This window comes from Calorimonas adulescens (assembly GCF_008274215.1).
GTDB lineage: Bacteria > Bacillota > Thermoanaerobacteria > Thermoanaerobacterales > UBA4877 > Calorimonas > Calorimonas adulescens.
In genome coordinates this window covers 230,687-285,887 of the sequence record NZ_VTPS01000001.1, presented here as the reverse complement: position 1 = coordinate 285,887, position 55,201 = coordinate 230,687, and the positions used below count along the sequence as shown (strand labels likewise).

The window sequence follows — 55,201 nt, the reverse complement described above, 5'->3', positions numbered from 1 at the left end:
CGTGAATGGTAAGGAGACAGTATTAGACGTGCCACCGCGGATTGTAGATGGTTATACTATGGTGCCGGTACGAGCTGTTAGCGAGGGGCTGGGGGCAAGAGTCATATGGAGCCCTGAGAGTAATGCTGTTTCAATTCTTGTAGATACGACGATTCAGGCAAACAGTATGTATTCTGTCAGCAATTCAGATGTATTTATGGCAAAGTCGGATTCCACTACTGTTTTGCCCTTTGATGTTAGCATAGGAGATACCCAGGATAAGGTGGTAATGAACCTGGGAGAACCACAGAGAAAGGACAAAAGTGAATATGGCTTTAAATGGTGGATATATAATAAAGATTACAGTAATTATATACAGATAGGTATTGACAGAGGAAGAGTGGTGGCCATATATACTAATTCCACGGGTTTGAGGTGGAATGATATATCATATGGTGAGGGACGTAAGAGTGTGGAGGCAATGCATGGCACAGGTCTTGATAGGATTTTAAAAGGGAATACCTACTACATGCTGAAAAATGACCAGTACATCACATTGGATGCGGGTGATTGTTATGCCACTATTTTCTTTGATAATCTCAATAACAGTATCGTCACATCCATACAGCTCATAGAGAAGTCCTATGAAGAAAATATTGGATTTTTTGGAACTGAAGATGATGAAATAGCCAGAGCCTTTGAAATGGAGATGCTGGACCTTGTAAACAGCGTGAGGGTAAGGGATGGTCTTAAACCTTTAACGTGGAATGAAAAAGCTCATGAGGTTGCGCTTTATCATTCGAAGGATATGGCTTTAAATAATTATTTTGACCATATTGACATACAGGGTAAATCCCCATTTGACAGGATGAAAGATGCTGGATTAAAGGATTTTGTTGCTGCCGGGGAAAATATTGCTGCTGGATACAGGGATGCAATATTTGCCCATGAAGGTTGGATGAACTCCGAAGGCCACAGAAAAAATGTTTTGAATAAAGGTTTTGAGCAGTTAGGAGTAGGGGTGTATTTTGGTGGTCAGATGAACGCCTATTATACCCAGAACTTTGTAACATTACGGTAAAAAGCTGCTTTGCAGCTTTTTACCGTTTATAAGAGAAAGAATCAGGAGTGTGAGCCACTTGGATATAAACAGAGATATATGTATGATATTGGTTGAACGAGACGTATTAATTTTACAGGGATAATGGATAAAAAATATTTGTTACTATGGAGAATAATGTGGTGAAACTATAAGATACATGCAGAAAACTCTCAATTTCCATTCAGAGGTGGGAATGATATAATATGTTTGTGATAAATACAATAGAATTGGGGGTAAGTATATGAGTATTCATATTGGTGCAAGAGAAAATGATATAGCTAAGACGGTGCTGCTGCCTGGTGACCCGATGAGAGCGAGGTATATAGCGGAAAATTTTTTGGAAAATGCTATCTGCTACAATGAGGTAAGAGGTATGTATGGTTTTACAGGGATATATAAAGGTAAAAGGGTATCAGTCCAGGGTACCGGTATGGGAATACCATCCATATCTATTTATGTGAATGAACTTATAACTCAATATGGAGTAAAAAATCTCATCAGGGTAGGAACATGCGGTTCAATGCAAGAGGGATTAAACATCAGGGATATAGTCCTGGCTATGAGTTCTTCTACGGACTCGGCTATAAATAAATTGAGATTTAATGGAATGGATTATGCCCCTACAGCCAGTTTCAGGCTGCTTAAGAAGGCCTATGATATAGCCTGCGAAAAGGGCTTGAATGTTAAAGTTGGAAATGTGCTTTCATCTGATACTTTTTACGGAGATGATCCTGATGCATGGAGATTGTGGGCCAAGTTTGGAGTTCTGGCTGTGGAGATGGAGACGGCTGGGCTTTACACCTTGGCTGCTAAATATGGAGTTGATGCCCTCACCATACTTACAGTGAGTGACAGCCTGGTAACTGGGCATGCGACATCATCGGAGGAAAGAGAAAAAACTTTTAACGACATGATTGAAATTGCCTTAGAGGTGGCAGAATAAGTAATGGGTGATTTTTATGGAAAATGAAGATAATGTCAATACACATAGGGAAAGTATTTATCATGAGCTATTATTACGCAAAATAAATGGTGACGAACTAAAGATAGATAACCTGACAAGAGAGGAACTAAAAGAGCTTTACTCTGAGGTTTCTGCTGCAGACATTGCAAGACTTTTTGACGTGAGATTTGACAAAGTGAAATACAGGCTGCGTAAATGGAATATCCTCTATTCAGACATATTAAAGGAGAAGGCATCTAAAGATGCCCACTCCTAATATTATTGTAATTCCTTGTATGCTTCTACATACACATCATAGTCTCTTTTAGAAAAAAGTACAAATCTTACTTCCTTTATGGTGTTGCTTGTTTTGAGGTAATCTGATACAGTTTTTACTGCAATATGAGCAGCCTGTTCTATAGGGTAACCGTACGCCCCGGTGCTTATTGATGGGAATGCTATTGTCTTTATGTCTTTTTCCTCTGCTAGTTTGAGGCTGTTTCTATAACACGAAGCCAATAGTTCGGGCTCGTTGCGTGTGCCTCCATGCCAGATTGGACCAACAGTATGGATAACGTATTTTGCTTTGAGATTGCCTCCGGTGGTTATTACGGCCTGGCCAGTTGGGCAGTATCCAATCCTTCTGCACTCTTCGTCCAGTGCTGGTCCTGCCGCTTTGTGAATGGCCCCATCCACACCGCCGCCTCCAAGTAGACTAGAGTTAGCCGCATTTACAATTGCATCTGTATCCTGCAGGGTTATATCACCCTTTACAAAGCTTATGTTGCCTTTCATTTTTAAGCCCCCCTGTGTATCTCTATTATTTTTCTTTATCCAATTATACCACCTTAAAATAACAAATAGAAAAAAGTCTAAAATAAGTAAAAGGCTGAAATACAGCCTTTTACTGCCGTTTAACATTGTCCATATTGTGGGTACCAGAATTTTTTGGTACAAATGTCTTACAGCATGTTTCCATCCCCATCTGGACAGGGGTAGAAAGGGTATTTTGTAAAGATGGGGCATCAAAGTTATCCCCATACCTGTTGCTTACACTATCTGATGTTACAAGGATTTGATTGGCCGAGCAGTAGTTGTTCTGTGCCCAATAGTGGCAGTTATTTACGCTGCATCTTACCTGAACATTTGCCATGATATCACCTCCGAGTTTTAGTATTCTCAGATATGTCGCACGAAATACATATTTTAGTGAACACAAGAGATGCTATAAGAATATATTTAACTCAGAGGAGATATTATGGAACTACCCGTGGTGGCCGAGTTGGAAGGGAATGCGGGTGATAACATAAACCTGAATCAGGAATAGGTGTTGCTATTAGTCTATTGTACTGGGCTAACCAGCAAAAAAAGACGGATTTGATGTTTTTTCAAAGAAGACTCAGAATGGAAAAGAAATAATTAGAAGAATTACTTTTTGGCTGTTTTGTGATAAAATAATAATATACTCTAAGAAATATGGGAGGGAATCATGATTACAGAAGAGACGAAAAAAGACATAATAAACAGGTTGCGTACTGTTCAAGGGCATATTGGTGGTATAGAAAAAATGATAGACGAAGGGAAGAGTTGTGACGATATACTTTTGCAGATTGCTGCTGTGAAATCTTCTATTGAAAAGATTGGTTACTTTCTGCTTCAGGAACATGCTGTAGAATGCATAATTAAGGACGATAAGGATAAAGTAATGATAGACGATGTAAAAAAACTGATTGATTCAGTCATTAAGTTTACCAGGTGAGGGATGTGTTGACAAGAGTAGAGATTATATGGTAATATTTATATAGACCCCCTATACAAGGGGATAGTAAAAGGAGGTACAGTTATGGGTGGTCCTATAACAGTGAGTGATAAGGATTTTGAAGAAATGGTATTGAAATCAGATAAAGTTGTGCTTGTTGATTTCTGGGCTGCATGGTGTGGCCCGTGCAGGATGATGGCACCGGTGCTTGATGAGATTTCTGAAGAAAATGATGACTTTATAGTTGCAAAACTTAATGTAGATGAAAATCCGGCTACTGCATCGGCTTACAGAATAATGAGTATCCCAACTATGGGTATATTTAAAAACGGTCAGATGGTGGATAAGATTGTTGGTGTTACTCCTAAACAGACTGTTTTAAATAAGGTGAAGGCGTATATTTAATAGGCGATTTTATGATTGCGAAGGACATGATTATATTTGACGTACTCAAGAAATATCCAAATGTAAACTTAGAAAATGTTTTTTTACAATAATGGGATAGCATGTTTTGGCTAAGGTGGTACCCTGTATAAGAGTATTGAGCCAGCAGCTTAAATGTGAAAATGCAATTTAAAGAAACTTTTAAACGAATTGAATGGAGCCATAAGGCCCAAAGAAACTCATTGACATACATGCCTTTACTGTGCTAATATATATTCATGGTTTTGGGCAAGGGTGTCCTAGTCAGGATGGTACTGACTCAAAGGGCACCTTATTTTATTATATTAGGGGGTAATGTGTATGACAAGGCCAAAGTTATCGAAAGAGGATGTACTCAAGAAAGCAGAAGAACTTGGTGTGGAGTTCATACACTTGCAGTTTACCGACATTTTTGGAGTTATGAAGAATGTGTCTATAACGAGAGAAGAGTTAGAAAAGGCATTAAATGATGAGAAAATGTTTGACGGCTCGTCAATTGATGGGTTTGTGAGGATAGAGGAATCAGATATGTATTTAAGGCCGGATCCATCCAGCTTTACAATCTATCCATGGTCTGGAGAGAGCCTCGAGGCCAGGCTCATATGTGATATATATAACCCTGATGGCACACCATTTGAAGGAGATCCCAGGTATATCCTGAAAAGAGCATTGAAGCATGCAGAGGAATTGGGATATGGATTTAATGTGGGACCTGAATGTGAATTTTATCTGTTTCTGACCAATGAGAAAGGTGAAGCCACTACAGTCACCCACGACAACGCCAGCTATTTTGATCTTGCCCCTGTAGACCTGGGTGAAACGGCAAGGCAGGATATGGTAAAGACATTAAAACAGATGGGGTTTGAGATAGAGGCTTCTCATCATGAGGTTGGGCCAGGCCAGCATGAGATAGACTTCAAGTATGATGATGCACTTGTAACGGCTGACAATATTATGACCTTCAAAATGGTAGTAAGGATAGTGGCACAGAGAAATGGCCTTCATGCTACATTTATGCCAAAACCTGTATACGGAATACCAGGATCTGGTATGCATACCAATATGTCCCTTACAAAAGGTGGGAAAAACGCATTTTATGACCCTGACGGGGAACTGCAATTGAGTAAAGAAGCATATTATTTTATAGGTGGATTGATGAAACATGCCAGAGCCATATGTGCTATAACAAATCCTACAGTAAATTCTTACAAGAGGCTGGTATCGGGGTTTGAGGCCCCGGTGTATATAGCGTGGTCATCGAGAAACAGAAGTCCATTGATCAGAGTACCCGCAAAGAGAGGTTCTTCCACAAGGCTTGAACTTAGAAACCCTGATCCATCGTGTAACCCATATCTGGCACTGGCTGTGGTACTGGAGGCTGGATTAGACGGTATAATCAATAAAATAGATCCGCCAGAGTCAATAAATAGAAACATATACCACATGACATCAGAAGAATTGTTAGGTTCCAATATAGACAGATTGCCAGTGTCTCTGGAAGAGGCAATAAAAGAGCTTAATTCTGACGATGTTATAAAAAAAGCCTTAAGTCCGCATACTGTTGAGAGGTTTATAACGGCAAAGCTGGACGAATGGGACGAATACAGTGCTTACGTAACACCATGGGAGCTTGAAAGATACCTCACGAAGTATTAAAATCTAATTTGAGGTGTTTCAATGGGACAGGAGAAGATAGTTCTGGCAATCTCTGATAATAACATGAAAGAGCAGTTGAAGGACATTTTAAAGTCATCAGGATATTTGGTATACACTGCCAGTGATGGTGCAACAGCCCTGAGGCTTTCGAAATCAATCCGGCCAGAAGCGGCTATCCTTGATGAGGTTCTCTCTGGAATACACGGTGTAATAGTATCTGACATGCTGGTGGGAGAGGGTATTTCTCCTGTCATCACCATGATAACTGCAAGTACTTATAAGACAACAGGCATACATTCTGATGATATAGTGTATCTTGTAAAACCTGTATCACCGTTTACTGTCCTTGGCACATTAAACTCTATTTTAAAATATAAACGGGAGCTTAAAGCTTTGAAGGATAAGGCGGAGGAACTGGATAAAAGGCTGGAATTACAAAAACAGTTGAGCAGGGCTAAAGCTTATTTGATGGAATATGAACACTATACAGAGCAAGAGGCACACAGATACATACAGAAGATGGCTATGAACTATTCTGTGACCATAGAAAAGGTAGCGATAGATATTATAGAAAAATATAAAAAGAGACCTCGGAAGTGATTTCCAGGGTCTCTTTTTATATACATAATTCAAATAGAGCGTATATTATGCAAACTCTATATACATAACTCTTACAAACCTATATCAAAGTATACACAAATTTCTGATGGTTCACCATATGCTAATGATCATGAGGGTAGATAGATAAGATAATCATCTATCCCTTACTTGATTCTTATAATGACTTTTGCCTTCCCCTGTACCAGTGTTTAAATGATTTGGCAATCCATGGTACAAACCAGTAATCTAAACCAAACGATCTACCTGCACCGGCCAGCATCGGGATGCTTGACATCATGTACCACCAGTTACCCATACCTGAAAGCATAAAGTTGATATTCAGGAATATTGAACCGAGACCTGCTAGTACAGTTAAAAGTCCGAGTATTAAGAGTATGCCAATCAATGCCTCGCCAAGTGCTATGCACCATTGAAAGAATAGGGCGTTAGGAAATACGAAGGTCTGCATAAACCACATATACCAGCCTGGTGCTGCTGCTGCAGCTGCGGGGGCTGCCTGTGTGGCACTGGTTACAGCCTCTGCTGCCTGTGATGCACCAGAAACCGCACCTGCTGCGCCCGGGATCATAGTTTGAATAAGATTAGGAGTTGTGAGCCAGCCACTGTTTATTTTATTTATACCTTCAATGAGCCATTGAATTCCCAAGAATATCCTCAGCGGCACAAGCCAGGTCATGCTGGTACGCACTTTTGCATGATGTATCCAAAAACCAACCTTTGTCTTCTTCTCCATAAACTGATGAGACATATACTGTATAACCATGCCAATACCAGATGCAAACAGGAGATAGTGCATATCCACTGCATGTTTTAAAACAGTAGCTATTAACCCGGATGTATGAATTCCGCCAGCATCAGATACAGCATACTTGCTGCCTATGGAAACCATATTCCCATGTAAATTAAGCTTTAGAGGTTTCTTTTCTTTGCCAGTAATATCAGAAGCAATGTTTCTTGCAGCACACTCTCCAGACTGCATTGCAGATTCAACAAGAGCTGGCATAGGCACACCATTTTCGTCAACATACTCTGCACAGTCTCCGATAGCGTATACATAAGGAACATTTGTCTGCATAAAACTGTTTACCTTTATCTTACCACGCCTTCCCTTTTCTATGCCTTCTATACCTGCCGCTGTAGCCTCAGCCTCAACACCGCCTGTCCAGATAAATGTCTTGGTAAAAATTTTCTCGCCGCTCTTCAAGGCGATACTGTCTGGTTCCACAGCAGTTATAGCTGAATTGGTCATCAGTTTTACACCATGAGACTTAAGGTAATTTTCTGCCTTTGTCCTGAGGTCAACCTTAAAGTTGGGAAGGATGTTAGGGAGTGCTTCAACGACCCTGAGATCTATTTCATTTCTTGAGATATTGTATTTTGCTGCAAGTTCATCAAACCACTCTATAAATTCACCAACCAGTTCAATGCCCGTAAATCCACCACCGCCTACAATAAATGTAAGCAGAGACCTTCTGATTTCGGGATCTTTTTCTTTAGAAGCAGCCTCAAAGACATCCAGTATGTGGTCTCTGATCTTTATTGCATCCTCTAAGGACCAGAGAGTCATAGCATTTTCTTTCATGCCAGGTATGCCAAAATATGTTGGCTGACTGCCACAACCGACAATCAAGTAGTCAAACTCATACTCACTACTGTCGGAATAAAGTTTTTTATTTTGGACATCAATTCTGGTGATATTGTCTATGACCAGTTTAACCCTTGTACTCTCAAGGGCCTCTTTCAAGGAATAAAGCACGCCCTCCGGCGGGATGCGATTTCCGGCTACTTCGTGGAGCTCAGTCATATATACCTGTTTATCGGTCTTGTTGATGAGGGTTATCTCTACATCTTTTCGATTCCATAGGTATCTGTCCAATTTCTGAGCTGCTGCAAGGCCGCCAAATCCGCCTCCAAGGACAATTATTTTGTACCTTTTTGCCATTTACTTGCCCCCCTATTGATTAAATATTAGTCAAGCAATCCAAGATAATTATATAACAAAGAAATAAAAAATGGTATCCTTAATTTAAAGCATTAAAAAAATTTTTTTAACAAATATGTATAACTAGTTGTATAATATAAAATTGAAAATGGATTGATGAAAAATTATTTATAAAAAAAGGAGTTTTTGATGTTTTATCGAATTATATAATTTGGTTATGCCAAAGCTTTAACAATTATGGACCTCAATTCTGTGTTGTGGGGTTGAGCCTTTTTAAGGTATATATATGTATGGTTGGATATTACTATGAAATATTCTGGTGTGTCATATAGCATGAGAGGCAACTCGAATATAACCATATAAAATACCTTTGCTTTCAATAGAAGGGCTTTATTTTAGATGGATCCTATAAAAAATAGAAAATAGTATTAAGGTATAAACCAGCTATTTAGTAAGAGTACCCGATGCGAGTTGGAGACACAGACACCTCATAGAGGTATACCTGGCGAAATGCAGAAAACTGATGTTGTAGTATCTCAAACAAGTGCCAGGCACTATGATGTTATTGACATGCCGCACTATGACATATTAATGGAGGTCGTTTGATGAGATACAGAATAAATGCATTGGTAGCAGTAGTTTTATTATTCTTGGTGTCTATAATACAGGGATGTACAGGAAGTGCAAAAACAGAACCTGTTACAAAAAATGGCTTTATGTTGGATACCAACATAGAGATTACTGCCTATGGAGATAAAGCCATCGCTGACAAGGCAGTCAATGATGCCTTTACCCGCATAAGAGATATTGACAACAAGATGTCGCCAGAACTTCCATCCAGCTATGTGGTAAAGATAAATGAAGCTGCTGGCAAAAATTACGTAAAAGTGGATGAGGATACATTTTATGTGATTAAAGAAGGAATTAAATATGGTGATATGACAAATGGCATGTTTGATATTAGTATAGGACCTCTGGTAAAGCTGTGGGGTATTGGTACAGAGCATGCTAGGGTACCATCAAAAGAAGAGATAGAGAATGCTTTAAAACTAATTGATTATAAAAAAATAGAGGTTAATGATACTAAAAAGGAAGTAAAATTATCCAGCGAAGGCATGATGATGGATCTTGGTGGTATAGCTAAGGGATATGCAGCTGATGCTGTAAAAGATGTGTTAAAGAGTGATGGCATAAGTAGTGCAATCATAAACCTTGGTGGGAATGTATATGCCATGGGTTCAAAACCGGATGGCAGTGAATGGCGAATAGGTATACAAGACCCATTCAGTTCAAGGGGGAATTATGTTGCTATAGTAAAGGTTAAGGACAAATCTGTGGTTACTTCTGGCAACTATGAGAGGTATTTTGAAGTAAATGGCAAGAGGTATCATCATATATTTGATCTTACTACAGGCTATCCATCTGATAATGGCATAGTAAGTGCAACTATAGTCAGCGACAGGTCTATAGATGGAGATGCCCTTTCCACATCTGTATTTGTGCTTGGGATTGATAAGGGATTGAAACTGGTTGAATCTTTAGATGGTATTGAGGCCATTATCATAACGTCGGATAAAAAGATATATTCAACTGCTGGTGCTAAGGATATTTTAGAAATAACCGATAAGGAGTATACCTATGAAGATAGGCGATAAAATACTTATAGTAGCGATTATTGTCTTTTCTATAGTGGGGTTTGCCTATTCTATTTTAAGACCGACGTTTCCAGGTGACACCGTATATATTGAGGTAGACGGCAAGCTATATGAAGAGCTTCCACTAAGCAAGGACAAGACTGTCACTGTCAAGGTGGATGGCGGCGGATATAACGTGGTTGAGATAAAGGGCGGTAAGGTACGTATTAGCGATGCCAATTGCCCAGACAGGGTATGTGTGAGGCAGGGATGGATAGACAGATCAGGAGAAAATATTATCTGTCTGCCCCACAGGGTTGTGGTGAGAATTTCAGGCAGGATGAAAAATGTAGATCAAGTAACATATTAAGCGTTGGCAGGTGTTTAATTTGACATTATGGGATAAGTATCCTGTGATTAAAGAAGAAATGGATGCATTTGAGGGTACATTAAGAAGATTTTTATCCTCAAAAAATGAGCTGATAGGCTCTGCTATCAGTACAATGGTATCGGCAGGGGGCAAGAGGCTCAGACCTGCCCTTACTATAGCCAGTGCTCATTTTGGGGAGTACAACATGGATGAAATCATGAGGATAGCCTCATCTATTGAAATACTCCATATGGCGACCCTTATCCATGATGATATAATAGATGAGGCAAAAACGAGGAGAAGCATGGAAACGATGCACCAGAAGTATGGTGTGAACGTTGCTATTTTTGCTGGAGATTACCTTTTTAGTACATCTTTTAGTATACTTAGTGTAAAAGAGGATGTAGATACTCTCGTCCATATTGCATCTATAATAAAATCGGTGTGTGAAGGTGAAATAGAACAGTATTGCTCAAGATTTTCTAAAGATATGTCTGTATATAAATATCTGAGGAGAATACGTTCTAAAACAGCACTTCTTTTTATGCTGAGCTGTGAACTTGGGGCTAACATTTCGCATTGCAGCAGAGATGTGACAAACTCGCTGAAGCGATTTGGTATGTTTTTAGGTATGGCCTTTCAAATAAAGGATGATATCCTGGACTACATAGGTGATGAGACTAAAATTGGAAAACCTGTGGGCAATGACCTAAAAGATGGTATATATACCTTACCTTTGATTTATGCTATGGAGAAGGATAATAATGGTAAGCTTAAAGATCTTCTGTATAATCAGCCCTATGAGATAGAGAAGATAATAGAACTGGTCATTAAATACGGTGGAATAAAATACGCTGAGGATCTTATGGATAAATACAGTAAGAAGGCTAAGGAGGAACTCAACAAGCTTCCTCATAATGAATTTAGAGACTTTCTGTTTGAGTTAACTGACGATCTGGTAAATAGAGAAAATTAAAGGGATGATAACATGGCTTATAGGGATTTACAGGATTTTATTAGGGTTCTGGATGAAAAAGGGTTATTGAAGAGGGTAAGGGCAGAGGTTGATAGGGACTTAGAGATAACAGAGATATACGATAGAGTAGTAAAGGTAGGAGGACCTGCCCTCCTGTTTGAGAATGTAAAAGGTTCTCCGTATCCTGTATTGATAAATGCCTTTGGAACATATGAAAGGCTCAACCTTGCCTTTGAGGTGGATAAAATAGATGATATTGCCAGGGAAATATATGAACTTATGGATATGGGCAGTTATGTGGGATTTATGAACAGACTTAGATCTGTACCGAAGCTGGCCAGGTTGGCAAAAATATTTCCCAAAAAAGTGGAGAGGGCAATATCACAAGAAGTGGTGGAAGAGCCTGACTTAAATAAACTACCCGTCTTGAAATGTTGGCCTCAGGATGGAGGTAGGTTTATTACTCTTCCATTGGTAATTACGAAAGACCCTGAAACAGGTCAGCAGAACATGGGTATGTACAGACTTCAGGTGTATGATGAGAGGACTACGGGAATGCACTGGCACATACACAAGGATGGCAGGGAGATATATGAGAAGTATAAAAAATTGGGCGGTAGGATGCCAGTTTCAGTAGCCCTTGGATGTGACCCTGCAACCATATACTCTGCTACAGCACCTCTGCCGAAAGAGATTGATGAAATGCTTTTTGCAGGTTTTTTGAGGAAGGCACCACTGGAGATAGTGAAATCAAAGACCAATGATATCTACGTCCCGGCAAATGCTGAGTTTGTATTAGAGGGATATGTAAATGTTGATGAAATGAGAGAAGAGGGACCCTTTGGGGACCATACTGGTTATTATTCACTCAAAGATATGTATCCTGTCTTTCATGTGACATGTATAACACATCGGAAAAACCCGGTATATCCGGCTACAGTGGTGGGAAAACCTCCTATGGAGGATTGCTTTTTAGGAAAGGCTACGGAAAGGATTTTTCTGCCTTTAATTAAGATACAATGCCCGGAGATAGTGGATATAAACTTCCCGTTAGAAGGCGTGTTTCACAATTGTGTTATAGTATCTATAAAGAAGAGATATCCCGGCCAGGCCAAAAAAGTGATGCACGCCCTATGGGGTATGGGGCAGATGATGTATACAAAGATGATAATAGTGGTAGATGAGGATGTGGACCCACAGGACATGTCCACTGTAGCATGGAAGATTTTTAACAATATAGATGCAAAGAGAGATGTAGTTATAGTTGACGGTCCGTTGGATGCCCTAGACCATGCCTCTCCTTTGCCTCATTATGGGCACAAGATGGGTATAGATGCTACAAAGAAGTGGCCTGAAGAAGGACATACCAGGGAATGGCCTGATGATATAGTGATGGATAAAGAAATCAAGGAAATGGTAGATAGAAGGTGGAAGGAATATGGTATTTAGTCGGATAAAGCAGTATGGAGACCTGGTGATGTTTTCCCATACCCTTTTTTCTCTACCGTTTGGGCTTATCTCTATGCTTTGGGCTGCGGGCGGTCTTCCGTCCTTACGTGTTATATTCTGGATACTGGTGGCACTTGTGGGCGCTAGAAACGGTGCCAATGCATTGAATAGGCTTATAGATAAAGACATTGATGCCATGAATCCAAGGACGTCAAATAGGCATCTACCGCGTGGTATAATAAAGGATTATGAGGTTATAGGGATTGTGGTTTTATGTTTTGCACTCCTAACTCTGGCTGCCTATGAACTAAATTACCTGTGTCTTGAGCTTTTACCACTGGCATTGGCTATCTTCATAGTATATTCATACACCAAGAGGTTTACCTGGCTATGTCACATAATTCTTGGTATAGCATGCGGTGGAGCGCCGGTTGGCGCATGGATGGCTGTAAAGGGAGAGATAGGTTGGCCATCTCTTGTGCTGGGTGCAGTGGTTGCACTGTGGATTGCAGGTTTTGACATTATATATGGCACTCAGGATGTGGAGTTTGACAGAAATCATGGCATATATTCTATACCTGCCAGATTTGGAATAGAAAATGCCTTGAAGATATCAACGGGATTTCATTTGGCTGCCATGGCATTGCTTGTGTATCTGTATTTCCTTATGAATATGGGATGGTTGTATCTCGTTGGCCTGGCCATAGATGCATATCTATTATATCTTGAGCACTCCATAGTCTCACCTACCAACCTGAGAAATGTTAGAATTGCTTCCTATGATATAAATGAAGTGGTAAGTGTAGTCCTGTTGATATTTACAACTGCAGATATATTTTTATTACAGTAAAATCTGCTGAATGCAGTATGCCTAGAATATTTTAAGTATCATGATGAAAAAAATAATCTCGAGGTGATAAATTGCCAAGGTATATTGTTGGCATTACAGGGGCCAGTGGCACTATATATGCCATAAGATTAATAGATGAACTTTTAAAAAGAAATAACGAGGTCTATATTATCGCAACACGTAATGGTGAAAAGGTTATGAAATATGAGACAGGCTGTACCATTGAGGGTATAATTGACAGATACGGGCATAACATTTTCAACTATGATATAGATAATCTTTTTGCACCTATATCCAGTGGCTCGTTCAAGACAGAGGCTATGATTGTTGTACCTTGCTCAATGTCTACCTTATCTAAGATCTCTCTTGGAATTTCAGGGAATCTTTTAGAAAGGGCTGCAGATGTTGTACTCAAGGAAAAAAGAAAACTGGTGATTGTGCCGAGAGAGACTCCATTAAATACAATACATATTAAAAACATGCTTACTTTAAGTGAAATGGGTGCAATAATATTGCCAGCCATGCCTGCCTTCTATGACAAGCCGCAGAGTGTGGAGGAGATGGTGGACTTTATTGTTGGTAGGATACTTCTAAGCCTTGGCATTGACAATGGCTTGTATTATGAATGGAATGAGGGCTTATAACCCCTTTTACAGGTTAACGATTATATATCCATAATTTGGATGAATATTATGCACGCTCTAATATACCTATAACTGTTGAAAATAATATTGATGAAAGGAAAGTGGTGCTTATATGAAAAGACTGTTGTCATGTATAATTTTGGTTATAATAATGTTATCATTAACGGCCTGTTCATCGGGTAAGAATAATACAGTTATCAGGATAGGAGTTATGCCAGATGTTGACTCTATACCGCTTATAGTAGCGCTAAATAATGGGTATTTCAAGGATGCAGGTGTGGATGTGGAAATACATCACTTTAAGAGTGCCCAAGAAAGAGACAGCGCACTGCAGAGCGGTAATATAGATGGCGCTGTATCTGACATGTTGGCAGCAGCTTTTGCCAAGGACGGAGGTTTTGATGTAAAGATTACATCTATGACAAATGGGAGCTATAAACTGCTGGTGAACAAAGATGCAGGCGTAAACAGCATAGCAGACCTTAAGGGTAAAAATATAGCAATATCTGCCAATACCATTATAGAATACACTACAGATAAAATACTGGAAAATGCTGGCCTCAAGAGTACAGATATAAATAAGGTAATCATACCTCAAATACCAACAAGGCTCGAAATGTTGCAAAACGGCAAGGTAGACGCCGCAACCTTGCCTGATCCACTTGCTTCCGAAGCTGTGAAGAACGGAGCAAAACTTCTGGGCAGTTCAGATAGACTTGGAATAAACCCGGGAGTCATGGTCTTTACATCTGACGCTATAAAGAAAAATTCGAAGGGCATTAAGGCTGTGTATGAAGCTTATAACAGGGCTGTAGAATATCTGGGGAATCAACCAGTTACAGAATATATAGATCTTATAATAAAGGAAGCTGGATTTCCAGAGGACATAAAGGGCAGTATCCAGCTCCCATCTTACACAAAAGCAGAGATTCCATCTAAAGAAGATATGGATGATGTAATAGACTGGCTTACAAGCAAACAGTTGGTCAAAAAGAGCTATAGTTACGAGGAGCTTGTTGACGATGAATTTGTGAGGTAATATCCCATGATAGAAATAAAAGGATTGACGGTAAGATATAGACAGAGGCATAGATGTTTTTTAGCACTGGACAATATAAACCTAACCATAAACAACGGTGATATATGTGCAGTAATAGGGCCCTCGGGATGCGGCAAATCTACATTTTTATATGTACTTTCGGGTATAATCAAAGAATATGAAGGGAATGTGCTGATTGATGGAAAGCATATAAACGCGTCAGAGCAGCGCATTGGCCTTATTCTTCAAGACTATGGTCTATTACCATGGAGGAACGTATACGACAATGTGACTTTGGGGCTCAAAATGAAGGGAGGATATAAAGGTGATACAGAATATATACAGTATATCGTGGAAAGATTGGGGCTTAGAGATTTGCTAGATAGATATCCCGGCCAGCTTTCCGGCGGACAGAGGCAAAGGGTAGCTATTGCCCGTTCTTTTGTTTTAAGACCGAGTATTCTCCTTATGGATGAACCGTTTTCGGCATTGGATGCAATTACCAGAGAGGAAATGCAGGATTTGTTCCTTAAAATCTGGAATGAATATAGGGTATCTACGGTATTGGTGACTCACAGTATAGACGAGGCTATATATCTTGGCAGGAAGATTGCCATTCTTTCACCATCACCGGGCAGGATAATTAAGATTATAGAAAACCCGCTCTTTGGTACTGAGGACCTCAGGATTAAAAATGAGTTTTATGAGATGGAGATGGAAATAAGGAAAATAATAAGGGGAGACAGCCACAATGAGTCTTAAAGGGTATTTTAGATACATCTATGCAATGATAGGTGTTGTAGCTGTCTGGTATGTATTATCAATAATAGCCAATCTTCCCATAATACCATCTCCTTTAAATGTTTTTGTAAACACATATATCATATTTAAGGCAAAAATTGCAATCCATGTTATGTATAGCATATACAGGATATTCATGGGGCTTATACTGTCAATAGCTATTGGCGTGCCACTGGGCCTGGCCATGGGCTACATACCCAGAATAGACAGTGTGATGTCTCCTGTAGTATATTTGCTTTATCCCATACCAAAGATTGCTTTTCTGCCTGTGGTAATGCTCATCTTTGGGCTCGGGGAGTTGTCCAAAATAATAATGATAATGCTTATTGTGGTATTTCAGATTATTGTATCCTCAAGGGACGCAGTAAAAGGAATACCAGAAGAGACGTATTATTCTCTCATGGCCCTGGGGGCCGGAAGGTTAGGTATATTCAAGGAGATTGTCATACCGGCTGCAATGCCAGAGATTTTGACATCAATAAGGGTTGGTCTTGGGACGGCGGTCTCTGTGCTGTTTTTTACTGAGACCTTTGGTACGAAGTATGGCATTGGATACTTTATCATGGATTCGTGGATGAGAGTAAACTACTTAGATATGTATTCGGGTATAATGATATTAGGTATAATTGGTCTTTGTCTTTTTCTATTAATAGATATCATGGAGTTTTTGCTCTGCCCATGGAAGCAATGAACTGGAGGTGTGCCTGTGGGTATAGAAAACCTCATCAAGATTGATAAAAAGCGTGAAGAGCCGCTCTATATGCAGATTTACATACAAATTAAAGACATGGTGGAGAAAGGTATAATAAAAGAAGGCACAAAGCTTCCAACCATAAGGAGACTATCAAAGTTACTTGGTGTAAATACAGTCACTGTGGTAAATGCATATCACATGTTGGAAAAAAAGGGTATAGCCTATTCCATTGTCGGCAGTGGTACATATATAGGGGCTGTAAACTATAAGTTCGATCTCTCCGGTGATGTTGAGCCAGAGATTGTTGACAGCATATCCAGGCCAATAGGGAGCAGGTATATCAATTTTGCCAGCTCAAATCCATCCCATGAGCTTTTCCCTGTAAGAGAATTTAAGGAAATATTTGCCGAGGTACTGGACAGAGATGGTGGAATGGCCTTTACATACCAGGAAAGCATGGGGTACAGACCATTGAGGGAATCTCTCTCCCGTCTTTTAGCAAAAGATGGTATAAGTACAGACCCACGGAAAATACTGATAATTTCGGGTGCACAGCAAGGACTGGATATAATATCCAAGGTACTGGTAGGGCAGGGAGACAATATCCTTGTGGAAAGACCAACTTACACCGGTGCGATAGCTGTATTTAAATCCCGCAACGCAAATATAATAGATATTCCAGTGACCAATGAGGGTATAGATATAAAACGTCTTGAAGAAATATTGAGAAAACATAACATAAAACTTTTTTACTTGATGCCGATGTTTCAAAACCCAACAGGGGTACGCTATTCTGATGAGATAAAGAGCAGGATTATGAAATTGTCCAGGGAATATGGTTTTTTTATAGTTGAGGATGATTTTGTTAGTGACATATATTATGATTCAAGGCCAACGCCCATTTGGGACTATTCCCATGCTGACAATGTTATATTTATTAAAAGCTTTTCTAAGGTGTTCATGCCGGGACTGAGGTTAGCTTTCATGGTTCTTCCCGATATGCTCTTGGAATCCATACAGGCAGCAAAGTATAGCAGCGATATAGCTACATCCGGTTTTTTCCAAAGATCATTACAGCTGTTTTTAGATAAAGGGCTGTGGGATAAACACACTGAAATGCTGAGGCATGTCTACAAGGCAAGAAGGGACTTTATGGCAGAATGCTTGAATAATATAAAAAACACAGGCATTACATTCAAAATACCTGATGGTGGTTTAAACTTCTGGCTTACACTTCCCATATCCTTAAACGACAGGGAAATCTATGAGGCGGCCTTGAAAGAAAAGGTAATTGTAGCTCCTGGTAGTTTCTTTTATTTGAATAATCCTGAACATAATCATTTAAGACTTGGTTTTGCATCAACCAATGAGGATGAGATTGAAGGTGGAATTAATATTATACGTGACATTCTTTTAGCTTTAAGAAATGAAAATTATATTCAAACTGAACCGCTATTATAGCGGTTTTTTGTATAAAACGTGAATATTAGTGGGATAATAAGTAACGAAAAAAATATAAAAGGAGGGTATAGTATGGCGGAAAATCTTACAGAAAGAGAACTGTTGATTTTGCAGGACCAGATTATGCAGGAGATGTGTATGATAAGCAAGTTTACAAACTATGCACAGATGACCAATGACACAGAACTCAAGAATGTATGCAGTCATGTAGCGCAGAAGCATCAAAATCATTATAACACCCTTATAAGACATCTGAACTCTGCGAGGGCTGGACAGAATATTACTACAGTTCAGCCGCCTTTTACTACACAAGCTCAACATAACTATCAATTTTAGGAGGTGATCAAATGTATTTTCAGGATAGGGATATAGCTTTAGACTGTATTAATTCTCAAAAACTGCTTAATAGCACGTATACACAGGCAGTTTCTGAAGCTTCTGATACATCGATGAGAAGTGATCTGACAAGTATTTTGAATGACGAGTTTAACAATCAATACATGATATTTCAGGTAATGAACAGGAAAGGCTGGTATAAGTCATTTCCTGCAAATCAACAGGACCTCAACAACGCAAAAACCAATATAAACAATTTAAATAGTCAAATGCAATCTATATGGCAAGGTATGAATGCGACCATGCAGGGTGCATCGAATCAATCCGGTTTTAACCAGACGCCTGTCTATCAGTACGGAAACCAGGTTTACGGGGATAGGCCTGGCCAGGATTGGGGAGGTGCCACCAATAGTAATATAGAAAAGTCCATGTGGTCAAACATAAGCAGCTACGCCAGTCAAGAGATAGGTACAGTAAATCCATCATCCAGTGAGAGGAATGCCAATTTAGATAGGCAGTCATAAAAAGGAGCCCATATGGGCTCCTTTTTATGACTCAATATTGATCATAGACCTGAAAGCATCAAAGGCAATAAGATAATCATCACACATATAAGTCAGTGTTTTTGAATCAATCCTTTTGACCCCTGGTATTGTAGAAGCTGCATCAGCGTATGCTGGATTTGTGAATCTTACTTCTAATAATACAGGTTTATTAAACGTTAAAGGTTTTATATTGTCTTTATGGAAAAGAGCTTCTTTTACTGTTGTTCTTATGAGACTATGGGCAGAATTCAAGGATAGGCAGAGCGCCGCATTTCTTGAGAGAGCTTTTTTAACTTCGACTGTGTATATCCCCGGTATCAGGGCTTTTGCCTCATTGCAGAGAACATCGTCACCAGAAACTAATATTAAAGGGACACCGTAATAACCTGCTACTCCGCCATTAATACCAGTCTCACCAACCTCCTTCTCGTCTATTTTTACGTATTCAACAGAATCAGTGTAGGTATGGCATAGCACACCGCTGGAACCAGCCCTGGCGTGGTAACCTATGAATATAGCAGCATCAAAAGTTTCATCTAAGCACTCTACCATACTGTATCTTTTAGGGGAACCGGTAATAAGTTTTGCTGCCGGGTTTAAAGATTCCAATATTATATTTCTCATTGTACCATGGGAATCATTTACTATTATCTCTGTAGCCCCAGCATCCAGAGCCCCCTCTATGGCTGCATTCACCTCTTCTGTCATCCAGATCCTTGCCCTGTCGTGTTCTCTACCGTTCCTGTCTGTATGCTCATTGTTTACAACACCGCTAATACCTTCCATATCAGCAGATATATACACCTTCATATCTATCAACCCCCTGTTGGAAAATATAAAGAGCCATCATGCAGGCTCTTTTGAAGAATTCAAGAATACTGTATGGTCATCCTCATTCCTTATACTGCATCTTCCTTCGATGATAGCGCCCTCCACTATTCGTAGGTTATATGATTTGATGTCTCCAAAAACTTTTCCACTGCTTCCAATGGAGACTGTCCCACTGCAGTCTATATTTCCATTGAGTCTTCCAGCTATAACAGTGTTTGCTGCTTTAATATCTCCGGTTACCACACTGTTTTCTCCAATAATCACGTCTCCCGAAGTTTCAATTCCGCCATTTAATATACCGTCAATCCTCAATGTTCCTTCTGACTTAATGTTTCCTGTTATGGATGTCTCTGAACCAATAAGCGTGGTAATTTTGTCGCTGTTTGTGCTTACTACAGTTCTTTTTCCAAAAATATTACTCACCCCCCATGAGATACTTTAAAGGATCCACCCTTACCCCATTTTTATAGACCTCAAAATGCACATGAGGACCCGTACTCAATCCAGAGCTGCCAACCTTGGCTATGGGATCACCCTTCTTGACCTTTTGTCCTTCTTTTACAAGTAACCTTGAGTTATGACCGTATAATGTTGTAAACCCATAACTGTTTTTTATTATAACTGTCTGACCATAACCACTTTTTATGCCAGTAAAGCTTACAACACCATCACAGGCGGCCTTGACTGTAGAGCCATAGTCAGCACAAATATCCAGACCGGAGTGAAACTCCCAAGACCTTGTTATGGGATTGATTCGGTTACCATATCCTGAGGATGCTTTTCCATTTACCGGATACAGGTTGGGTACATTACGAAGATATTTTTCCCGTTCCTCTATGTCCTTTAAAAGATTTTGATATTCTTCTATAATGCCTTTTATTTCATCAATTATATCATCATTACTCACGCCGTCTTGTGACTCTAAAAGTCTTATCCTATCAAGATTGTTTCGGGATGGAGTGGACTGTTCGAGGCCTACTTTTTGTTGTACCTCGGCCTCCAGGGCTTTTAGATTTTTCAGATACTCCGATATCTGGTTAATTTCAATCTCGTATGTACTGATTTCAGATTCTTTTTGTCTTTTTTCCTTTTCTAAATTAATTACCTGAGCAGATAGAGACTCCTTTTTATTGTTAACTTCTATGTATGAATTGGTCAAAAACAATGAGTAAATAATTATTGACAGTACGGTTACCAGAGTCGCCCATATAACGTATAAAGGGATCCTTATGGACAAGGGTTTACCGGTTGAATGGGGGATGAGAATAATGGTAAAATACCTGTTTCTTTCCATTTTATACCCCCGGTACAAAAAATTCCACTCCGTAGTATATATTCTACATAAATAAAAAAAATCCTACCTAAATGATATAAAGGACAAACATATTTTTTTATTAAAGAAAATATATCTTGGGTATATATTACAAAGCGCAGTATGATCGCGTCTGTCATACAGCTAAACGGATAATATAAACTGTTCTGGTAAGGAGGAAGTTTCACTGATTTACATAGACATAGTTTTATATCCCGGTGCAATTATTTAATGAGGCTTTCACCTACTCATTTTAAAAGCATAAAATGTTTTAGAGGTATAAGATATGAGAAAGGATGCGGGGTTAAGAGAAGAATACGTGAACATATAATTATAGATGAGATGCAGTCAATTTGGAGCATGAGATAATAATTGAAGAGATCAAAATAGACACTAAAGATTTTAGGCATAGATGCCTTTTGAGGTCTTTGAATATGATCAATGGCTGTTCGGCTTTACCCAGGTTTGGAAAACCCTGCTATAAACATGGCTGTTACAAATTAGCAGAAGTAGAAAATTTAAGATACCCATGCCTCTTTAATGTTTATGGCATGGAAACTATTACAATATTGAACAATTCAGGCAAGCGCCAGCAATAAAGGAGGGGTGCAGATGACCATAATATATCCTCCTACAATTGATTACAAGTGGCTTTACCAGAGACCCCAGCAGTTAATGAAAGAATTTTCAAGACTTGGCATTCGATGTATCTTTTTTAATAATAATAACTATATAAAAGACGGTCAGAGAATAGCGGTTGAGGATGATAATCTAATAATTGTGAATGACAAGCTATATCCAGTAGAATATGATGCTTTGGTTACACCGCCTATTGTACTGTGGATAACGTACCCACCACATGTAAGGCTTTTGGGTAAGAAATTTAGAGAGAATGTGGTAGTATTTGATGCGGTGGATTTCCCAAGCGAAGAATTTGCAGTATGGGAAAAAGATATGGCTGAGATAAAGAGAAAAGCTAACATTGTCTTTACAGTGTCGAGAAAACTGTATAACTATATGTGGCCTCATGAAAACCTGCATATGTTAAAAAATGGGGCTGATTTTGAGCATTTCAATAAGGCAAGATTCATTTATACACACCCACCCAAAGATATTCCTACCGGAAAGCCGATAGTTGGATTTATTGGTGCATTGTCCACGTGGCTCGACTGGGACATAATAAGAGATACCGTAGTATCTAATCCTTCCTATAACTTTGTGTTTATTGGTCCAAAGTACAGCGAATTCTCTGTACCTTTTAAAGCGCAGAACGCATTTTTCTTAGGTAGAAAGGAATATATACAGCTTCCCCAGTACCTTCAATACATGGACGTCTGTATGATACCATTTAAAATAACCGAAATGACGGAAGGGAGCGACCCAATTAAATTTTTTGAATACATGAGTGCGGGAAAACCTGTGGTGTCAACCCCGTTACCTGAGATAATTTCAAGCGGCCTGGCCTATATTGCGGAAGATACTGCCTCATTTTCAAAAATGATAGGCAGGGCTTTGAGAGAAAAGGACTTTAATATTGAGAAAAGGATTGAGTTTGCACGTAAAAACTCGTGGGCCAACCGGGCAAAACAGGCCGCTGATATCATAGACTCTTATATAAAAAACAAAAGCAGATGGAAAATTCGTTTATAAAATATTTTACTTTTGGATAATATAAATAAAAAATGAAAGGGGAAAGATACTTAATGGGTAGCAGGCAAGAATTCATGGCAGTGGGAGAAAGATGCCCGGATTTTACACTGGAAAACAGCTTTGAAGATTCTATTCTTGAGGGAGCAAAAAGCTGTGAGCTCTGCTTTCACTGGGATCATAAGCGAAATAAATGCAGGATTGACATGTATGACAAGGTATTAGAGGGATTGGACCAGACATAAATAATAAAAAGGTGGAGGGAATATTCCACCTTTTATTTTTGTATTCCAGGATAATCCTTTACTGCATTTTTAGTATTGAACACCAGTCGGACTATATTGCGGTAAGCCTTCCTTGTACCGTAAACAACTAAAGGAAGTCCCAAAAACTGGAGTCTCATTCCACGCGATAAAAGACCGCCAAGCTTCATATAAAAGTTTGTTGCAGAACTCACATCGACCAAATAAAGCCCATCTGTATTTCCAAAGACAGCCTTATACATATCCTCTACAGCAGGTATAACCAGATTTTTAGCCTTTTTAAGGCCTAAGGTATAAATGTTATTTCCGTCTATACTTGTCCCATTGTAAATAATATGTCCCAAATCGCTTTGTGTAATCCTATCAAAGAGAGGAAGATCTATTAATTCTTTACCTTCAGGGACCTTTTCCGGATTTAGTCTGCCCAAGTGTACTGCTGCCGCTACTACAGAGGTGTGAGTCCCTCCATAGTCATAGTAAACTACAATCATAATTTTCACCTCATGTCTATTATTTGAAATATATTTCTAATAAATTCTTAAAAAACGTTTGCCTATCAAAAAAATTATTGCATTTTGGATTGGACCGTCATATAATCTTTGTTGAAATAAGAGAACCAACGAGAAGAATTGTAAATATTAAAGGAAGAGGGTGTTATGTTAAGTTGTTCAGGCTAAATCAAGCAAAAACCCCGCTTTTTGACGCTTTATTGGAATATTCGTATAATAACACCATTCCGTATCATGTACCCGGTCATAAAAGGGGACAGGGGATGGACGAAGAATTCAGGAATTTTGTGGGTTATAATGTGTTGTCTATTGATGTGACTGTTTTTGATCAGGTGGACAGTCTGCACAAACCAACAGGTGTCATTAAAGAGGCTCAGGAACTGGCAGCCGATGCATACGGGGCTGATGCAACCTTATTCTGCATTCATGGTACTTCCGGTGCTATACAGGCAATGATAATGAGCGCAGTTGGTGAAGGTGACAAGATAATTGTTCCACGTAATATCCACAAGTCTGTGACCGCTGGTATAATCTTAAGCGGTGCAATACCTGTCTATGTACAACCTGCAATAGATAAGAACATTGGTGTTGCGATGGGTGTAACACCTGAAGCGGTTAAAGAGGCACTGGAAGAAAATCCCGATGCCAAAGCTGTTTTGATAATAAATCCTACCTACTATGGCGTGGCTTCTGATATAAAATCAATTGCAAGAATTGTGCACAGCTACGATATCCCGCTTCTGGTGGATGAGGCTCATGGTCCTCATCTGCGATTTAATGATAGGCTCCCTATATCTGCCCTTGAGGCAGGTGCTGATATAGTCGCTCAAAGTACACATAAGATACTTGGTGCTATGACTCAAGCATCTATGCTTCACATAAAAGGTGACAGAATAAGCATTAACAGGGCAAAGAATGTGATGAGTATGCTTCAGACAACCAGCCCTTCTTATATCCTTCTTGCATCGCTGGATGTAGCCAGGAGGCAGATGGCCTTACATGGCAAGGAGTTGTTGGATAATGCAATAGATGTGGCTGAGTATGCAAGAAAGAGGATAAATGAGATAGATGGTTTTTATTGCTTTGGGCGGGATATAATAGGTCAACCAGGAGTCTATGACTTTGACCCTACCAAGGTGACAATTACTGCTAGAAATCTGGGTATAACCGGATATGAGCTGGAGACGATATTGGCGGAAAAGTATTTTATACAGCCGGAACTTGCTGATATGTATAACACCCTCTGTGTAATGACATTAGGTGATGACTACAAAAAAGTTGATAAGCTCATAGAGGCTTTAAAGGAAATCAGCAATGAATATTATCTAAAATATATAGGTATAAGTAATGTGCTGGATATACCGGAAATACCAGAGATGGTGTTGACACCGAGAGAGGCATATAACAGTGCAACCATAGCGATGAGCCTTGAGGACAGTGTTGGACAGATAAGTGCAGAGTTTATTTATGCTTACCCCCCGGGTATTCCTGTACTTTATCCTGGAGAGAGGATAACAAGGGAGATAGTTGAGTATGTGGAGAAGATGAAAGATGCGTCACTCCATGTCCAGGGTCCAGAAGACCAGGATGTGAACTATATAAAGGTGGTCAGAAACCTCGAAGCCCTTACCATAACCGCATAAGGAGTATCTGTATGATTTTTTAAATTATGTATATTTTTATAATAATTGCAAATTATAAATAATGATTATAAAAGAAGGATTTTTGAGATTGGTTTAGAATATTAAATATATAAATATAAATAAGAGGGGGCTTATCAATGTTAATGCGTAGCTGTGCAGGAGGGGTTGTATTTAAAGACGAAAGCGTCTTTCTCCTTAAGAATGAGAAAAATGAATGGGTGCTCCCGAAGGGAGTAATAAGGGATAACCGTACGGATGTCGATGTTGCTATTGAGAGGGTAAAAAAGGAAACAGGACTTAAAAATGTAAACATCATTTCTCCTGCGGGTGAGACCAGCTATGAGTTTTATTCAATTACACGAAAGGTCCCTGTTTATAATGAGATTGTTTGGTATATCATGACCACTGAAGATGAAGATTACAATGTTAGTACAGAAGATGGCTTCCAGGATGGGGGTTTTTATCCCATAGAAGATGCTCTTGAAATGGTGACTTATAGTCAGGATAAATCGCTGGTATATCTATCGTATAAGAGATACAAAGAAATGAAAAAGATAGCTATATAAGAATAGGGGTGGGTTTTTGCTCACCCTTTTATTTATGCTATAATAGCAACAAGAGGTGATGTAATGGAATTAGAACCATATGTCTCTATTCTAAAAAGAGGAGAGAGTGAATTTATTGAGAAAAAGTCTCATTTTCTTGGTCATGCTTTAAGGGTGTCAGTTGAGGATGAGGCATTTGGATTTATTGAGGAGATAAGAGACTTTTTTAAGGATGCTACTCATAATGTATATGCGTATAAACTCAAAAACGGCATTATGAGGTATAGCGATGATGGTGAGCCATCGGGCACAGCAGGCCTTCCGGTGTTGGATGTTATAAATAATATGGGAATTGTTGATGTGGTAGTTGTGGTGACCCGTTATTTTGGTGGGATACTGCTGGGAAGAGGAGGCCTGGCCAGAGCCTATTCAAGAGCTGCACGGGATTCTTTAATCCAGGGACAAATTGTTACTTATACACCATTTTATGTGGTCAGCTTGACATTTGACTATCCTGTGCTTGGAAAGCTGGATAACTATCTCATGGGTAAAGTGCATGTCATTGATAAGATATATACTGACAGGATTGAGTATAAGCTATATCTACGAAAGGGCACTGAGGATGCAGTATTTTCTGATACTGTAGATATTACATCAGGAAGATGTATAATTGACATCCAAGGGGAGACTTATCTACCCGTATCAGAGGGAAAGTTGATTATATGATTGGAGGTACTTTACTATGGAAGAGCTGGTTGATGAGGCCCTATCAAAAAATGCATGGGCAGATGTGAATTTATCTGGTTTCGACCAGGTGCAGAAAGTGATGAGATGATTGCACTGGGAGAGAGTCTTGGCCTCAAGGTGGTGCATCACGACTGTGTGATGCAGAGGTTATCTACAAGATAGTCAGATGCCTTGAACATTGATTACTGCTTTGGAGTCTTACTAAAAATCTCATAAATCCCCATTATTAATAAGAATATAGCAAATATCCTCTTTAATATTATCGTGGACAGGCTTATAGCCAGATACGAGCCTGCGACACTGCCTAAGATGCCTCCCGTTATTAAAGGCAAAAGGTATTTTATAGTTATATTTCTTTGCCTTATGTGTATAATAAGAGCTACCACAGCCATAGGGATGAAAGTGATCAGGTTTATACTCTGCGAGGTATGCTGGGTAACGTTTAAGAATATAGTAAGGGCGGGTATCATTATGGTACCACCTCCTATACCCATACCACCTATTATACCGGCGGCCAGGCCAATAGCGAAAAATATCAATTGAACCACATCCTGACTGCAGCTGCTATCATAAAAATGCCAAAAAGTTTTTTTAGCAGGGTAGATTTTATTTTATTCAGCAGTAAAGCACCAATGCAACCTCCTACTACACTTCCAAGCCCAACTTTTATGGTGAGTGGCCAGTCGGTTATGCCATTAAATATATAAATGAATGAGCTCACCACGGTGAGTGGCAGAATGACTGCTATGGCTGTAGCGTGGCATTTGTGTACCTCTGCTTTCATTATCAGGTTCAGGGCTGGGACTACAATAGTACCTCCACCAGACCCAAAGAGTCCATTAAGTATTCCTGTTATTAAACCTATAAGTGAGAGTTTGACAAATTCAATTGTATGCATTTTTTAACCTTTCAGTTATGATAAGAGTGTTTATGATGCAACACTCAATATGATAGCAATAAATATTATTGCCATAGGGGGTTTTAAATATGTTAGCTAATCGAATATATGAGCTTATAGGTAATACACCTATTGTAAAACTGAATAACATAGTAGATGAGGATAGTGCCGAAGTGTATATAAAACTGGAATATTTCAATCCAGGAGGAAGCGTAAAGGATAGGATTGCTCTGAACATGATAGAGGATGCGGAAAAAAAGGGTATATTGAAGCCGGGTATGACAATTGTGGAGCCCACCAGCGGAAATACGGGGATTGGCCTGGCCATGGTAGGCGCTTCAAAAGGATATAGGGTTATCCTTGTAATGCCTGAGACCATGAGCATTGAAAGAAGAAAACTGTTGAAAGCGTATGGTGCAGAGCTTGTTCTTACACCAGGTTCAGCGGGTATGAAAGGGGCTATTAAAAAAGCCGAGGAACTTCTTAATGAGAATGAAGATTTTTTTATGCCACAGCAGTTTGAAAATCCAGCTAATCCTGAGATACATGAAAAGACAACAGCCCAAGAGATATTAAAGGATATGGGCAAAGATATAGATGCCTTTGTAGCAGGAGTTGGAACAGGTGGTACACTCACCGGTGTGGGAAAGGTACTCAAAAGAGAAATTCCATCTATAAAACTTTTTGCAGTAGAGCCAGATGCTTCACCGGTCCTATCAGGAGGCATTCCTTCTCCTCACAAAATACAGGGCATAGGCGCTGGATTTATCCCTGCAGTACTTGACGAATCCCTCATAGATGAGGTGATAAGAGTAAGGGACGAAGATGCTCTTGAGACCGCAAGACAGGTAGGAATAAAAGAGGGTATATTGCTTGGAATATCTAGCGGAGCTGCCATCTATGCTTCCTTGAAGATTGCAAAGAGGTTGGGACATGGTAAAAGAGTAATTGTGGTGGCACCTGATACAGGTGAAAGGTATTTAAGCACTGAACTATTTAATTTTGAGGAGATATAATAATGAGTGTAGAAGTACTTGCTGAGAAGATTGTAAATTGGGTGAGGGATTGTGTAAAAGAAGTTGAAGCCGACGGTATAGTTGTAGGTTTAAGCGGCGGCATGTAAGAGTGTGGAACAGCTAAGATTTTTGATGACGTAAATTAACAGTAAAAAAGTTCACAGAGGCATGGCTATGGCATCAATATATATTTGCCTGATGTCATATGCCATGCTTGCCTTGTTTTTATATCCCTTATTAAGATAATTGCCGTATAATCAAGTTTACGTATTCATATAAAAAGGTATTCCTGAAACAATTTTTATGATACAATAGAATATGGCTTTATTCACTGCATAAATAAAAATGCAGCAGAAGCAGAAAGATTTTATTTTGATATAAGAGCCAGTAATACATTGACTTCTTATATCAAATATACACAGGCAATTTATAGAAATTTATATAGGAGGTTTTAACCATGTCAGGTCACTCAAAATGGGCTAATATAAAGCACAAAAAGGAAAAGACAGATGCTCAAAAAGGCAGGATATTTACAAAATTGGCTAAGGAAATAATCATTGCGGCCAGAGAAGGAGGTGGAGATCCGGAGAGCAATTCCAGACTCCGAGATGCTATTGATAAGGCTAAAGAGAATAATATGCCCAATGATAATATCATGAGGGCAATTAAAAGAGGTACGGGAGAACTTTACGGGGATACCCTGGAAGAGGTAATGTATGAAGGATATGGCCCGGGTGGAGTTGCCGTAATTGTAGAAGCTATGACGGATAACAGAAACAGGACAGCAGCGGAAATGAGACATATATTTGACAGGAGCGGTGGAAGTCTCGGTGCTACAGGGTGTGTAGCGTGGATGTTTGACAAAAAAGGGCTTATTATTGTAGACGGCAAAGGTGTAAATGAAGACGAACTTATGATGTTAGCTTTAGACGCTGGTGCCGATGATATCGTAAATAGCGATGATGATTATGAAATATATACAAGCCCGGAAAATTTCAGCAATGTAAAGAGTAAACTTAAAGAGGAAGGCTACAGTTTGATAGATGCTGAAGTCAGAATGATTCCACAGAACACTGTACAGGCAGACATTGACACTTCGAAGAAGATATTGGCATTGATTGATAGACTAGAAGAGCACGATGACGTGCAAAACGTCTATCATAATCTTGAAATACCGGATGAGCTTTTAGAAGAAGAGGAGGAGCAAGGATAAGTCCTACTCCTCTTCTTTCAAAATTGATTTTTCTTCTTTTGTCAGAACTTTATTGAGGTCAAGCAGTATCAAAAGTCTGTTTTCCAGTTTTCCTATTCCCGCTATGTAGTCCTTATCTATACCTACAACATCAGTATTTATAGGTTCTATATCATCTTCATTCAATCTCAAGACCTCAGTCACATTGTCTACTATAAAGCCAACAGTTTTGCCATCTGTATCGGTAATAATAATACGCGTTTCCTCGCTTATTTCCTTTCCTTCTAAATGAAACCGTTTTTTAAGGTCAATGACTGGGATTATTTTCCCACGTAGGTTTACCACACCTTCAACAAAGTCAGGTGTGTCTGGCAATTTTACTATTTCTTGCATTCTGATAATTTCCATCACTTTCATGATGTCTATACAATATTCTTCACCTTGTAACTTAAAGACCACAACCTGTCTTTCTGACATTTTTTCTCTCTCCCTTCTAAGCATAATTATATATTTGAAGATACATAAAATCAAATAAATTGTATATTATGCATATTTATGGAAATAATACGGGAGAAGGAGGTGTTGGTTATGTTTACACGTAGGAGAAACAGGAGTGCGCTTTATATTATACTGCCTCTTCTCCTTATTACAGGGTTTTCCGTCAGTTACTTTTTAAGCTATGATGTTAGTAGACAGGTAAAACACAGGCCAACGACTGAAAGGAACCAGGCTGTTGAGACAGCGCCCTTGTTAAAGGAAGTGATTGAACCCGGAGCAAAAATAATATATGAAAGGTTGTACAGGTCATGTAATGAGATATATACTGATGAAGATGATGTCAGTACTGAATATGTAGGTCTTACGGAAGAGGAATTTGCAAAAGCATATAAGGGCTGGGTAATAAAGTCGTTTTCACCGACTGAGGTGCATTTATACAGAGAGGAAGACGGGTATTGCCCAAGGCACTATATAATAGGGGAAAAAGATGGTTATGTGGTTGTGTACAAAAATGACCCGGATAGAGGAATGACACCTGTCCAGTTTACTGACATTCAGCTGATTTCATTGAGAAGGGAATATCAAGAAAATATAAGGGAAGGCATTGTAGTTGACTCTGAAGAAAGGGTATATCAGATATTGGCAGAAATAAGCAGCTGATTTATATGTTTGCTTTAACAAATATTATATATGGATTTAATATTGAAAGAGGCTTCTTACGGGGCTTCTTTTTTAATGATTAATTATATGTTTAAGTGTGTAATGATATATGGTAAAATGAAAAATGGAGCTGATGATATGATTGTTTTGGGCATAGATCCAGGTATTGCAATTATGGGTTATGGTATTCTGGAATATGATAAAAAAAACTTTAAAATTATAGATTATGGGGCCATAACAACCTCCTCAGATATGCAGACTTATGATAGATTAAAGTATATATATAAAGGTGTGGACATGTTAATTAAGACAGCAAAGCCAGATTGTGCCGCTGTTGAGGAATTGTTTTATTTTAAAAATAAAAAGACTATAATTACTGTGAGTGAGGCAAGGGGAGCAGCCATAACAGCTTGTGCCAATAATGGTCTTGAGGTTTTTGAATATACTCCATTACAGGTAAAACAGGCGGTTGTCGGATATGGAAACGCAGATAAGAAACAGGTACAGTTTATGGTTAGAGCGCTCTTGAATTTAAAGCAAATGCCCAAGCCTGATGATATAGCAGATGCACTGGCAGTATCCATATGTCATTGCCACAGTTTGAATGCCCGGGAGCGGGGGGTGTTATGATATATGCTGGAATATATTAAAGGTACTTTAAGAGGGATTGAAGACAATAATACAGCAATAATAGAGATTGGCGGCTTTGGAATGGCTATCAAGGTCAGTGAGAATACAGTAAGCCGGCTTCCTGAATTAGACAGAGAGGTGTTCTTATATACTTATACTGAAATACGCGAAAATGATATTATACTTTATGGGTTTGCCGATAAAGATGAAAGACAGGCCTTTATTGATCTAACGTCGGTCAATGGTGTGGGACCGAGAATGGCAATTAACATTCTTTCTAAATATAACCCTGATGAGATTTATATGCTTATATCAAGCAAGAACAGTACTGCTTTAGAGAGCATTCCAGGGATTGGTAAAAAGACAGCAACCAGGATAATAACAGAATTAGAGGAAAAGGCTAGTAATAGGCCAACCTCTGGTATTGCTATCAAAAGGGATGTAAAAGGGGAAGCTGTTGAAGCGCTTATAGCCTTGGGGTATACAAGAATTGAGGCTGTGAGTGCTGTAAATAGAGTATCAGGTTTTAACACTGAAGAAATACTTGTGGGGGCATTAAAGATATTGGGACGGTGATGAGAGGTGGAAGAAAGGATCATTACATCGCGGTATGTAGAGGATGATAAAGATATTGAGCCATCATTAAGGCCTCAAAGACTTGATGAATACATAGGGCAGAAGAAGATAAAGGATAAACTATCCATTTTTATTGCAGCCGCCATGGCCAGGCATGAGCCACTGGACCATGTTTTGCTTTATGGTCCCCCGGGCCTTGGAAAGACTACACTGGCTGGTATAATAGCCAATGAGATGGGTGTGAGTTTACGGATTACTTCAGGTCCGGCACTGGAGAAGAGTGGTGATTTAGCTGCCATTCTTACGAATCTCAATGAGAAGGATGTGTTATTTATAGACGAGATTCACAGGCTCAACAGGAGTGTAGAGGAGATCCTATATTCTGCTATGGAAGATTTCGCTTTGGATATTATAGTTGGCAAAGGGCCGAGCGCTCGTTCCATCAGGTTGAGCCTGCCAAAATTTACGTTAATAGGTGCTACAACAAGGGTGGGGTTGCTGTCCTCACCTTTGAGAGACCGTTTTGGAGTTATAGACAGACTAGATTTTTATGATATTGGGGAGCTAATGGATATAATTAAACGGTCTGCTAAGATATTAAACGTTGAGATTGATGAGGATGGTGCCATGGAAATAGCCAAAAGGTCGCGTGGTACCCCGAGGGTGGCAAACCGACTTTTAAAACGTGTGAGGGACTATGCCCAGGTAAAGTCTATGGGCAAGATAGACCTTAAGACAGCTAAAGAAGCACTGGTACTTTTGGATGTAGATGAAACTGGTTTGGATGATATTGACAGGAGGTTTTTACTTTGCATAATAGAAAAGTTTGGTGGGGGGCCTGTAGGGCTCGAGACTATAGCAGCTTCTATAAGTGAAGAGGCAGATACCATACAGGATGTGTATGAGCCATACCTTTTACAGATTGGTTTTATAAAGAGGACACCAAGGGGACGTGTTGCAACAAAACGTGCTTTCCAGTACTTTAACATACCAGTGGATAAAGATTGACTATGACAGATTTACGGTGTAGTAAACATATGCATATAGATAAACTCTTTGTGCATGTGGCAGCCATAATGTCCTATCATTAGTGTTTTTATTTTACAAGATGTAAACTTATTGTTGTATTCCTCATGGGCGAAATTCAATATTCATAAAAGATATGTTAGGGTTGGGATTAAATAAGGTTTTAAGCAGTACTGAATACAATTTCATACTATAATTAGGAGTGGTTACATTGAAACGGCCGAGGATATTGATTTTTATGGCAGTCATAGTAATATCATTTGTCAATTTTTCTCATGTGCTTGCTGGTTATAGCATACCGGAGACTGTAAGGGTGGGTCTCTGTTATAATTCTACGGCAATGAGTGTTGTGGACATATCTTCAGATGGTGGTATAGATATACTTGTACATAAGGATAATGCATATGATAAAATGATGACGATCAAAGATAGCGGGACAATAAAGGTTATAAAGGATGGATATTACACATTTTCAAATGGAGTATATACTCTACAGGATACTATGCAGGGTGCTGATGCAGGCCCTTACCACTTAAAGGTTGGCGATTATAATAATCTTGATGAGGCAATGGCAGTGATCTCTGAGCTGAAATCGGAGGGAATGGATGCATTTCTGGCATACAACAGTGGATATGAGGTGTGGGTTGGAAGCTTTATAGACCCAACACATATTAATTTACAAGGGGTTTCAGGTACCTTAGTTGATGGTATAGAGGATACAATACTTGTGAAAAAAGATGGTAATACATTAATGGCATTTGTTAATACAGCTGGTAGCGAATTATATTTTAAGCCTGTTGGCGGTTGCATATATGAAATGGGAAAGCCATACAGAGGAGATATTTCTTTTCTAAGAAATGATCCGGGTGGCATTACAGTGGTCAATATACTCCCCCTTGAAGAGTATCTCTACGGAGTACTGCCCAATGAGATGCCAGCAACATGGCCAGAAGAAGCGTTAAAGGCACAGGCTGTTGCAGCCAGAACATATGCTGTATACAACATTCTATACAGCAATAAATTCAAATCCATCGGTTTCGATGTTGGTTGCTCCACTGACAGCCAGGTTTATAAAGGAAAATCATCAGAGTCTCAAGCTACAAACAAGGCAGTAGATGCAACAAGGGGCATAATATTGGAGTATCAGGGCAAACCTATAGAGGCGTTCTTCCATGCACACAGTGGTGGTTATACTGCAGATATTTCTGATATATATTCTTTGACATCGCCGGTGTTTACTGGGAAAAAGGATCCTTACTCCATTGGATATGCTCCATCTTATGACAACTGGAGTGTAACATATAGTGCAGACGACATCCTTAAGAAGGTTATGCCAACCAAGGGTGATATCGGCAAGATCAGCAGTATTGATGTGACCAGGTCCTATACGGGAAGGGTGCTGGAAATGGACATCAAAGGTACGAAGGGTAGTGCCAAGATGGAAAAGAATGAAATAAGAAATACATTGGGTTTGAAGAGTACACTGTTTGATATTGAATCAGACTCTGATATATACGTAATGAATTCGTCAGGGTTGGTTGAAAGGAAAATGCCTGGAGATATCTCATTAGTAGGCGGGAACAGCGGTATAAATGTGTATGCAGGTGGTAATTTATACACTATGGGCTACAATATAATAAAGGAGATACCTTTTTTCCCATCCGTGTTTACACTCAATGGTAGTGGATACGGCCATGGTGTTGGAATGAGCCAGTATGGAGCTCGTGGCATGGCAGATAATGGGTATGGGTTTGTGGACATACTGAAATTCTATTATAATGATATTAGTGTTTATGATACCATAAGAGACAAAGACATATAGGAGATGGTCACTTGAACGTTCATGATTTCTATTTTGAACTTCCTGAGGAACTTATAGCTCAAAGACCATTGGTTGAACGGGATTTGGCTAAGCTGATGGTGCTTCACAAGGATACAGGTGAGATAGAGCATAAGATTTTTAAGGATGTCATAGAGTACCTTGAGTCTGGAGATTGCCTTGTTTTAAATGATACCAGGGTAATACCTGCAAGACTCCTGGGAAGAAAAGCTGATACGATGGGCAAGATGGAGTTTGTTCTATTAACTAATAAAGGTGATAACGTGTGGGAGGTACTGGTGAAGCCAGGCCGAAGAGCTAAGATTGGTTCAAGGTTTGTGTTTGGAGAAGGAGAACTTACGGCCAAGGTACTGGATGTAACAAAGGATGGTACACGCATAGTCAGGTTTTATTATGATGGACTGTTTGAGGAAGTATTAGATAAACTTGGCAGGATGCCTCTTCCACCCTACATTAAAAAACAGCTTGACGACAATGAGATGTATCAGACGGTATATTCAAAGCACGAAGGATCTGCAGCTGCTCCTACAGCAGGGCTTCATTTTACTAACGAACTGCTAAAAGATATAGAAGCCAAAGGGGTAAATTTGGTATATATTACTCTTCATGTGGGGCTTGGGACATTCAGACCTGTCAAGGTGGAGAATGTGGAAGAACATGAGATGCATTCGGAGTTCTTTATTGTCAATAAGGAAGCTGCAGATACTGTTAATCAAGCAAAGAGAAGGGGAAAGAAAATAGTATCTGTGGGGACTACATCTACAAGAACTTTAGAAGCATCTTGCGATGAGGATGGTAATGTTATACCACAGAGTGGATGGACAGACATATTTATCTATCCAGGGTATAAGTTTAAGGTTATTGATGCTTTAATAACAAACTTTCATCTTCCCGAATCTACCCTTATTATGCTGGTAAGTGCTTTGGCTGGGAGAGAAAACATCTTAAATGCTTACAGGATCGCTGTGGAAAACCGTTACAGGTTTTTCAGCTTTGGAGATGCAATGCTCATAGTTTAACAGATTTTTTTCAGAGGATGCAGAAGCCCGAAAGCCCTTATACCAAGCGGTATATGGGCTTTCTGCTATTCTTCTGATTTGTATAAAAATCTGTGTTCCAGACCATTTTTGAAGCGAATTGATACGATTTTGCCGTTTTTTATACAAAAGTTTTGAACGATAGAATTAAGAAAATCCTTGACTATTTTAGGGTCAATTTTACGTATAAACTTCTCGTAATCGATATGCCTTTTATCAGTCAATTGCTGTGACATAATGAAGTAGCTTGCCTTTGCTATGAACTCTTCATCGGAAAGTGTAAAGTGCAGAGAGCTGTTTTTTTCGATTTCCTCAAGACGTTTATCAATCTCTTTGATAGAGTCTTTGAGTTTCTTCTGTTCCACCAAGTAGTCCTTCTCCGATATTGCTTCTTCATCGTAAAGGTATAAGCTTTTTAGTCTTGCAAGAGCACGTTCTTTTTTGCGTTTTTCCGATACAAGCAGGTCCCTTTCTCTGTCTTCGCCAGATGAATATATGTCAGATGATACGGCGGGAGTAACATAGTCCACGCTTGTAGTTTTGCCTGCTCGGAGAGAATTGTATAGCTCCTCCAAGCCTGGCCTGTCGATATGTTCCACATCTGAAAAGGTATCACCACGCAGCAGCTTTTTCTCCAGCACTTCAATGGAAGTAGTTTTGCCGAAGCTGCGCTGGGCCTTCATCATGTTAGCAATATAGTTCAATACAAATGGGCCAAGGGTAATATCGGAAATGTATTTGTTTGGGCAGTCATTGAACCGACGTTTTCTTGAGCATGAATATATAGACGGTCTCCACCCATCGGACCTCGCACGGTCAACAGTGCTGGGCATTCCGCTGCCGCAATATCCGCATTTAAGCAGTCCGGCAAATATATGGATATTCTTCCTGGAATATGTCTTGCTTGAATTTTTCCGGTTCCGCTGGTTTTCTGATAAATATTCGCTCACTCGAATCCATTGCTCCTTTTCAATGATAGCTGGGTGATGGTCCTCAATTAGTATCCACTCGCTTTCAGGTTTTATATTGTTTCGCTTTGACTCTCTAAGGTAGTTATATCTCATCGTACCTATGTAGAACGGGCTTTTCAGTATAATAGATACGGTTACTGGGCTCCATGTGTTTCCTTTCCTGGTAGGTATGCCTCTCTCGTTTAGATTTTTTGCTACCTTAAGCAACGAACGTTCCTGTTCATAGTAGTTATACATGAATCTGACAATCTCTGCTTCATTTTTATTAATTGAAAATACGCCGGTCTCCTCGTTATAATCGTATCCGTATGGTATCTTACCTCCGTTCCAAAGACCATTTCCAGCCCTTGATAACATAACAGCAGAAACACGCTCTGATGTCATGTTTCTCTCAAGCTCTGCAAAGACCAGGATTATCTTGAGCATAGCCTCGCCCATAGCAGATGAGGTATCGAATTGTTCGTTTTTACTGACGAATGTAACGCCAAGTTTTTTGATTTCATCATACATGGCTGCGAAGTCAAGAAGATTACGGCTTATGCGGTCAATTTTCCAGACAACCAGGTGCGTAAATTCGCCGGTACGCATTCTTGCCATCATTTGTTGATATGCCGGTCGGTCCGTATTTTTAGCAGAATAACCTGCATCCTCGAATATCTCGTAAGAATCGATGCCAAGAGCATATTTAGTATAGTTAGTTAAATCCTCACGTTGAAGAGGAAGGCTATCCTTGTCAATTTGCCAGTGCGTTGAAACTCTTATATATAACGCTGCTTTTTGTTTATTTAAAGTATCTGATAATTTTCTTTTCACTTGCTCAACCTCCTGTGTCCATAGGACAGTCCATAGGACAATCCATTGGACTGTCCATGTGAACGTCCATATAATAATCCGAAGACTGTCACAGAATTTTTCATCATTACACGTTAAAAATGGCAAAGATGAAAATTTATGCTTTTATGAAACATATTGATAAATCAACACTTTCAGCTTTCGTCCGCTGGACAGTCCATAGGACAGTCCGTGTGACAATCCTATGTAACCATCACCATCACCAGTACCATTACCATATAATATATATTTATATAAATATATAGCGTCCATAGGACAGTCCACCGGACAATCCATGGGACAACTAAAGAAAGCAAAGAGAAAGCCCTACCTTATGGCAGGGCGATTTTTGTTCCCTCAAAACAATTGCTGCATGATTGCTTTGTAGACTTTATCGTCTGCCTCAATCAAGCTTCTCTTTCCATCTTTGAATTGAAGTGCTATGTAATACGCTCCTTTTGTTTTAGCACTCAATCCTGCAAGAAGTCCGACAGGTCCAAGAAGAAGTCCTCCAACAGCAGCCCTGCCAACTGCGCTTGTTGCGCTCTTTTGATGTTCCTCGTCCAAAACCTCATACGATTCCACTGTGTTTTTATCGATATTGATAGACTTAAAAAGGCCGGTCGTTATGAATGCTGTTCCTCTTACCTGGGAAACAGCTTTGCCCTTGTAGTCGCCGGATACCACCATGTTTTTAGCTCCCATTTTTGTATACCTCCTCGATTTTATTTGCCAGCTCCCCATAATTTGATTTTATCGGGTTAAGTTTAATGAGGGATGACAAAGTAATAGAAACCTGGTCACCGCAAGCATCATCAAGTACTTTTGTAGGAAGAATATAAAACTCCCATTGTGTTAAGTCAAGAGGATTAGATGAAGATTTCTCCTTACATGCAAAGAGACAGAAGACGTAAATGTCGGATTGACGAACTATAGTATCACTATACCCGCTGTCAGAAGTCCATGAACGTGAAGGACGTATACTAAATTGAATCCTGGATAACTTACTTTGCTCCCAAGATTGAAGGTATGCTGACGATTTTACCTCAATCCTGTAGCCGGATGGAGATAGCAAATCGAAAGATTCCCAGTCACGCCTGCAAGTTGAAAAATCAATACCAAGAGCGGAGCCGATAATAAATTCTGCAAGTGCCCCACGAAGAGTATTATTAAGCAAATCAGATGAGCTCCAAGACCAAAAATCATTTAAAAGCACGCCTATTGGCATACCGTCATATGTAAAATGTTCATTACCTGTTAGCATTATCATGGTCCACCCCCTTTACACCGAAATCAACGTGTATGATATTACCTTCTCGCATTATACTGCTCCGCTGTTTTTGCTTTTCTTCTCGTCTGGCAGAAAGTGTGAAATGAAGCCCCTTTCCTCAGCAGTCATGTAATCTTCCAATATGCCCCAAATAAGCTTGCGGTCCCTTTCGGACGCTTTGCTATAGCATGAAGTGAGAAGACGCAGTTCTGGATTACGCTCTTCTTTATAAGCGGAGACTGAGGTTAAGCCAAGGAGGTAATCAACAGAAACGCCAAGAGCCTTCGCTATATCTACCACGATGTCTATATTGGGCTTATGGACTCCATTTACATACCGTGAGATAGTGGCTTCAGTGGTGTTAGCTGCATCAGCAAGCCACTTCTGATTTATACCTCGAGCCTCCATAATCCGGCTCAAGTTTTCGCTGAAATTTATCAATATATCACCCCTCTTACCATATTATTGCAACATTACGACTCTGTAAACTTTTCTTACTAAAATTATAATTTATATATTGACACTTACCATATCGTAAGTTAGAATGATAATAAAGAAACACAGGAGGTGAGAGCATGAAGGCTTTGGAGCTAAAGCTTGCGCGCATGAGGAAAAGGCTTAGCCAGCAGGACATGGCAGATGCTATAGGCAAATCCCTTGTATCGTACTCGAAAAAGGAGCGAGGCGAAGTAAAGTTTACACCGGAAGAAATTACGATAGTATCTGCCAAGTTGGGACTTACGATGGAGCAAACAAACGATATTTTTTTTGACAACAACTTACCGTTTCGTAAGTCGGAGGACGAAGCCTCTCCTCAACTGCCTTAATTGTATCGCAGAAAGAAGGTGAAAAGAATGGAATGTGGCTGCATGAAAGATAGTGAAAACATCTATCTTCGCTGTAGAAAAGATGCTGCAAAATACAATGAAAGGCTTAAAAGCAGGGAGAATGCTGCGGAGTTACTGGGAGTGTCGGTTTCATCACTGGCAAATTACGAGCTCGGAGTAACAAAGGTAATACCACCGGATGTAATTATCATGATGGCAGACCTTTACAATGCTCCTCAGCTTAAAACTATATATTGTGCGAATGAATGCCCGATTGGGAAAGGGGCTCCGATAGCTACAGAAGTTAAGAGTATTGAGCAGGTGACAATTAAGCTTTTGAAAAGCCTTTCTCCCGAGAAGATTGATGAAATCAAGGAACAGCTTGTTGATATAGCGGAAGATGGAGTTATCGGCGACGACGAAAAACCGGACCTGGCGCAAATAGTTGAGTATCTTGATTATCTCATCAAGGCAGCCGGAGAGCTTAAGCTCATAAGCCAGAAGGTTCTCGGAAAGGGGAGGGGGGAATGAGCAGGATAGATGAGATTCGAGAAATTTTGGAAAAGGAGTTTGGAATAAAAACTGCGGAGGAACTGAACGAGGCTATTAAAAAAATGAAACCCATCGACATTGGATTGTTCGTTTCTCCACTAAAAAAAGAGGAGGCAATAGCATGAAAGCAATGTTAAAAAATGTTGAAATCGGTAAGACGGTTTTTTACGGAGGAAGAGAGGTTATGGTTCTTGACCACCAAGATGGAAAAACTCTCGTGCTTTGCAAAGAATCCATAGGAGATATGCCTTTTGACACTGACAACTGCAACGATTGGAAGAAAAGCTCGCTTCGCAAATACCTCAATGGAGAATTTCTGAACAGTCTTATAAAGACCTCGGATATGGAGAGGGATATCGAAGTAGCAGAAGTTGACCTTACGGCAGATGACGGTCTGACTGATTACGGAACAAGCAATGACAAGATTTTTTTACTAACTTGCGACCAGTACCGTAAGTACAGAAAATTAATTCCTAATTTGAATGATTGGTGGTGGCTTGCAACACCTTACAGCACAGCATCAAACGGATACGCCCACGGCGTGCGCGGCGTCAACTCCGATGGCAGCCTCTACTACGACTACGCCTGCAACGGCGACATCGGCGTTCGGCCCGCTTGGTTTCTTAAATCTGATATCTTGGTATCTGATGAGGAAGAAGAAAGCGGGTGCACATGTATTGTTTCCGAAAGGACATTGGAGTCGTACAGCACAAGAGAGCTCTTGAAAGAGCTTATTAGAAGAGAAGGGTTAGAAAAACATGAGGACGAGGAAGAGGAATAGGCGAACGAGTCTTAGACTGCGCTTTATCGTCCTGCTTGTTTTTTCAATGGCTGCATCGATTGCAGTTACAGCACCTAAAGAAACGGGAAATGCGGTTCTGATAACAGAAAACCCTGAGACGAAAACAGAAAAACAGCTTTATATAACAGAAACCGATGAATCCGTACCGGCATTGGAGACAGTTGAAACTGATGAGACAGAAAATGAAGAGTTTATCCTCTACAATGTGCCGCTTGATGCAGAACTCCAGAAATACACCTACGATATTTGCACTGAAAACAACGTAGATTACAAAATGGTACTGGCAATGATGGGACAGGAAAGCAGCTACCAGGAAGATGCAATAAGCAAGACCAAAGATTACGGTATTTTGCAGATTAACCAGATTAACCATAAGTGGCTTGAAGACAAGCTCGGCATAGAAAACTTCCTGGATGCAAAACAGAACATATTGGCCGGAGTTTACATGCTGGCTGACCTGACAGATAAATACGCAGACATTGATAAAGTTTTGATGGCTTACAACTGCGGAGAATCAGGTGCCCAAAAGCTTTGGGAAAAAGGAATATACAGCACAGAATACAGTCGGAAAATCCATCAATTGATGGATGAGATGACGGAGGTGGAGGGAGCAAATGAAAAGATGGATTAAGAAAAACTGGCTTTACATAGCTGCGGTGCTTGCAGGAACAATACTAACTCCTTATGCAGTACAGATGGCAGCCAGGGAGAGAGGGTATAGCGGAGCATTCGGAGGAGAGTTTCTCATTATACCGTTGTTTATCCTCATAGTTCAGCTTGGGTATGGCATTAAAGATATGTTTGATGAGTTTAAGGAGGTGAATGTAAGTAATGAGTTTGGAAGAAAGGCTCAAGCAGGCGAGGATATACGCTGAGGAAAAGCTCGGATTCAAGGTTCCGGAGGATGAATACCAAAGCATACTGGCTTATGCAGTAAGGAAATTAGACTATATCAAGAAAGACGAAGATTACCTGCCATTGCTGCTTGAGACTGAAATTACAGACTTCTATATAAGACAATACATCAACATGAAGTCAATGCTCATTATGACTCAAAGGGAAAATTCAGAAATGATGACGGTGAGGGGGTGAGAAAATGTGTTCTGTATGTTTGCAAATGCCATGCCATCCAAGATGTCCAAACGCTCCGGAACCGGTTGAGGTTTATAACTGCTCGAATTGCGGAGAAGGGATTTTGGACGGAGATGAATACGTCGAAATTGACGGCAAGTATATCTGCATGGACTGCCTCGATAACATGACAACCAAGGAATTGTTAGAAACATGCGGGTATGAAGTTGAAACGGCGGAGGTGGATTGCGGATGGTAGATGTTACGTTGCCAAAATTTCCTGAACTGACCTTTGAACCGAAGAAGCACATCTACAAGCTCAACGGAATCTACATACCGAGCGTAACCACAGTAATGAGGCCGTTATCCAACGAATTTTACAAAGATGTCGATGAAGATATCCTCAATGCAGCGGCAGACAGGGGAAGAGCAGTGCACAACGGTATTGAAAACTATGTCAAGTTTGAAATTGAGGATATTGCTCCACAACACAGAGGATACTTTGACGGATTCCTTAAGTGGATGGCTGATTTTAAGCCAATTCCCATAGAAACAGAATGCAGAGTTTATCACAAGTATCTCAGGTATGCAGGCACGGCTGATATGCCATGTGTAATCGGCAAAAACCTGATATGCGTAGACTTCAAAACGTCGGCAGAAATAAACCGGATGCTGACGGGAGTACAGCTTGAAGCATACTCCAAAGCTTATGAAAGTCATGGAGTCAAATTTGACGAGAAGGCCATCGTACATCTGAAAAGCGATGGGACCTACTCAATGGAAAGGTATAAGGCTAACGATAGCGAAAGCTGGGAGGTTTTTGGTGCGCTCCTCACAATCTGGAACCATCAACAAAAATATAAACGGAGGTAGAAATTATGAGTATTTCAGCAGTTAAAGAAGAAGTCGTGGCCGTACTTCCCACGACGGTAACACCAGACGAAAAGAAAATATCGAAAGAGGTAACAGCAATCGAATTCCAGGCAGAATCTATCATTATTCAGGATGAGGCAGATTACCAGCAAGCCGCTGAGTTTGGGAGGACTATAAAGCAGAAAGCGGCTGAGGTAGTCGAGTTCTTTAAGCCAATGAAAGATTCGGCATACAAGGCTCACAAAGAAATATGTGACAGGGAAAAGATGATGCTGACACCTCTCAAGAATGCAGAGAACATCCTCAAGAAAACAATGAGTGCATATGCGCTGGAACAAGAAAGAAAGCGTAAAGCCCTGGAAGAGGAAATGCGTAGAAAGGCGGAAGAAGAGGCCAACAGGAAAATTGAAGAGGCAATAGCCCTTGAGGAACAAGGAAAAATCGAAGAAGCAGAAGCTGCTATGCTCGATGCCCAGATAACAGACTCGGTTGCAAGAGGAGCAACCCTGGTAGTTGAAAAACCGAAGGCGGAAGGAGTTTCCGTAAGTAAAGACTGGGAAATTGTATCGATTAACGATGCGATAGTTCCCCTCAAGGTAGCAGGAGTAACTATAAGGCCGGTTGACGAGAAAGCAGTCATGAGACTCATCAGAGCGTCAAAAGGCACGGTCAGCATCCCTGGGGTAGTCTACAAAGAAACTGCAAAAATGAGTTTTAGGAGGTAGTTCATATGTCCAATAGTTTGATGGTCAAATATGACACAGCTTTTGGAGCCGTTGAAATTACAGCGGAAGATGTAAAGAAGTACCTGGTAAGAGGAGGAGGGAATATCACAGACCAGGAAATCAAACTCTTCCTGGAATTGTGCAAGTATCAGAAGCTTAACCCGTTTGTTGGTGAGTGCTATCCTATCAAGTTCGGAAATGACTTCCAGCTTGTAGTTGGATATGAAACCTACAAGAGAAGAGCGGAAGAGAACCCGACATACGCCGGAAGAAAGTCTGGAATAGTCGTTCTTCGTGGAGACCAGGTAGTGCAGAAAGAGGGTACATGCCTCTATCCAAAAGAGGAGCTTATCGGCGGGTGGTGCAGAGTATTCCGCAAAAAGAATGGCGAGATTGAAGAGACTTACAAGGAAGTCAGCCTGAAAGAATACGATAAAGGCCAAGCCAACTGGAAAACCAAACCTTGCACAATGATTGAAAAGGTTGCGGTTTCACAGGCACTGAGAGCTGCTTTCCCTCGTGATTATGAAGGACTTTACACGGTAGAGGAAGCAGGTCCGGAAGGATATGTAGATGCTGACTACCATGTGGTTGAAGAAGACGAACCAATTACACAGGAACAAAGGCAGCAAATGTTCGCACTTGCTCAAGCGAATTTTGGAAAAAAGAAAGGCAATGAGCTGATAGCCTCACTGATAGCAGAAGAAGGTTTCCAGTCTACGACAGGAATGCCGACATCGGTTTACAAGAGAGTGATGGAAAAAATCCAGGAAGCCATCGACAAAGCGAAGTCCGGAGACGAGTCCCTAAATGATGAGGACAAAGGCAATGAATCCTAATAATGAAACAAGCAGGGGGACCCTGCAACGTCCCCCTGCTTCATAAAGGCAGGTGAGATGATTGGCATGGATAAGCGTGCATGACCATGTAGTGGGCGGAAAGCTGAGAGAGTTGTCCAAACAGATAGGATGCTCACAGAAAGAAGCCCTCGGTATTCTCATCTCGCTTTGGCTGTGGGGGATTAACAATGCGGACAAAAGCGGTGAGATAAAAAGTGCAGATAGAGAGGATGTGGCGGATGCTCTATCAACAGGTTTAAGCATTGGGTTAGACCCGATGCACATAGTTAACAGTCTCATCGCAACAAGATGGCTTGACGAAGTAGATGGAACCTTATACCTGCACGATTGGGACCAATGGCAGGAACAGTGGTTTAAGTTTCTCTCTCAAAAAGAATACGATGCCAGACGCAAGAGAGAAGAAAGAGCGAGAAAAAGGCAAGAAGAAAAGCAAAAACTTGAACGGGCATCGGACAATCCATCGGACAGTCCGCCGGACAGTCCACCGGACAATGCGAGAAAGGAAGAAAATCCGCCAGAAAAACCTAAGAAAGCAAAAGTTGAAAAAACAAAGTATGCAGACTACGTAAGCATGAAGCCGGAAGAGTATCAAAAATTAGTTGATGTATACGGAGAGCAGTTTACCAAAGCCTGCATCCAGAAGCTTGATTTTTATAAAGGCTCAAAAGGGAAGACCTACAAGGATGATTACCGAGCTATTCTTTCCTGGGTGGTAGACGAAATCAAAAAGACGAACCCTGGACTTATTCAGCAGGCAAGCAAACCGGAAACTCAAAACGGAGGGAACCCGTTCGCAAAATACAAGAGAGGAGGCAATAGCGATGGAAGTTAGTTACATATTGGAGTCTGTAATAGGGAAAGCGTACGAAAACCAGCCAAAGCGTGACGATGACTTTATCGGCAAAGATGGCCTCCTTTATTGTGGAAAGTGCAGAACTCGTAAACAATCGATTCTATCCCTGCCGGATAACCCTTCAAAGACATACAAAGTTCCAGTTATGTGCAAATGCCGAGAGGAAGAGTACAGAAGAGAACAGGAGGAAATGAGAAAGCGGGAGGAGATGGAACGGGTTGCACGGCTTAAAGGCAATAGTCTTATGGATGAGAAATTCAGAAGCACCACCTTTGATACGTTTGAAGTTATAAAAGAAAACGCCAAGCTTTATAAGATGTGCTTAAGGTATGCAGAGCACTTTGATGAGATGATGGAGAAGAATCAAGGGTTGCTCCTTTACGGGCCTGTAGGAACGGGGAAAAGCTTTGCTGCTGCTTGCATAGCAAATTATCTGCTCGACCGGATGGTTCCTGTGGTAATGACATCGTTTGTGAAGATACTGCAAAGCGTTCAGTTTTTCTCAGGAGAAGACGAAGAACAAAAAGTTATAAACCGGATGAATGAAGCAAAGCTGCTCATCATTGACGACCTCGGAGCCGAACGGAACACAGAATTTGCCCTGGAAAAGGTTTATAACATCATCGACAGTCGTTACAGGGCAAGAAAGCCTCTCATCCTTACCACGAATCTTTCCCTTATGCAGATGCAGGAAACCGCGGATATACGGTACTCAAGAATCTACGACAGGATATTTGAAATGTGCTATCCGGTTGAGTTTAACGGTCCTTCCTGGAGGAAGGAAGAAGCGGCCAAAAGGTACGATGAGATGACTAAGTTTTTGGAGGGAGAGGCGTGAAGATAAAGATATTTATGGAAGCAGACAGGTTGACGGTAGCGGCCATCCTTGTGAAAAACGGTTATACTGTACGGCAAGGCAAAGAAAAGAGGACCAGCACGGGTAAGAGCTATGATTACTACCTCGAAACACTGGACGATGAAAACGCAGGAAGGGAGGATGATAAAGAGTGAAGGTAAGATTTACGGTCCTGGGTGAACCGCAGGGGAAAGGAAGGCCGAAGTTCAGCAAGCGGGGAGACTTTGTAGTCACCAGGACACCGGACGAAACAGTTATTTACGAGAATCTTATTCAGACGGAATTTTTAAGACAGTGCGGAAATGTGAGATTCAACGATAATGACTATCTTGATATGAGAATTATGGCCTACTACTCGATACCTTCCAGTGCAAGCAAAAAGAAGCGTCGGATGATGATTGAAAAAGAGATAAGACCGACCAAAAAGCCGGATGCGGACAACATCATCAAGGTAGTAGCGGATAGCCTCAACCAGGTAGCATACAGGGATGACTCGCAGATAGTGGACACGATGCTAAGAAAGTATTACTCAGAACAACCAAGAATTGAAGTGGTTATTCAGACCACGAAAGAATAAGGAGGATTGTATCATGAATCAGCAAAACGTATGGGCTTTAACGCTCAGCAGTGACACATTCAATGCTCTCAAATCGGATTTCGACCAGGTATTAAGGAAGACTCTAACCAATATGGAGAACAAAGAGAGTGAGCAGGCAGAGCTTACAGTTAAACTGAAAATTTCACTCATGAAAGAACAAGCTCCAAACTTCGATTCGTTAATCCCAGGTGCACAGAGAGAAGTAATCAAACCTAAGTTTGACCACAAAGTAAGCTCGGTAATGCAGATTAAAGACGAGAAAACGGGAACCTTAAGCGGCAATTATGAGTTAGTTTGGGACGGAGAGCTCGGACAATACGTAATGAGGGAGATAAAAGACCCTCAGCTTAGCATCTTTGAGTATGACAAAGAGGTTTATGATGAGGATGCTCTTAAAGGCAGGAAAGTCTTAAGCATTACTGGATCAACAGAAGAATTTGTAGATGCAGATTACAGAATAGTGGATGAGGATATGGAAGAAGACGAAGATGACAGCAATGATACTGAGGATGAAAACTTGCCTGACGATGAGTTGGAAGATGCTGAAACGGAAGACGTTCAGGATACGGACGAAGATTTTTACGACGGATATCAGTACGACAGTCCGGAGGAGGAAGCCGATGGAACTGCTATTTAAGGCTGTACAAGCAGAAATAGATAGGGAACTGCAAAGGGCGGAAGTCAAGTTTGGACCTAAGAACAATTCCCCTCATGAATCCTATGCAGTAATCAAAGAAGAGCTTGAAGAAGCAATGAATGATGCAGTTGAAGCTGCTGCACATCTTGAGGAGTATTGGGATGCAGTGAAAACAGACGACAGAGATGAGCAGAACAGTATCCTTTTTGACCTTAAAAGAATAGCTGCACTGGCAGCCTGTGAAATGATACAGGTAGCAGCTATGGCTCAAAAGGCTCTCAATGGATACGAAAAGCAGAAAAATTACGCTGCAACGGGGACTGGGAGGTGAGAGAATGAACGAAACAAAGATTGAATGGTGTGATATGAGTTGGAATCCGGTAACTGGTTGCCTTCACAAATGTGAATATTGTTATGCAAGAAGAATAGCCAATAGGTTTAAAAGGCCGTTTGAAGCGATAATGTTTGAGAATACCGTTGAAGAAAGCGACAGGTTGTTTGAGGTTGATGAGAAGGATGTCAAATATCCATATCCATTTGCATTTAAGCCTACGTTTCATACATACAGGCTTAACGAACCGAAAATAAAAACAAAGAGCAGGACGATATTTGTATGCTCGATGGCAGACCTTTTTGGAGACTGGGTTCCGGAAGAATGGATATTAAAAGTGTTCGATGCTTGCAAGGCAGCCCCACAGCATAAGTACCTGTTCCTCACCAAAAATCCCAAGCGTTATCTTGAACTTGAAAAGAAGAGACTCCTTCCCTGGGAAGATAACTTCTGGTTCGGAACAAGCGTAACAAAGCCAGATGATGACTTTGCATGGTTCAGAGAAAAGAAATTCCACTGGTTCATATCTATGGAACCACTACTTGAAGGAATAGATATTACTACTGGGTCAGGGGTAATTTTACCGGAGTGGGTAATCATCGGTGCAGAAACAGGAAACAGGAAAGGCAAAGTAGTTCCTGAACGGGAATGGCTGAGAAAAATCATTGAAGATTGCCGGACCTACAACATTCCGGTATTTATGAAAAATAGCTTAAAACCTATCTGGGGACAAAGAATTATCACTGAGTACCCTTGGTAAAAGGAGGGGATGTGGGAAAATGAAAACCTACATGAACCGAATTGATAGAGAACACCATTTGATGATGTTAGTTACATGGGATTACCTGGGAAATTGGCTGGAAAAAACGAGCTGTCTTACCACAGAAGAAAGGAAAAGGATAAAAACCGCTGCTACTCATCTACTACATGCCAGCGACAGCATAGTAGGAAGACTTGAAGTAGACTATGCAAAGAAATTGATGAGGGATGCAAAAAACACCGAAGTCAGGATAGTTGACAGAGTAAACGAGAAGCTGGGGAGGACCGAGGGAGGAAGGTATATAGACATTGAGGATTTGTACGACCTTGCCAGCTTCTCCTTAAAAGAATGTGTCGGGTGTAATAAAACAAATCACAAAGAGTGTGAGCGGTACAAGCTTTTCATGAAACTCAACATACCGGTAGCCCAAGAGCAGACAGACGGTTGCCCATATGAGAATTAAGGGGGATAGATATGAAAGACAAATTTATAAGTATATTCGAGGAAAATATTCAAAGAGATGGCTCAACTGAGCTTCTTAACTGGCTTAAAAAGTCGGATTTCTTTACAGCACCGGCAAGTACCAAATACCATCTGAGCAGAGAAGGTGGATTATGCGAGCATAGCATTCATGTTTATGAAAGGCTGCTCAACTATGTGACCCGTGAGATGATAGATGTTTCAGCAGAGACTATTGCAATATGCGGATTGTTGCACGATGTTTGCAAAGTTGATTTTTATAAGACGGAACTCAGAAATGCAAAGGATGAATATGGGCAGTGGGTTAAAGTACCGTATTATACGGTAGAGGATAAGCTCCCATACGGGCATGGTGAAAAGTCGGTCTACATAGTGAGCGGGTTTATGAGACTCTCCAGGGAAGAAGCAATGGCTATCCGGTGGCACATGGGAAGTTTCGATGACTCTGTGAGGGGAGGAAGCTACACCCTGAACAATGCATTTGAAAGGTATCCACTTTCACTGATGCTTCACATAGCAGACTTAGAAGCTACTTATCTGGATGAAAAAGAGTAAGCCATGAAGATAGAGACGTACTATATGTGCCCTGTATGCACTAAAGAATATTGGACGCAAAGTGAAGCTATTGAATGCCGGAATAGCCATCCTGTAGTCAAAAAGCAGATTTACTATTGCGAAGCGTGCGGGCAAGGTTGGAATCCAGATGCAATTTGGGGGCCAAAAGGAGCGGCAGACAGAGCCAGGAAATGCGAACAGGAACATAGAGACAAAGGAGAATTTGAAGAAGTAAGCATTCGGACCTTTTTTCTAAGCGGAGGGAGACATGGCAGATATTATGAACCATAGCAAATATAAAGAAGCAGTAGATTATTTTTTTTAGACAAGACTTACCGATTCGTAAGTAAGAGGGTGAAGAGGAATGTATTATGGGCGATGCTTCCTCTGCGGGGAGTGGGGGCTGCTGGAGGAACACCATATATTTGGTGGAGCGAACCGTAAGAAATCAGAAAAATATGGACTTAAGGTTGGACTATGCGGAGACAAATGCCACAGGAACGGAAAGAAAGCGGCCCACCAGTGCCCAGAAACGGCACAAAAGCTCCACGAATATGGGCAGAGGAAGTACATGATTGAAAACGGAGCTTCCATTGAGGAGTTCATAAAGGAATTTGGAAGAAATTATTTATGAGGAGATGAAGAAGATGTCAACGATTGAAAGGGTAAAAGACAAAACAGAAGGTCCACTGGATGGAGTATCTCTGAATGCCTATTGCGTAGTTACAGACTTTGGCAATCAGGGAGGAAAGGTGAAAATCAAAAAGCAGAAAGTGCATCCGTGTAATATCAAAGCCAGCTACGAAATAGGCACAGTATCCTTCTCTGTAAGAAACAGAAAAATAATGGTTGCTGTAAGACTTGATGAGTTAATGGAGGTATTAAAAGAAGCTTCGCTGGCTGCTATGGAAGTGAGAGAAAAGCGAGACAAAAACGATGAGGAGGTAAAGCAATGAGAAAGCTATTTACATCAGAATCAGTAACAGAAGGACATCCCGATAAAGTGTGCGACAGGATATCTGACGCAGTGCTTGATGCAATACTCGAAAAAGACCCATACGCAAGAGTTGCCTGTGAAACAGCAGTAACTACCGGCATGGTACTTGTTATGGGGGAAATATCCACGGACAGTTACGTGGACATTCCTGGGACTGTCCGCAGGACATTAAAAGAAATTGGGTATGACGGACCGGATGCAGGATTCGATGGAAACACTTGTGCCGTATTGACAACTATAGACGAACAAAGTCCGGATATCAGCATGGGAGTTATGGGTTCCTTAGAGGCAAAAAACGGAAGCGCAGACGAAATGGACACATTGGGAGCAGGGGACCAGGGGATGGTTTTCGGGTATGCCTGTAATGAAACGCCTGAGTATCTTCCACTTCCAATTGTTCTCGCTCATAAACTGGCGTATAAGTTGTCACAGACACGAAAAGACGGAACAATTCCCTTGATACTTCCGGATGGAAAAACTCAGGTAACAGTTGAATATGGAGATGATGGGAAGCCTGTAGGAATTAATACAATTATTGTATCTACACAACATGTACCGGAAATTACCCAAGAAGAACTGACAGAAGCACTTATCGCATATGTTATAGACCCAGTAATTAAAAGCTATGCAAAAAACCTTGGGATAGAAGGGGACAATGTTAATCTATTTATCAATCCCACCGGACGTTTTGTAAAGGGAGGACCTGCCGCAGACAGCGGATTAACCGGCAGAAAAATCATAGTGGACACCTACGGAGGGTGGGGAAGGCACGGAGGAGGAGCATTCTCCGGAAAGGACCCAACAAAAGTAGACAGAAGTGCCGCATACATGGCGAGATATATAGCAAAGAACATTGTGGCTTCCGGATATGCGGATAAGTGCGAAATCCAGATAGCATATGCAATAGGCGTGGCCGAACCGGTATCAGTTTACGTGGATACTTATGGTACAGGAAAGAAAGTTGATGACCTGACCCTTACAAAGGCAGTATTGGAATGTTTCGATATGAGACCAAAAGCCATCATTGACAAGCTTGACCTGAGAAGACCGATATACAAAAGAACCTCTGCTTATGGGCATTTCGGGAACATCATAGGAGACGAAGACCGAACCTGGGAAAAGACAGATATGACTATAAGCTTTGACGAAGCGGTAAAGCAGGTAATAAGAAGATGACAGACGCAAACGTTCAGCCGAGAAGAGGAGATATATTCATGGCGGACCTCACTCAGCACAAGATAGATTCCGTATGCGGAGTAAGGCCGGTGCTTATAATCCAGAACGATAAGGGAAATCTCCACAGCACAAGCGTAATCGCAGCCCTTATAACAAGCAAGCTGAAGAAATATCTCCCGACACATGTAAAGCTCTATCCTGATTGTGGTCTTCGGAAGAAAAGCATCGTTCTCTGTGAGCATATAATCACTCTGGAGAAAAGTATGCTGAAATCCTATATAGGAACTGTAGTAAATACCAAAGCAGAGAAGCAGTTGAACCGAGCCCTCAAGGTTTCTCTCTCCCTCGACCCCGAAGGGGGAGAGGGGAGAAAACCGAGGTAGGGGGAGGAAAAAGGAAAGGCCGCCTCCACCGTGTTAACGACTTAGCGGCCTATAATCTATTCGACAAGAATATTTTACCAGGCTCGCAATCAAAAATCAATATAACGGTAAGAGGGGGTTAAAGGCATGAGCCAAAAGAAATATAAAAAATTAGACCACGAGACCATAAAGGAAATTACTGATATTGTAATTGAAAAGTATAAGGAAGAAGCTGAGAAAGAAAGAAAGGCACGTTATGACAAGAGACTCAGAAACACCAAAATGCTGCTTAGAAATTTCAGGGAGTTATCAGAACATAGCGAAAACGCAATCTACGAAGCGGCACAGGTTCATGACGAAAGCCTTGCTGAAATCCTTGAAATAATGAGCGGAAATTATTTCGGGAAAGAAGAGCTTTACATAGACAGCATCAAAAAGAGCTCGGCAAGAACAAGAATCATCATAGAACATGTAAAAGAGATGATGAGAATATATGAGTCATACTGCATGAGGTCACAAAAGCCGGAAGACAAACGCAGATATAGGACGGTTTGCAGCCTATACATAGACGAAAACCCCAAAACTGTGCAGGAAATTGCAAAAGAAGAGGCTATTGATGAAAGGACAGTTTACAAGGATGTTGACGCCGCCTGTGAGAAGCTGTCGGCCTTGATATTTGGCGTTGAGTGGCTAAACCGATAGGGAAAATTATTCAGGGCAAAAAGTGGGCATTGACAAGGCAATTACGATATCGTAAGATGGTATCGATGAAATTGGGTAATGTCACACCATAAAAAAGAACTGCACGAAAAGCCCAAATTTCGCTCCTATCCGGTTATTTTAAGTAAATACCTCGCTCTTTCGTTTGACTCCAGACGGTAAAATGTTAGAATGATTACAAGGAACAAATTACCGAATGGTAAGAAAGGAGGCGAGGGAATGGTTAAGAAAACGGATATCGTGAGGGAATTGGTAAAAGCAGGGGAATATAAAAAAGCCCTGAAAATAGCCAAAGACTTCCGGCTCGGAATTACGCCAGCTCAATCCAACAGTATGAAAAAGGCGTACGAATGCATGGTCCACAGTAGATTTTATCTCTCCATCGGTGAGGATGTTCCAAAAAGAATAGAGGAGGGAGTAAACGTACTGGTTGGCCTATACGGTTAGGAGCGATAGAATGTTGAAAATTTATACAAGCAGGTATCAAAATCCGGAACTCTCAAATGGGAGTTATACGGTAGTTGGGATAACAAGAGGAGCACCGAAGTTTCCGCTTCGGTATGTACTGGCAGGAAACATAATAGAAATAGCACCGCCAGGTTATCTCTTTAATGAATATGACCGAACAAGATTCACCAGGCCATATTTCGCAAATATGGACAGAGTAGGAGTGGCAAGGATAAGGTCAATTCTCAATCAGTATCTTGCGTTAGGAAAAGACGTAGTGCTGTGTTGCTACGAAGACGTAACAAAACCTGGTGAGTGGTGCCACAGATTGGTTTTTGCTGAATGGTGGAAAGCAAGAACCGGAGAAACGATAGAAGAATTGCAAGACCCTTCCACCTATAAAGCCAAGCAAGGTTCCAGCTTAATATTACCGAAGAAAGAATCGGAAAAGCCTAAAGAACCGGAACCAGAACAATTATCATTATTTGGTTTGCAACCGCCGATAGCTTAGTGGCAGAGCACCTGGCTCTTTACCAGGAGGGCGTAGCGTTCAATTCCTGCTCGGCGGACCAAATATAGAAACAAGGCATCGTATGAAAAATACGATGCCTTTTATGTTGCATATGCAAATTATCAAGAAAGAAAGGAAGGTGAATATTGTGGCGAAGTTTCAGAATCCAGGAGCATTTTTTTTGGGAACATTGGTAGCAGCGGAACAGAAATTCCTTAAGCCTTTAATTGAAAATGCCAGAAAGAATGGATATACGAGATTCGTAGAACCTTGCGCCGGAGCTTTTGCAATGGCTCATCTTGCAGTGCAGGCGGGATACAAGCCGAGCGAGATAGAAACAAGCGATGTTGCTATGTTTACTACCATCATGGGTTATGCCATCACTGGACAGTCGTTGAAAGAGCTGGAAATCAAGGCTCATGGATTTACTGACGAAGAGCTGCTTGACCCTGCGACCGCTTTGTTTGCTCAGCTCTACCTGCGAGCAGCAAAACAAGCAGGGAAAGAATACTATTACAACATTATGATGGACCTGGAGTACAGAAGAGAGCAGCATATCAAAAACATCAATGAACAGCTCCAGAGGGCGAGAGATGTGCTACATGGAATGAGTTATAGACCTCTTGATATGTGGGTACATCTTGATGAGGTTATTGACGACCCCCACACTTTGGTAATAGCCAATCCTCCGACCTATGCTGCCGGTTTTGAAAAATGGTATGACACCGGAGGGAAGATGACATGGAAGGAGCCTGAGTATAAGATATTTGACCCGAAAACCGGTCTTATAGAGCTGATGCGTAAATGCGAAGATGCAAAATGCCTTGTTATCTGCTACGAAGAAAATGAACCAGGAAAAACTGCTGGGCATCCCATATTCGCACGGTACGGGGTAAGAAACGGCATAAATGTATATTTGACGACCAACAGACCGGATGAAGCAACGGCACTGGCGAAAGGTAAGAAGGTAACGAGGCCCAACGAAAGCAAACTCAATCCTCTTGATTGTTCAATATTACCGAGGGATTATGTCATAACAGAA

76 protein-coding genes and 1 tRNA gene (2 of these 77 cut by a window edge) are annotated in these 55,201 nt (G+C 40.6%); 62 read left to right on the top strand and 15 right to left on the bottom strand.

What is annotated here, in order from left to right; genetic code table 11:
* The 3 genes from FWJ32_RS01700 to FWJ32_RS01690 all read left to right on the top strand — a co-directional run.
* Positions 1-1,060, top strand: the 3' portion of a protein-coding gene (locus FWJ32_RS01700) for a CAP-associated domain-containing protein (protein ID WP_162523467.1). Its footprint begins 272 nt before the window's first position; 1,060 of the gene's 1,332 nt are visible here — the last part of the coding sequence; its start codon lies beyond the left edge, outside the window; it ends in the stop codon at positions 1,058-1,060.
* A 262-nt stretch (positions 1,061-1,322) separates the two neighbouring features.
* Complete coding sequence (deoD, locus tag FWJ32_RS01695; protein ID WP_149544236.1) at positions 1,323-2,024, top strand: purine-nucleoside phosphorylase; 702 nt, start codon at positions 1,323-1,325, stop codon at positions 2,022-2,024.
* 16 nt (positions 2,025-2,040) lie between these two features.
* The gene (locus tag FWJ32_RS01690; protein ID WP_149544235.1) at positions 2,041-2,301 is read left to right on the top strand and encodes a hypothetical protein; all 261 of its coding nucleotides are present in this window, start codon (positions 2,041-2,043) and stop codon (positions 2,299-2,301) included.
* 2 nt (positions 2,302-2,303) lie between these two features.
* Here FWJ32_RS01690 and FWJ32_RS01685 read toward each other — a convergent pair whose 3' ends face one another.
* Positions 2,304-2,819 carry an O-acetyl-ADP-ribose deacetylase gene (locus FWJ32_RS01685; protein ID WP_149544234.1) on the bottom strand — a complete coding sequence of 172 codons (516 nt, stop codon included), beginning with the start codon at positions 2,817-2,819 and terminating at the stop codon, positions 2,304-2,306.
* Positions 2,820-2,928: 109 nt separating this feature from the next.
* A complete protein-coding gene (locus tag FWJ32_RS01680) occupies positions 2,929-3,177 on the bottom strand; it encodes a DUF1540 domain-containing protein (RefSeq protein WP_149544233.1) in 249 nt (82 codons plus the stop codon).
* 336 nt (positions 3,178-3,513) lie between these two features.
* Here FWJ32_RS01680 and FWJ32_RS01675 point away from each other — a divergent pair, with 336 nt between their 5' ends.
* The 4 genes from FWJ32_RS01675 to FWJ32_RS01660 all read left to right on the top strand — a co-directional run bounded on the left by FWJ32_RS01675 (position 3,514) and on the right by FWJ32_RS01660 (position 6,462).
* Complete coding sequence (locus FWJ32_RS01675; protein WP_149544232.1) at positions 3,514-3,783, top strand: metal-sensitive transcriptional regulator; 270 nt, start codon at positions 3,514-3,516, stop codon at positions 3,781-3,783.
* Positions 3,784-3,867: 84 nt separating this feature from the next.
* Positions 3,868-4,188 (top strand): thioredoxin, encoded by a 321-nt coding sequence (gene trxA / locus FWJ32_RS01670; RefSeq protein ID WP_149544231.1) that lies wholly within the window; start codon positions 3,868-3,870, stop codon positions 4,186-4,188.
* 339 nt (positions 4,189-4,527) lie between these two features.
* A complete protein-coding gene (gene glnA / locus FWJ32_RS01665; RefSeq protein ID WP_149544230.1) occupies positions 4,528-5,862 on the top strand; it encodes a type I glutamate--ammonia ligase in 1,335 nt (444 codons plus the stop codon).
* 21 nt (positions 5,863-5,883) lie between these two features.
* Positions 5,884-6,462, top strand: a complete 579-nt coding sequence (locus FWJ32_RS01660) for an ANTAR domain-containing response regulator (RefSeq protein ID WP_149544229.1) — start codon at positions 5,884-5,886, stop codon at positions 6,460-6,462.
* Between the two features lie 175 nt (positions 6,463-6,637).
* On the opposite strand, the gene FWJ32_RS01655 is transcribed toward FWJ32_RS01660, so the two are convergent.
* On the bottom strand, positions 6,638-8,425 hold the full coding sequence (locus FWJ32_RS01655) for an NAD(P)/FAD-dependent oxidoreductase (protein WP_149544228.1): 1,788 nt from the start codon (positions 8,423-8,425) through the stop codon (positions 6,638-6,640).
* A gap of 605 nt (positions 8,426-9,030) precedes the next feature.
* On the opposite strand from FWJ32_RS01655, the gene FWJ32_RS01650 reads away from it, so the two are divergent.
* From FWJ32_RS01650 to FWJ32_RS01595, 12 genes are all read left to right on the top strand, one after another.
* Positions 9,031-10,080, top strand: a complete 1,050-nt coding sequence (locus FWJ32_RS01650; RefSeq protein ID WP_149544227.1) for an FAD:protein FMN transferase — start codon at positions 9,031-9,033, stop codon at positions 10,078-10,080.
* On the top strand, positions 10,064-10,429 hold the full coding sequence (locus FWJ32_RS01645; RefSeq protein ID WP_149544226.1) for a NusG domain II-containing protein: 366 nt from the start codon (positions 10,064-10,066) through the stop codon (positions 10,427-10,429). The genes FWJ32_RS01650 and FWJ32_RS01645 overlap by 17 nt, the downstream gene beginning before the upstream one ends.
* A gap of 19 nt (positions 10,430-10,448) precedes the next feature.
* A complete protein-coding gene (locus FWJ32_RS01640; RefSeq protein ID WP_162523466.1) occupies positions 10,449-11,405 on the top strand; it encodes a polyprenyl synthetase family protein in 957 nt (318 codons plus the stop codon).
* Positions 11,406-11,417: 12 nt separating this feature from the next.
* Entirely contained in the window at positions 11,418-12,854 is a 1,437-nt protein-coding gene (locus tag FWJ32_RS01635; RefSeq protein WP_149544224.1) for a menaquinone biosynthesis decarboxylase, read from the top strand.
* The gene (locus tag FWJ32_RS01630; RefSeq protein ID WP_149544223.1) at positions 12,844-13,704 is read left to right on the top strand and encodes a UbiA-like polyprenyltransferase; all 861 of its coding nucleotides are present in this window, start codon (positions 12,844-12,846) and stop codon (positions 13,702-13,704) included. The genes FWJ32_RS01635 and FWJ32_RS01630 overlap by 11 nt, the downstream gene beginning before the upstream one ends.
* 71 nt (positions 13,705-13,775) lie before the next feature.
* Positions 13,776-14,348: a UbiX family flavin prenyltransferase gene (locus tag FWJ32_RS01625; RefSeq protein ID WP_149544222.1), complete on the top strand. Its 573-nt coding sequence runs from the start codon at positions 13,776-13,778 to the stop codon at positions 14,346-14,348.
* A 112-nt stretch (positions 14,349-14,460) separates the two neighbouring features.
* Positions 14,461-15,387 carry an ABC transporter substrate-binding protein gene (locus FWJ32_RS01620; protein WP_149544221.1) on the top strand — a complete coding sequence of 309 codons (927 nt, stop codon included), beginning with the start codon at positions 14,461-14,463 and terminating at the stop codon, positions 15,385-15,387.
* A 6-nt stretch (positions 15,388-15,393) separates the two neighbouring features.
* A complete protein-coding gene (locus FWJ32_RS01615; RefSeq protein ID WP_149544220.1) occupies positions 15,394-16,149 on the top strand; it encodes an ABC transporter ATP-binding protein in 756 nt (251 codons plus the stop codon).
* Positions 16,139-16,879: an ABC transporter permease gene (locus FWJ32_RS01610; protein ID WP_149544219.1), complete on the top strand. Its 741-nt coding sequence runs from the start codon at positions 16,139-16,141 to the stop codon at positions 16,877-16,879. The genes FWJ32_RS01615 and FWJ32_RS01610 overlap by 11 nt, the downstream gene beginning before the upstream one ends.
* Before the next feature lie 15 nt (positions 16,880-16,894).
* Entirely contained in the window at positions 16,895-18,343 is a 1,449-nt protein-coding gene (gene pdxR, locus FWJ32_RS01605) for a MocR-like pyridoxine biosynthesis transcription factor PdxR (protein ID WP_149544218.1), read from the top strand.
* 72 nt (positions 18,344-18,415) lie between these two features.
* Positions 18,416-18,679, top strand: coding sequence for a hypothetical protein (locus FWJ32_RS01600; protein ID WP_203227536.1), 264 nt, complete (start codon positions 18,416-18,418; stop codon positions 18,677-18,679).
* Positions 18,680-18,690: 11 nt separating this feature from the next.
* A complete protein-coding gene (locus FWJ32_RS01595) occupies positions 18,691-19,203 on the top strand; it encodes a spore coat protein (protein ID WP_149544217.1) in 513 nt (170 codons plus the stop codon).
* Positions 19,204-19,227: 24 nt separating this feature from the next.
* Here FWJ32_RS01595 and FWJ32_RS01590 read toward each other — a convergent pair whose 3' ends face one another.
* From FWJ32_RS01590 to FWJ32_RS01580, 3 genes are read right to left on the bottom strand one after another with little or no spacing between them, the layout of a single operon-like run.
* Positions 19,228-20,034 carry a M55 family metallopeptidase gene (locus FWJ32_RS01590; protein WP_149544216.1) on the bottom strand — a complete coding sequence of 269 codons (807 nt, stop codon included), beginning with the start codon at positions 20,032-20,034 and terminating at the stop codon, positions 19,228-19,230.
* A 36-nt stretch (positions 20,035-20,070) separates the two neighbouring features.
* Positions 20,071-20,478, bottom strand: a complete 408-nt coding sequence (locus FWJ32_RS01585) for a bactofilin family protein (protein WP_162523465.1) — start codon at positions 20,476-20,478, stop codon at positions 20,071-20,073.
* Positions 20,471-21,349, bottom strand: a complete 879-nt coding sequence (locus FWJ32_RS01580; protein ID WP_149544214.1) for a M23 family metallopeptidase — start codon at positions 21,347-21,349, stop codon at positions 20,471-20,473. Before FWJ32_RS01580 ends, FWJ32_RS01585 begins: the two co-directional genes overlap by 8 nt.
* Positions 21,350-21,979: 630 nt before the next feature.
* Between FWJ32_RS01580 and FWJ32_RS01575 the strand changes: the two genes are divergently transcribed.
* Together FWJ32_RS01575 and FWJ32_RS01570 are read left to right on the top strand one after the other, a co-directional pair.
* Complete coding sequence (locus FWJ32_RS01575; protein ID WP_149544213.1) at positions 21,980-23,017, top strand: glycosyltransferase; 1,038 nt, start codon at positions 21,980-21,982, stop codon at positions 23,015-23,017.
* A 53-nt stretch (positions 23,018-23,070) separates the two neighbouring features.
* Complete coding sequence (locus tag FWJ32_RS01570; RefSeq protein ID WP_149544212.1) at positions 23,071-23,259, top strand: hypothetical protein; 189 nt, start codon at positions 23,071-23,073, stop codon at positions 23,257-23,259.
* A gap of 32 nt (positions 23,260-23,291) precedes the next feature.
* Here the strand turns inward: FWJ32_RS01570 and FWJ32_RS01565 are convergent, their stop codons facing one another.
* A complete protein-coding gene (locus tag FWJ32_RS01565) occupies positions 23,292-23,768 on the bottom strand; it encodes a DUF3189 family protein (RefSeq protein ID WP_149544211.1) in 477 nt (158 codons plus the stop codon).
* A gap of 173 nt (positions 23,769-23,941) precedes the next feature.
* Between FWJ32_RS01565 and FWJ32_RS01560 the strand changes: the two genes are divergently transcribed.
* The 3 genes from FWJ32_RS01560 to FWJ32_RS01550 all read left to right on the top strand — a co-directional run bounded on the left by FWJ32_RS01560 (position 23,942) and on the right by FWJ32_RS01550 (position 26,700).
* The gene (locus FWJ32_RS01560; RefSeq protein WP_149544268.1) at positions 23,942-25,429 is read left to right on the top strand and encodes an aminotransferase class I/II-fold pyridoxal phosphate-dependent enzyme; all 1,488 of its coding nucleotides are present in this window, start codon (positions 23,942-23,944) and stop codon (positions 25,427-25,429) included.
* A 137-nt stretch (positions 25,430-25,566) separates the two neighbouring features.
* Positions 25,567-25,995, top strand: coding sequence for an NUDIX domain-containing protein (locus tag FWJ32_RS01555; RefSeq protein WP_149544210.1), 429 nt, complete (start codon positions 25,567-25,569; stop codon positions 25,993-25,995).
* Between the two features lie 63 nt (positions 25,996-26,058).
* On the top strand, positions 26,059-26,700 hold the full coding sequence (locus FWJ32_RS01550) for an IMPACT family protein (protein WP_149544209.1): 642 nt from the start codon (positions 26,059-26,061) through the stop codon (positions 26,698-26,700).
* Between the two features lie 203 nt (positions 26,701-26,903).
* Here the strand turns inward: FWJ32_RS01550 and FWJ32_RS01545 are convergent, their stop codons facing one another.
* Both FWJ32_RS01545 and FWJ32_RS01540 read right to left on the bottom strand, forming a co-directional pair.
* Entirely contained in the window at positions 26,904-27,260 is a 357-nt protein-coding gene (locus FWJ32_RS01545) for a sulfite exporter TauE/SafE family protein (protein WP_149544208.1), read from the bottom strand.
* Positions 27,257-27,619, bottom strand: a complete 363-nt coding sequence (locus FWJ32_RS01540; RefSeq protein WP_149544207.1) for a sulfite exporter TauE/SafE family protein — start codon at positions 27,617-27,619, stop codon at positions 27,257-27,259. Before FWJ32_RS01540 ends, FWJ32_RS01545 begins: the two co-directional genes overlap by 4 nt.
* Before the next feature lie 89 nt (positions 27,620-27,708).
* Here FWJ32_RS01540 and cysK point away from each other — a divergent pair, with 89 nt between their 5' ends.
* The 3 genes from cysK to FWJ32_RS01525 all read left to right on the top strand — a co-directional run bounded on the left by cysK (position 27,709) and on the right by FWJ32_RS01525 (position 29,848).
* Positions 27,709-28,635, top strand: a complete 927-nt coding sequence (gene cysK, locus FWJ32_RS01535) for a cysteine synthase A (protein ID WP_149544206.1) — start codon at positions 27,709-27,711, stop codon at positions 28,633-28,635.
* A gap of 2 nt (positions 28,636-28,637) precedes the next feature.
* Positions 28,638-28,742: a hypothetical protein gene (locus FWJ32_RS01530; protein ID WP_149544205.1), complete on the top strand. Its 105-nt coding sequence runs from the start codon at positions 28,638-28,640 to the stop codon at positions 28,740-28,742.
* Positions 28,743-29,092: 350 nt separating this feature from the next.
* Entirely contained in the window at positions 29,093-29,848 is a 756-nt protein-coding gene (locus FWJ32_RS01525) for a YebC/PmpR family DNA-binding transcriptional regulator (protein ID WP_149544204.1), read from the top strand.
* Between the two features lie 3 nt (positions 29,849-29,851).
* Here FWJ32_RS01525 and FWJ32_RS01520 read toward each other — a convergent pair whose 3' ends face one another.
* Positions 29,852-30,304 (bottom strand): chemotaxis protein CheW, encoded by a 453-nt coding sequence (locus FWJ32_RS01520; RefSeq protein WP_149544203.1) that lies wholly within the window; start codon positions 30,302-30,304, stop codon positions 29,852-29,854.
* Positions 30,305-30,415: 111 nt separating this feature from the next.
* Here FWJ32_RS01520 and FWJ32_RS01515 point away from each other — a divergent pair, with 111 nt between their 5' ends.
* The 6 genes from FWJ32_RS01515 (at position 30,416) to queA (ending at position 36,076) form a co-directional block, all read left to right on the top strand.
* Positions 30,416-30,985, top strand: coding sequence for a BofC C-terminal domain-containing protein (locus FWJ32_RS01515; protein WP_162523464.1), 570 nt, complete (start codon positions 30,416-30,418; stop codon positions 30,983-30,985).
* A gap of 138 nt (positions 30,986-31,123) precedes the next feature.
* Positions 31,124-31,615 (top strand): crossover junction endodeoxyribonuclease RuvC, encoded by a 492-nt coding sequence (gene ruvC, locus FWJ32_RS01510; protein ID WP_149544267.1) that lies wholly within the window; start codon positions 31,124-31,126, stop codon positions 31,613-31,615.
* Positions 31,616-31,618: 3 nt separating this feature from the next.
* Positions 31,619-32,191 carry a Holliday junction branch migration protein RuvA gene (ruvA, locus tag FWJ32_RS01505; RefSeq protein ID WP_149544201.1) on the top strand — a complete coding sequence of 191 codons (573 nt, stop codon included), beginning with the start codon at positions 31,619-31,621 and terminating at the stop codon, positions 32,189-32,191.
* Positions 32,192-32,197: 6 nt separating this feature from the next.
* Positions 32,198-33,199: a Holliday junction branch migration DNA helicase RuvB gene (ruvB, locus tag FWJ32_RS01500; protein WP_149544200.1), complete on the top strand. Its 1,002-nt coding sequence runs from the start codon at positions 32,198-32,200 to the stop codon at positions 33,197-33,199.
* Positions 33,200-33,428: 229 nt separating this feature from the next.
* Positions 33,429-35,039, top strand: coding sequence for a SpoIID/LytB domain-containing protein (locus tag FWJ32_RS01495; protein WP_149544199.1), 1,611 nt, complete (start codon positions 33,429-33,431; stop codon positions 35,037-35,039).
* Positions 35,040-35,050: 11 nt separating this feature from the next.
* Entirely contained in the window at positions 35,051-36,076 is a 1,026-nt protein-coding gene (gene queA / locus FWJ32_RS01490; protein WP_149544198.1) for a tRNA preQ1(34) S-adenosylmethionine ribosyltransferase-isomerase QueA, read from the top strand.
* A 65-nt stretch (positions 36,077-36,141) separates the two neighbouring features.
* On the opposite strand, the gene FWJ32_RS01485 is transcribed toward queA, so the two are convergent.
* The 5 genes from FWJ32_RS01485 to FWJ32_RS01470 all read right to left on the bottom strand — a co-directional run bounded on the left by FWJ32_RS01485 (position 36,142) and on the right by FWJ32_RS01470 (position 39,607).
* Entirely contained in the window at positions 36,142-37,878 is a 1,737-nt protein-coding gene (locus FWJ32_RS01485; protein WP_149544197.1) for a recombinase family protein, read from the bottom strand.
* A 144-nt stretch (positions 37,879-38,022) separates the two neighbouring features.
* Positions 38,023-38,169 (bottom strand): hypothetical protein, encoded by a 147-nt coding sequence (locus FWJ32_RS13260; RefSeq protein ID WP_162523463.1) that lies wholly within the window; start codon positions 38,167-38,169, stop codon positions 38,023-38,025.
* A gap of 84 nt (positions 38,170-38,253) precedes the next feature.
* Positions 38,254-38,601 carry a hypothetical protein gene (locus FWJ32_RS01480; RefSeq protein WP_149544196.1) on the bottom strand — a complete coding sequence of 116 codons (348 nt, stop codon included), beginning with the start codon at positions 38,599-38,601 and terminating at the stop codon, positions 38,254-38,256.
* Positions 38,591-39,166, bottom strand: coding sequence for a hypothetical protein (locus FWJ32_RS01475; protein WP_149544195.1), 576 nt, complete (start codon positions 39,164-39,166; stop codon positions 38,591-38,593). Before FWJ32_RS01475 ends, FWJ32_RS01480 begins: the two co-directional genes overlap by 11 nt.
* Positions 39,167-39,217: 51 nt before the next feature.
* Positions 39,218-39,607, bottom strand: a complete 390-nt coding sequence (locus tag FWJ32_RS01470; RefSeq protein WP_149544194.1) for a helix-turn-helix domain-containing protein — start codon at positions 39,605-39,607, stop codon at positions 39,218-39,220.
* Positions 39,608-39,741: 134 nt separating this feature from the next.
* Between FWJ32_RS01470 and FWJ32_RS01465 the strand changes: the two genes are divergently transcribed.
* The 29 genes from FWJ32_RS01465 to FWJ32_RS01330 all read left to right on the top strand — a co-directional run.
* Entirely contained in the window at positions 39,742-39,993 is a 252-nt protein-coding gene (locus FWJ32_RS01465; RefSeq protein ID WP_149544193.1) for a helix-turn-helix transcriptional regulator, read from the top strand.
* A gap of 27 nt (positions 39,994-40,020) precedes the next feature.
* The gene (locus tag FWJ32_RS01460) at positions 40,021-40,524 is read left to right on the top strand and encodes a helix-turn-helix domain-containing protein (RefSeq protein WP_149544266.1); all 504 of its coding nucleotides are present in this window, start codon (positions 40,021-40,023) and stop codon (positions 40,522-40,524) included.
* A complete protein-coding gene (locus FWJ32_RS13255) occupies positions 40,521-40,670 on the top strand; it encodes a hypothetical protein (protein WP_162523462.1) in 150 nt (49 codons plus the stop codon). The genes FWJ32_RS01460 and FWJ32_RS13255 overlap by 4 nt, the downstream gene beginning before the upstream one ends.
* Positions 40,667-41,326, top strand: coding sequence for a DUF6273 domain-containing protein (locus FWJ32_RS01455; protein ID WP_149544192.1), 660 nt, complete (start codon positions 40,667-40,669; stop codon positions 41,324-41,326). The genes FWJ32_RS13255 and FWJ32_RS01455 overlap by 4 nt, the downstream gene beginning before the upstream one ends.
* Entirely contained in the window at positions 41,304-41,978 is a 675-nt protein-coding gene (locus tag FWJ32_RS01450; protein ID WP_149544191.1) for a transglycosylase SLT domain-containing protein, read from the top strand. Before FWJ32_RS01455 ends, FWJ32_RS01450 begins: the two co-directional genes overlap by 23 nt.
* Entirely contained in the window at positions 41,962-42,222 is a 261-nt protein-coding gene (locus FWJ32_RS01445; protein WP_149544190.1) for a hypothetical protein, read from the top strand. The genes FWJ32_RS01450 and FWJ32_RS01445 overlap by 17 nt, the downstream gene beginning before the upstream one ends.
* Complete coding sequence (locus FWJ32_RS01440) at positions 42,179-42,439, top strand: hypothetical protein (protein WP_149544189.1); 261 nt, start codon at positions 42,179-42,181, stop codon at positions 42,437-42,439. Before FWJ32_RS01445 ends, FWJ32_RS01440 begins: the two co-directional genes overlap by 44 nt.
* A 4-nt stretch (positions 42,440-42,443) precedes the next feature.
* Positions 42,444-42,677 (top strand): hypothetical protein, encoded by a 234-nt coding sequence (locus FWJ32_RS01435; protein ID WP_149544188.1) that lies wholly within the window; start codon positions 42,444-42,446, stop codon positions 42,675-42,677.
* A complete protein-coding gene (locus FWJ32_RS01430) occupies positions 42,671-43,291 on the top strand; it encodes a hypothetical protein (protein ID WP_149544187.1) in 621 nt (206 codons plus the stop codon). The genes FWJ32_RS01435 and FWJ32_RS01430 overlap by 7 nt, the downstream gene beginning before the upstream one ends.
* Before the next feature lie 5 nt (positions 43,292-43,296).
* Entirely contained in the window at positions 43,297-44,016 is a 720-nt protein-coding gene (locus tag FWJ32_RS01425; RefSeq protein WP_149544186.1) for a hypothetical protein, read from the top strand.
* 5 nt (positions 44,017-44,021) lie between these two features.
* Positions 44,022-44,855, top strand: coding sequence for a phage recombination protein Bet (bet, locus tag FWJ32_RS01420; protein ID WP_149544185.1), 834 nt, complete (start codon positions 44,022-44,024; stop codon positions 44,853-44,855).
* A 61-nt stretch (positions 44,856-44,916) separates the two neighbouring features.
* Positions 44,917-45,708, top strand: coding sequence for a hypothetical protein (locus FWJ32_RS01415; RefSeq protein ID WP_149544184.1), 792 nt, complete (start codon positions 44,917-44,919; stop codon positions 45,706-45,708).
* Positions 45,698-46,567: an ATP-binding protein gene (locus tag FWJ32_RS01410; RefSeq protein ID WP_149544183.1), complete on the top strand. Its 870-nt coding sequence runs from the start codon at positions 45,698-45,700 to the stop codon at positions 46,565-46,567. The genes FWJ32_RS01415 and FWJ32_RS01410 overlap by 11 nt, the downstream gene beginning before the upstream one ends.
* Positions 46,564-46,740: a hypothetical protein gene (locus tag FWJ32_RS13250; RefSeq protein ID WP_162523461.1), complete on the top strand. Its 177-nt coding sequence runs from the start codon at positions 46,564-46,566 to the stop codon at positions 46,738-46,740. The genes FWJ32_RS01410 and FWJ32_RS13250 overlap by 4 nt, the downstream gene beginning before the upstream one ends.
* Positions 46,737-47,162: a RusA family crossover junction endodeoxyribonuclease gene (locus FWJ32_RS01405; protein ID WP_149544182.1), complete on the top strand. Its 426-nt coding sequence runs from the start codon at positions 46,737-46,739 to the stop codon at positions 47,160-47,162. Before FWJ32_RS13250 ends, FWJ32_RS01405 begins: the two co-directional genes overlap by 4 nt.
* Before the next feature lie 13 nt (positions 47,163-47,175).
* Positions 47,176-47,820, top strand: coding sequence for a hypothetical protein (locus FWJ32_RS01400; protein WP_149544181.1), 645 nt, complete (start codon positions 47,176-47,178; stop codon positions 47,818-47,820).
* Complete coding sequence (locus FWJ32_RS01395) at positions 47,804-48,151, top strand: hypothetical protein (RefSeq protein ID WP_149544180.1); 348 nt, start codon at positions 47,804-47,806, stop codon at positions 48,149-48,151. Before FWJ32_RS01400 ends, FWJ32_RS01395 begins: the two co-directional genes overlap by 17 nt.
* A 4-nt stretch (positions 48,152-48,155) precedes the next feature.
* A complete protein-coding gene (locus FWJ32_RS01390) occupies positions 48,156-48,911 on the top strand; it encodes a DUF5131 family protein (RefSeq protein ID WP_149544179.1) in 756 nt (251 codons plus the stop codon).
* A gap of 19 nt (positions 48,912-48,930) precedes the next feature.
* Entirely contained in the window at positions 48,931-49,374 is a 444-nt protein-coding gene (locus FWJ32_RS01385) for a DUF5651 domain-containing protein (RefSeq protein WP_149544178.1), read from the top strand.
* Positions 49,375-49,385: 11 nt separating this feature from the next.
* Positions 49,386-49,946, top strand: coding sequence for an HD domain-containing protein (locus FWJ32_RS01380; RefSeq protein WP_238988752.1), 561 nt, complete (start codon positions 49,386-49,388; stop codon positions 49,944-49,946).
* A 364-nt stretch (positions 49,947-50,310) separates the two neighbouring features.
* Positions 50,311-50,580 (top strand): hypothetical protein, encoded by a 270-nt coding sequence (locus tag FWJ32_RS01370; protein WP_149544175.1) that lies wholly within the window; start codon positions 50,311-50,313, stop codon positions 50,578-50,580.
* 13 nt (positions 50,581-50,593) lie between these two features.
* Positions 50,594-50,902: a hypothetical protein gene (locus FWJ32_RS01365; RefSeq protein ID WP_149544174.1), complete on the top strand. Its 309-nt coding sequence runs from the start codon at positions 50,594-50,596 to the stop codon at positions 50,900-50,902.
* Positions 50,899-52,119 carry a methionine adenosyltransferase gene (gene metK / locus FWJ32_RS01360; protein WP_149544173.1) on the top strand — a complete coding sequence of 407 codons (1,221 nt, stop codon included), beginning with the start codon at positions 50,899-50,901 and terminating at the stop codon, positions 52,117-52,119. Before FWJ32_RS01365 ends, metK begins: the two co-directional genes overlap by 4 nt.
* Positions 52,116-52,502 (top strand): type II toxin-antitoxin system PemK/MazF family toxin, encoded by a 387-nt coding sequence (locus FWJ32_RS01355; protein ID WP_149544172.1) that lies wholly within the window; start codon positions 52,116-52,118, stop codon positions 52,500-52,502. Before metK ends, FWJ32_RS01355 begins: the two co-directional genes overlap by 4 nt.
* A 126-nt stretch (positions 52,503-52,628) precedes the next feature.
* On the top strand, positions 52,629-53,183 hold the full coding sequence (locus FWJ32_RS01350; protein ID WP_149544171.1) for a hypothetical protein: 555 nt from the start codon (positions 52,629-52,631) through the stop codon (positions 53,181-53,183).
* A 237-nt stretch (positions 53,184-53,420) separates the two neighbouring features.
* A complete protein-coding gene (locus tag FWJ32_RS01345; RefSeq protein WP_149544170.1) occupies positions 53,421-53,648 on the top strand; it encodes a hypothetical protein in 228 nt (75 codons plus the stop codon).
* 10 nt (positions 53,649-53,658) lie between these two features.
* On the top strand, positions 53,659-54,159 hold the full coding sequence (locus tag FWJ32_RS01340; RefSeq protein ID WP_203227535.1) for a hypothetical protein: 501 nt from the start codon (positions 53,659-53,661) through the stop codon (positions 54,157-54,159).
* Positions 54,145-54,220 (top strand) — tRNA-Lys (locus FWJ32_RS01335). The genes FWJ32_RS01340 and FWJ32_RS01335 overlap by 15 nt, the downstream gene beginning before the upstream one ends.
* Before the next feature lie 87 nt (positions 54,221-54,307).
* A protein-coding gene (locus tag FWJ32_RS01330; protein WP_149544169.1) for a putative antirestriction adenine methyltransferase crosses the window boundary here: on the top strand, positions 54,308-55,201 show its 5' portion. The gene runs 540 nt beyond the window's last position; 894 of the gene's 1,434 nt are visible here — the first part of the coding sequence; its start codon is at positions 54,308-54,310; its stop codon lies beyond the right edge, outside the window.

Coding starts and splice junctions, on each gene's coding strand:
- FWJ32_RS01680 (WP_149544233.1), bottom strand. CDS start 3,177: ATGGCAAATGTTCAGGTAAGATGCAGCGTAAATAACTGCCACTATTGG.
- FWJ32_RS01455 (WP_149544192.1), top strand. CDS start 40,667: ATGAAAGCAATGTTAAAAAATGTTGAAATCGGTAAGACGGTTTTTTAC.
- FWJ32_RS01400 (WP_149544181.1), top strand. CDS start 47,176: ATGAATCAGCAAAACGTATGGGCTTTAACGCTCAGCAGTGACACATTC.
- ruvA (WP_149544201.1), top strand. CDS start 31,619: ATGCTGGAATATATTAAAGGTACTTTAAGAGGGATTGAAGACAATAAT.
- cysK (WP_149544206.1), top strand. CDS start 27,709: ATGTTAGCTAATCGAATATATGAGCTTATAGGTAATACACCTATTGTA.
- FWJ32_RS01515 (WP_162523464.1), top strand. CDS start 30,416: ATGTTTACACGTAGGAGAAACAGGAGTGCGCTTTATATTATACTGCCT.
- FWJ32_RS01650 (WP_149544227.1), top strand. CDS start 9,031: ATGAGATACAGAATAAATGCATTGGTAGCAGTAGTTTTATTATTCTTG.
- FWJ32_RS01480 (WP_149544196.1), bottom strand. CDS start 38,601: ATGGGAGCTAAAAACATGGTGGTATCCGGCGACTACAAGGGCAAAGCT.
- FWJ32_RS01440 (WP_149544189.1), top strand. CDS start 42,179: ATGAGTTTGGAAGAAAGGCTCAAGCAGGCGAGGATATACGCTGAGGAA.
- FWJ32_RS01475 (WP_149544195.1), bottom strand. CDS start 39,166: ATGATAATGCTAACAGGTAATGAACATTTTACATATGACGGTATGCCA.
- FWJ32_RS01565 (WP_149544211.1), bottom strand. CDS start 23,768: ATGATTGTAGTTTACTATGACTATGGAGGGACTCACACCTCTGTAGTA.
- FWJ32_RS01530 (WP_149544205.1), top strand. CDS start 28,638: ATGAGTGTAGAAGTACTTGCTGAGAAGATTGTAAATTGGGTGAGGGAT.
- FWJ32_RS01635 (WP_149544224.1), top strand. CDS start 11,418: ATGGCTTATAGGGATTTACAGGATTTTATTAGGGTTCTGGATGAAAAA.
- FWJ32_RS01645 (WP_149544226.1), top strand. CDS start 10,064: ATGAAGATAGGCGATAAAATACTTATAGTAGCGATTATTGTCTTTTCT.
- FWJ32_RS01370 (WP_149544175.1), top strand. CDS start 50,311: ATGTATTATGGGCGATGCTTCCTCTGCGGGGAGTGGGGGCTGCTGGAG.
- FWJ32_RS01555 (WP_149544210.1), top strand. CDS start 25,567: ATGTTAATGCGTAGCTGTGCAGGAGGGGTTGTATTTAAAGACGAAAGC.
- FWJ32_RS01385 (WP_149544178.1), top strand. CDS start 48,931: ATGAAAACCTACATGAACCGAATTGATAGAGAACACCATTTGATGATG.
- FWJ32_RS01365 (WP_149544174.1), top strand. CDS start 50,594: ATGTCAACGATTGAAAGGGTAAAAGACAAAACAGAAGGTCCACTGGAT.
- trxA (WP_149544231.1), top strand. CDS start 3,868: ATGGGTGGTCCTATAACAGTGAGTGATAAGGATTTTGAAGAAATGGTA.
- FWJ32_RS01465 (WP_149544193.1), top strand. CDS start 39,742: ATGAAGGCTTTGGAGCTAAAGCTTGCGCGCATGAGGAAAAGGCTTAGC.
- FWJ32_RS01520 (WP_149544203.1), bottom strand. CDS start 30,304: ATGTCAGAAAGACAGGTTGTGGTCTTTAAGTTACAAGGTGAAGAATAT.
- FWJ32_RS01540 (WP_149544207.1), bottom strand. CDS start 27,619: ATGCATACAATTGAATTTGTCAAACTCTCACTTATAGGTTTAATAACA.
- FWJ32_RS01580 (WP_149544214.1), bottom strand. CDS start 21,349: ATGGAAAGAAACAGGTATTTTACCATTATTCTCATCCCCCATTCAACC.
- FWJ32_RS01630 (WP_149544223.1), top strand. CDS start 12,844: ATGGTATTTAGTCGGATAAAGCAGTATGGAGACCTGGTGATGTTTTCC.
- FWJ32_RS13260 (WP_162523463.1), bottom strand. CDS start 38,169: ATGGACGCTATATATTTATATAAATATATATTATATGGTAATGGTACT.
- FWJ32_RS01550 (WP_149544209.1), top strand. CDS start 26,059: ATGGAATTAGAACCATATGTCTCTATTCTAAAAAGAGGAGAGAGTGAA.
- FWJ32_RS01690 (WP_149544235.1), top strand. CDS start 2,041: ATGGAAAATGAAGATAATGTCAATACACATAGGGAAAGTATTTATCAT.
- FWJ32_RS01425 (WP_149544186.1), top strand. CDS start 43,297: ATGAGTATTTCAGCAGTTAAAGAAGAAGTCGTGGCCGTACTTCCCACG.
- FWJ32_RS13255 (WP_162523462.1), top strand. CDS start 40,521: ATGAGCAGGATAGATGAGATTCGAGAAATTTTGGAAAAGGAGTTTGGA.
- glnA (WP_149544230.1), top strand. CDS start 4,528: ATGACAAGGCCAAAGTTATCGAAAGAGGATGTACTCAAGAAAGCAGAA.
- FWJ32_RS01575 (WP_149544213.1), top strand. CDS start 21,980: ATGACCATAATATATCCTCCTACAATTGATTACAAGTGGCTTTACCAG.
- FWJ32_RS01380 (WP_238988752.1), top strand. CDS start 49,386: ATGAAAGACAAATTTATAAGTATATTCGAGGAAAATATTCAAAGAGAT.
- FWJ32_RS01655 (WP_149544228.1), bottom strand. CDS start 8,425: ATGGCAAAAAGGTACAAAATAATTGTCCTTGGAGGCGGATTTGGCGGC.
- FWJ32_RS01660 (WP_149544229.1), top strand. CDS start 5,884: ATGGGACAGGAGAAGATAGTTCTGGCAATCTCTGATAATAACATGAAA.
- FWJ32_RS01340 (WP_203227535.1), top strand. CDS start 53,659: ATGTTGAAAATTTATACAAGCAGGTATCAAAATCCGGAACTCTCAAAT.
- FWJ32_RS01675 (WP_149544232.1), top strand. CDS start 3,514: ATGATTACAGAAGAGACGAAAAAAGACATAATAAACAGGTTGCGTACT.
- FWJ32_RS01685 (WP_149544234.1), bottom strand. CDS start 2,819: ATGAAAGGCAACATAAGCTTTGTAAAGGGTGATATAACCCTGCAGGAT.
- FWJ32_RS01460 (WP_149544266.1), top strand. CDS start 40,021: ATGGAATGTGGCTGCATGAAAGATAGTGAAAACATCTATCTTCGCTGT.
- metK (WP_149544173.1), top strand. CDS start 50,899: ATGAGAAAGCTATTTACATCAGAATCAGTAACAGAAGGACATCCCGAT.
- bet (WP_149544185.1), top strand. CDS start 44,022: ATGTCCAATAGTTTGATGGTCAAATATGACACAGCTTTTGGAGCCGTT.
- FWJ32_RS01595 (WP_149544217.1), top strand. CDS start 18,691: ATGTATTTTCAGGATAGGGATATAGCTTTAGACTGTATTAATTCTCAA.
- FWJ32_RS01350 (WP_149544171.1), top strand. CDS start 52,629: ATGAGCCAAAAGAAATATAAAAAATTAGACCACGAGACCATAAAGGAA.
- FWJ32_RS01590 (WP_149544216.1), bottom strand. CDS start 20,034: ATGAAGGTGTATATATCTGCTGATATGGAAGGTATTAGCGGTGTTGTA.
- ruvC (WP_149544267.1), top strand. CDS start 31,124: ATGATTGTTTTGGGCATAGATCCAGGTATTGCAATTATGGGTTATGGT.
- FWJ32_RS01410 (WP_149544183.1), top strand. CDS start 45,698: ATGGAAGTTAGTTACATATTGGAGTCTGTAATAGGGAAAGCGTACGAA.
- FWJ32_RS01345 (WP_149544170.1), top strand. CDS start 53,421: ATGGTTAAGAAAACGGATATCGTGAGGGAATTGGTAAAAGCAGGGGAA.
- deoD (WP_149544236.1), top strand. CDS start 1,323: ATGAGTATTCATATTGGTGCAAGAGAAAATGATATAGCTAAGACGGTG.
- FWJ32_RS01445 (WP_149544190.1), top strand. CDS start 41,962: ATGAAAAGATGGATTAAGAAAAACTGGCTTTACATAGCTGCGGTGCTT.
- FWJ32_RS01395 (WP_149544180.1), top strand. CDS start 47,804: ATGGAACTGCTATTTAAGGCTGTACAAGCAGAAATAGATAGGGAACTG.
- FWJ32_RS01435 (WP_149544188.1), top strand. CDS start 42,444: ATGTGTTCTGTATGTTTGCAAATGCCATGCCATCCAAGATGTCCAAAC.
- FWJ32_RS01615 (WP_149544220.1), top strand. CDS start 15,394: ATGATAGAAATAAAAGGATTGACGGTAAGATATAGACAGAGGCATAGA.
- FWJ32_RS01570 (WP_149544212.1), top strand. CDS start 23,071: ATGGGTAGCAGGCAAGAATTCATGGCAGTGGGAGAAAGATGCCCGGAT.
- FWJ32_RS01610 (WP_149544219.1), top strand. CDS start 16,139: ATGAGTCTTAAAGGGTATTTTAGATACATCTATGCAATGATAGGTGTT.
- FWJ32_RS01355 (WP_149544172.1), top strand. CDS start 52,116: ATGACAGACGCAAACGTTCAGCCGAGAAGAGGAGATATATTCATGGCG.
- FWJ32_RS01450 (WP_149544191.1), top strand. CDS start 41,304: ATGAGGACGAGGAAGAGGAATAGGCGAACGAGTCTTAGACTGCGCTTT.
- FWJ32_RS01620 (WP_149544221.1), top strand. CDS start 14,461: ATGAAAAGACTGTTGTCATGTATAATTTTGGTTATAATAATGTTATCA.
- FWJ32_RS01600 (WP_203227536.1), top strand. CDS start 18,416: ATGGCGGAAAATCTTACAGAAAGAGAACTGTTGATTTTGCAGGACCAG.
- FWJ32_RS01525 (WP_149544204.1), top strand. CDS start 29,093: ATGTCAGGTCACTCAAAATGGGCTAATATAAAGCACAAAAAGGAAAAG.
- FWJ32_RS01430 (WP_149544187.1), top strand. CDS start 42,671: ATGGTAGATGTTACGTTGCCAAAATTTCCTGAACTGACCTTTGAACCG.
- FWJ32_RS01390 (WP_149544179.1), top strand. CDS start 48,156: ATGAACGAAACAAAGATTGAATGGTGTGATATGAGTTGGAATCCGGTA.